The sequence below is a fragment of the Helicobacter pylori genome, from assembly GCF_014496965.1.
GTDB classification, from domain to species: Bacteria; Campylobacterota; Campylobacteria; order Campylobacterales; family Helicobacteraceae; genus Helicobacter; species Helicobacter pylori_CZ.
Map to the genome: position 1 here is coordinate 1 of NZ_JACTCR010000016.1, position 45,930 is coordinate 45,930.

Here is a 45,930-nt window from a genome sequence, read left to right on the forward strand (position 1 = left end):
TAAAGTCCAATTCATCAAAGCCTATGGCGTAATCAAAGAGGTTGAAATTAGGGACTTCATTTTCACCGGTGTAAAACACTCGTTTAGTGTTTTGATAGGATAGGATTTTTCTGGCTGATCCAAGGGGGTTACCAAAAACGATGTCCGCAGGTTTATCAGGATTTCGGTGTAAAGTGATTGTGTAATGCTGACTTAAAATGAAATGTAAAATAAATTTTTTTCTAAACCCTTTGCTTTCTCTTTTATCCAAAGGCCACCAATTCGCTAGGGCTATATTTAATGGGGGCTTATAATCGGTTTCATCTAAACGGGTGCTGTCTATATAAGCGTCTAATAGGGGCTGGAACATGATTATCCTTTTAAAGGAATTTTACAAAAAAATTTTTTTAAATCAAAGGCTTGATTAGGGCTAGATTAGGCTCATCAATGCAATGCGTGGCGTGCTGTTTTAGGATTTCTTTAGCGTTGAAAGCGATTTTAATATGGGCATGTTTGAACATGCTCAAGTCATTCGCCCCATCGCCCACGACTAAAGTGCGATCTTTACTGATATTTAATAAGCGTTGTAAGGCGAGAAGCATTTCGCCTTTAGAGTGTGAAAACATCATATGCCCGGTAATCAAGCCGTTTAAGGCGTTATTTTCCACGATCAGCGTGTTACTGAAAGCCGCATCTAAATGCAATAAATCCCTGTAATGATTGGTCGCTAGATCAAAGCCCCCGCTAAAGCAAACCACTTTGTAATTTTTCTCTTTTAAGGCACTAATGAGTTCAAATGCCCCCTCAAATAAAGGCAGACTTTCACAAACTTCTTTGGCTAGTTTTAAGGGCATGTTTTTGAGTTCAGAAACCCTTAAAATAAGACTTTTATGAAAATCTGTCTCGCCATTCATAGCTTTCAAAGTGATCTCTCTCACTTCATCAAACACCCCCCACGCCCTCGCTAAAGACTCAATCGTCTCAGCATTCACTAGCGTGGAGTCAAAATCAAAAACGGCTAGTTTTTGCACCCAATACCCTAAAATTAAGATTTCCTGCTTTTAGCGATCCCTTTGACATACTGATCAGCCAAATACAAGCCATGGTTTTCATTACCAATCAACTCAATTTTATCCAAAATATCCTTGAAAAGCACTTCTTCTTCATGCTGTTCAGCCACATACCATTGCAAGAAATTGAAAGTCGCATGATCTTTGCTTTTTATAGCGTGATCAACGATATTATTAATAGACTCGCTGATGTGTTGCTCATGTTCATAGGCTTTTTGGAAAATTTGAGTCAAACTTTCAAACTTATGCTCAGGGGCGCTGATGCTAGTCAATTGCACAGGCACATTGTTTTCATTCAAGAAGATGATAAGCTTTTTAGCATGCTCGTATTCTTCAGCCGCATGGTCAAATAAGAAAAGCCCCGCGCCATCTAAGCTATGGGTATAGCACCAAGAACTCATGCTCATATACAAGTTGGAAGAGTTCATTTCCTTATTCACTTGTTCGTTTAGCAACTTAATGATGTCTTTTGATAACATAGTATCTCCTTTGTGTTGGTTTAAGTTGTCCCATAATTATAGCATAAATGATAATGAAAAAGTAAATAGGAGTATGAAAATTTTTAAAAACTTACAAAAATGAGAGAGAACGCCAGCGAATGGCTTGATAGAGCTTAGATTTTATCATAAAAATCCTTTTAATGAGAATTATGTGAAAAAAAGGGTTGGCACGAATTAGGGGGTTAAAAGAGGGTTATTATATAATGTATAAAAAGCATTCTTAAATCTAAAAATGCTACAATGTTTGTTTTTAAAACGAAAGGGCAATTTAACCATGGACTTTTTAGAAAAAGTATTAGACAATCAAGTTACTGAAAGTAAGGAATTAGTCAGGCTTTATGATTATGATTTATACACGCTAGGGGAAGTAGCGGATCGCATGCGCCAAAACATGCACCAAAAAATCGTGTATTTTAATGTCAATAGGCATTTAAACCCTAGCAATATTTGCACGGACGCTTGCAAATTTTGCGCCTTTTCAGCCCACAGAAAAAACCCTAACCCCTATGAAATGAGTTTAGAAGAAATCCTAGAAAAGGTTAAAAACTCCTACAACAAGGGGATTAAAGAAGTCCATATCGTGAGCGCTCATAACCCTAATTACTCTTATGAATGGTATTTAAAGGTGTTTGAAACCATCAAGCAAGAAATGCCTAATTTGCATTTAAAGGCCATGACCGCTGCAGAAGTGCATTTTTTAAGCACCAAATTCAACAAACCTTTTGAATTGGTTCTAGAAGACATGCTCAAAGCCGGGGTGGATTCCATGCCAGGTGGGGGAGCGGAGATTTTTGATGAAGAGATCAGGCGTAGAATCTGTAATGGTAAGGTGGGATCTTCTCGGTGGTTAGAAATCCATGCTTATTGGCACAAATTAGGCAAAATGAGTAACGCTACCATGCTTTTTGGGCATATTGAAGATAAAATCCATCGCATCGATCACATGCTGAGAATCAAAAAAATCCAAAGCCCTAAAAATAAAGTGGAAAATAAAGAAGGGGGCTTTAACGCTTTTATCCCCTTATTGTATCAAAAAGAAAACAATTATTTGAAAGTGGAAAAATCCCCTAGCGCGATAGAAATCTTAAAAACCATCGCCATATCTCGCATTCTTTTAAATAATGTCCCCCACATTAAAGCCTATTGGGCGACTTTGGGCTTGAATTTAGCTTTAGTGGCCCAAGAATTTGGCGCTAACGATTTAGACGGCACGATAGAGATAGAGAGCATTCAAAGCGCAGCAGGCGCGAAGAGCCGGCATGGTTTGGAAAAAGAAGATTTGATATTTAAAATCAAGGACGCTGGTTTTGTTGCGGTAGAAAGGGATAGTTTGTATAATTTTATACAGAAATTTTAATAATTTTTAGCGTTTTTAAGAATGATTAGTTATAATAACGCTACTAACAACACTCAAGCTAAAATCTATTAAGGAAATCAGTATTAAAAAATTAATTCTATCTTCTCTTGTTTTCGCATGTATCAATACCAGCGTTGAAGCTTTGGAAAATGACGGCTCTAAACCAAACGATTTGGCTTCTCCAAAAGAAGCCTCTCAAGAATCTCAAAGAAATGAAGCTCAAAACGAAACCCCCCAATCCAATCAAACGCCTAAAGAAATGAAAGTCAATTCCATTTCTTATGTCGGGCTTTCTTACATGTCTGACATGCTCGCTAATGAAATTGTAAAGATTCGTGTGGGCGATATGGTGGATTCTAAAAAAATAGACACCGCTGTTTTAGCTTTGTTCAATCAAGGGTATTTTAAAGACGTTTATGCCACTTTTGAAAACGGCATTTTAGAGTTTCATTTTGATGAAAAAGCCAGGATTGCCGGGGTAGAAATCAAGGGTTATGGGACTGAAAAGGAAAAAGACGGCTTAAAATCCCAAATGGGGATCAAAAAGGGCGACACCTTTGATGAGCAAAAATTAGAGCATGCTAAAACGGCTTTAAAAACGGCTTTAGAGGGGCAGGGTTATTATGGGAGCGTGGTGGAGGTGCGCACCCAAAAGGTCAGTGAGGGAGCGTTATTGATCGTGTTTGATGTGAATAGGGGGGATAGTATTTATATCAAACAATCTATTTATGAGGGAAGCGATAAATTAAAACGCCGTGTGATTGAATCTTTGAGCGCGAACAAGCAGCGCGATTTCATGGGCTGGATGTGGGGCTTGAATGACGGGAAATTGCGCTTAGATCAATTAGAATACGATTCTTTGCGTATCCAAGATGTGTATATGCGTAGGGGTTATTTGGACGCTCATATTTCTTCGCCTTTTTTGAAAACGGATTTTTCCACCCATGACGCTAAGCTCCATTATAAGGTCAAAGAGGGGATCCAATACAGGATTTCAGATATTTTAATAGAAATTGACAATCCGGTAGTCCCCTTAAAAACCTTAGAAAAAGCGCTTAAAGTTAAAAGGAAAGATGTCTTTAATATTGAGCATTTAAGAGCGGATGCGCAAATTTTAAAAACCGAAATCGCCGATAAGGGCTATGCGTTTGCGGTGGTGAAGCCAGACTTGGATAAAGATGAAAAAAACGGGCTTGTGAAAGTCATTTATCGTATTGAAGTGGGCGATATGGTGCATATCAATGATGTCATCATTTCAGGGAACCAGCGTACGAGCGATAGGATCATTAGGAGGGAATTGTTACTAGGGCCTAAGGATAAATACAACTTGACCAAACTGAGAAATTCCGAAAATTCTTTGAGGCGTTTAGGGTTCTTCTCTAAAGTCAAAATTGAAGAAAAAAGGGTTAATAGCTCGCTTATGGATTTGTTAGTGAGCGTAGAAGAAGGGCGCACCGGGCAGTTGCAATTTGGTTTGGGCTATGGCTCTTATGGAGGGCTCATGCTTAATGGGAGCGTGAGCGAAAGGAATCTTTTTGGCACCGGGCAAAGCATGAGCTTGTATGCTAACATCGCTACAGGGGGGGGTAGATCTTATCCAGGCATGCCAAAAGGGGCGGGTCGTATGTTTGCTGGGAATTTGAGCCTGACTAATCCAAGGATTTTTGACAGCTGGTATAGCTCTACGATCAATCTTTATGCGGATTATAGGATAAGCTACCAATACATCCAACAAGGCGGGGGCTTTGGGGTGAATGTCGGGCGCATGCTAGGTAACAGAACCCATGTGAGCTTAGGGTATAACTTGAATGTTACCAAACTCCTTGGTTTCAGCAGCCCTTTATACAACCGCTACTATTCCTCTGTTAATGAAGTGGTTTCTCCAAGACAATGTTCTACCCCCGCATCAGTGATTATCAATCGCTTATCAGGCGGTAGAACTCCATTGGTCCCTGAAAGCTGTTCTAATCCTGGAGCGATCACCACTTCACCAGAAATAAAAGGTATTTGGGATAGGGATTACCACACGCCTATCACCAGCTCTTTCACCCTTGATGTGAGCTATGATAACACCGATGATTATTATTTCCCTAGAAATGGGGTTATCTTTAGCTCTTATGCGACGATGTCTGGTTTGCCAAGCTCTGGCACGCTCAATTCGTGGAACGGGTTAGGCGGAAATGTCCGTAACACCAAAGTCTATGGTAAATTCGCCGCTTACCACCATTTGCAAAAATATTTATTGATAGATTTGATCGCTCGCTTTAAAACGCAAGGGGGCTATATCTTTAGGTATAACACCGATGATTACTTGCCCTTAAACTCCACCTTCTACATGGGGGGCGTAACCACGGTGAGGGGCTTTAGGAACGGATCGGTTACGCCTAAAGATGAGTTTGGCTTGTGGCTTGGAGGCGATGGGATTTTTACCGCTTCTACTGAATTGAGCTATGGGGTGTTAAAAGCGGCTAAAATGCGTTTAGCGTGGTTTTTTGACTTTGGTTTCTTAACCTTTAAAACCCCAACTAGGGGGAGTTTCTTCTATAACGCTCCCCTCACGACAGCGAATTTTAAAGATTATGGCGTGATAGGGGCTGGGTTTGAAAGAGCGACTTGGAGGGCTTCTACAGGCTTACAGATTGAATGGATTTCGCCCATGGGGCCTTTGGTGTTGATTTTCCCTATAGCGTTTTTCAACCAATGGGGCGATGGCAATGGCAAAAAATGTAAAGGGCTGTGCTTCAACCCTAACATGGACGATTACACGCAACATTTTGAATTTTCTATGGGAACAAGGTTTTAAAATGCGCACCAACAGAGAAGAAATTTTAGATTTAATGAAAAACGCGCCCTTGAAAGAATTAGGGCAAAGGGCTTTGAGGGTAAAGCAACGCTTGCACCCTGAAAACTTGACGACTTTTATTGTGGATAGGAATATCAATTACACCAATATTTGTTTTGTGGATTGCAAGTTTTGCGCGTTCAAACGCACCCTAAAAGAAAAAGACGCCTATGTGTTGAGCTATGAAGAAATTGATCAAAAGATTGAAGAATTGCTCGCCATTGGCGGCACGCAGATCCTTTTTCAAGGGGGGGTGCACCCGCAGCTCAAAATAGATTATTATGAAAATTTAGTCAGCCATATCGCCCAAAAATTCCCCACCATTACCATTCATGGTTTTAGCGCGGTTGAGATTGATTACATTTCTAAAATCTCTAAATTGTCTTTAAAAGAAGTTTTAGAAAGGTTGAAAAGTGCCGGGTTAAGCTCCATTCCAGGAGCGGGAGCAGAAATATTAAGCGATAGGGTGCGCGATGTCATCGCTCCTAAAAAATTGAGCAGCGATCGGTGGATTGAAGTGCATAGAATGGCGCATCTTTGCGGGATTAAAAGCACGGCTACCATGATGTTTGGGAGCGTGGATAATGAAGAAGACGTGGTGGAGCATTTACAAAGGGTGCGCGATCTGCAAGATGAAACCGGCGGCTTTAGGGCTTTTATTTTATGGAGCTTTCAGCCCAACAACACCCCTTTAAAAGAAGAAATCCCAAGCATTAAAAAGGCGAGTTCCAATCGGTATTTACGCTATTTGGCATGCAGTAGGATTTTTTTAGATAACGTTCAAAACATCCAAAGCTCATGGGTTACTCAAGGCTCTATGATAGGGCAGTTAGCCTTATTGTTTGGAGCGAATGATTTAGGGAGTGTGATGATGGAAGAAAATGTAGTGAAAGCGGCCGGGACAAGTTTTTGCATGAATGAAGCGGAAATGATAGATCTTATTGAAGACATTGGGAGCGTGGCGGCTAAACGAAACACCGCTTATGAAATCTTAAAGCGTTATCCGGCTGAAGCAAAGGTATAAAGAGCATGAAAAAAATTTTAATCACTTTATTATTAGGAGTTTTTATGGGGTTACAAGCGAGCGCTTTGACACACCAAGAAATCAATCAAGCTAAAGTCCCTGTGATTTATGAAGAAAACCATTTATTGCCTATGGGGTTTATCCATTTAGCTTTTAGAGGGGGCGGGAGCTTAAGCGATAAAAACCAGTTGGGTTTAGCAAAATTATTCGCGCAAGTTTTAAACGAAGGCACTAAAGAGCTTGGCGCGGTGGGGTTTGCACAACTTTTAGAGCAAAAAGCGATCAGTTTGAATGTGGATACCAGCGCAGAAGATTTGCAAATCACTTTAGAATTTTTAAAAGAATACGAAGATGAAGCTATCATGCGTTTAAAAGAGCTTTTGAAATCCCCTAATTTCACGCAAAACGCTTTAGAAAAAGTCAAAACGAGAATGTTGGCCGCGCTTTTACAAAAAGAAAGCGATTTTGACTATTTGGCTAAATTGACTTTAAAGCAAGAACTTTTTGCTAACACCCCTTTAGCTAATGCAGCTTTAGGCACTAAAGAGAGTCTCCAAAAAATCAAGCTAGAGGATTTGAAACAGCAATTTGCTAAGGTCTTTGAACTCAATAAGCTCGTGGTGGTGCTTGGGGGCGATTTGAAAGTCAATCAAACGCTCAATCGTTTAAATAACGCCCTCAATTTCTTGCCGCAAGGTAAAGCGTATGAAGAGCCTTATTTTGAAGCGAGCGATAAAAAAAGCGAAAAAGTCCTCTATAAAGACACTGAGCAGGCTTTCGTGTATTTTGGCGCGCCCTTTAAAATCAAGGATTTAAAACAGGATTTAGCGAAATCTAAAGTCATGATGTTTGTGCTTGGGGGGGGGTTTGGCTCTCGTTTAATGGAAAAAATCAGGGTTCAAGAGGGCTTGGCTTATAGCGTGTATATCCGCTCTAATTTTTCTAAAGTGGCGCATTTTGCGAGCGGGTATTTGCAAACCAAGCTCAGCACTCAAGCTAAAAGCGTTGCATTAGTTAAAAAAATAGTCAAAGAATTTATAGAAAAAGGCATGACGCAACAAGAATTAGACGACGCTAAAAAGTTTTTACTAGGCTCTGAGCCTTTAAGGAATGAAACGATCTCTAGCCGCTTGAACACCACTTACAATTATTTTTATTTAGGTTTGCCTTTAAATTTCAACCAAACGCTACTCAATCAAATCCAAAAAATGAGTTTGAAAGAAATCAATGATTTCATTAAAGCGCACACCGAAATCAACGACTTAACTTTTGCCATTGTGAGCAATAAAAAGAGTAAGGACAAATAATGCCATTTGAAGCTGTAATCGGGCTAGAAGTCCATGTCCAACTCAACACCAAAACCAAAATCTTTTGCTCTTGTTCTACAAGCTTTGGAGAAACCCCCAATTCTAACACCTGCCCTGTGTGTTTGGGCTTACCGGGAGCTTTGCCGGTATTGAATAAAGAAGTGGTTAAAAAAGCCATCCAATTAGGCACAGCCATTGAAGCCAATATCAACCAATATTCCATTTTTGCGAGGAAAAATTATTTTTACCCCGATTTGCCTAAGGCTTATCAAATTTCGCAGTTTGAAGTCCCCATTGTGAGTGATGGGAAATTAGAGATTGACACTAAAAAAGGCGCAAAAATCGTGCGTATTGAAAGGGCCCACATGGAAGAAGACGCCGGTAAAAATATCCATGAGGGCAGCTGTTCTTTAGTGGATTTGAACCGCGCTTGCACCCCTTTATTAGAAATTGTCAGTAAGCCGGACATGCGAAATAGTGAAGAAGCCATAGCGTATTTGAAAAAGCTCCATGCTATCGTGCGTTTTATAGGGATTTCTGATGCGAACATGCAAGAGGGGAATTTCAGGTGCGATGCGAACGTGTCCATTAGACCCAAAGGCGACGAAAAGCTTTACACGAGAGTAGAGATTAAAAATCTAAATAGCTTTAGATTCATCGCTAAAGCGATTGAATACGAGATAGAGCGCCAAAGCACAGCGTGGGAAAGCGGGCGTTATCATGAAGAAATCATTCAAGAAACACGCCTTTTTGACACCCATAAAGGGATCACCCTTTCTATGCGCAATAAAGAAGAATCGGCGGATTACCGCTATTTTAAAGATCCGGATTTGTATCCTGTTTTTATTGATGAAAAACTTTTAAAAGAATCTCAAAAGATCAATGAATTGCCTAGCGCGAAAAAAATCCGCTACATGAAAGATTTTAACCTTAAAGAAGACGATGCGAATTTATTGGTGAGCGATCCTTTATTGGCGGAGTATTTTGAAAGCATGCTCAATCTTGGGGTTAAGGCTAAAACGAGCGTGACATGGCTTTGCGTGGAATTATTAGGGCGCTTGAAAGCTGAAGTTACTTTAGAAAATTGTGGGATTAGCGCTCACATGTTAGGCGCTTTAGCCAAACGCATTGATGAGGGCAAGATTTCAGGTAAGAGTGCTAAAGATGTATTAGACAAGCTTTTAGAAGAGCAAGGGGGCGATGTGGATACCCTTATTGAACAAATGGGCTTGTCTCAAGTCAATGACACGGAAGCGATTGTTAAAGTCATAGAAGAAGTGTTAAAAAGCAACGCTGATAAGGTGCTTGAATACAAAAGCGGTAAGGATAAGCTTTTTGGGTTTTTTGTAGGGCAAGCGATGAAAAATCTAAAAGGCGCTAATCCTAGCGTGGTGAATACTATTTTGAAAGAGAAATTGGGTTGATGAGGAAAATTTTTTCTTATGTTTTGAAGGCTTTGTTGTTTATTGGGATCGTTTATGCAGAGCCGGAATCTAAAGTGGAAGCCTTAGAAGGGAGGAAGCAAGAGTCTTCTTTGGATAAAAAAATCCGCCAAGAATTAAAGAATAAGGATTTGAAAAATAAAGAATTGAAAAATAAAAAAGAAGAAAAGAAAAACACTGAAGAAAAGAAAGAAATAAAAGCCCAAAGAAAACCCAGAGCAGAAGTCCATCATGGGGATACCAAAAATCCCACTCCAAAGATCGCAACTCCTAAAATCAAAGGGAGTAGTAAGGGCGTTCAAAATCAAGGCACGCAAAATCAAGGCGTTCAAAATAACGCGCCAAAACCTGAAAAAAAAGATACAACCCCTCAAGCTACTGAAAAAAATAAGGAAACAAGCCCTAGCTCTCAATTCAATTCCATTTTTGGTAATCCTAATAACGCTGCCAACAACACCCTTGAAGATAAAGTCGTAGGGGGTATTTCATTGCTTGTTAATGGTTCGCCTATCACGCTGTATCAAATCCAAGAAGAGCAAGAAAAATCCAAAGTGAGCAAAGCTCAAGCCAGGGATCGTTTGATCGCTGAACGCATTAAAAACCAAGAAATTGAGCGCTTGAAAATCCATGTAGATGATGACAAGCTAGACCAAGAAATGGCGATGATGGCGCAACAACAAGGCATGGATTTAGATCATTTCAAACAGATGCTTATGGCTGAGGGGCATTATAAACTCTATAGAGATCAGCTTAAGGAGCATTTAGAAATGCAAGAATTGTTGCGTAATATCTTACTCACCAATGTGGATACCAGCTCTGAAACCAAAATGCGCGAATATTACAACAAACACAAGGAGCAATTCAGTATCCCCACAGAAATAGAAACCGTGCGCTACACTTCCACCAATCAAGAAGATTTAGAAAGGGCTATGGCAGACCCTAATTTGGAAATTCCAGGGGTGAGTAAGGCTAATGAAAAAATAGAGATGAAAACCTTAAACCCTCAAATCGCTCAAGTCTTTATTTCGCATGAGCAAGGCTCTTTTACGCCCGTTATGAATGGGGGTGGGGGGCAGTTTATCACCTTTTATATCAAGGAAAAAAAGGGTAAAAACGAAGTGAGTTTCAGTCAAGCCAAGCAATTTATCGCCCAAAAATTAGTGGAAGAGTCTAAAGATAAGATTTTAGAAGAGCATTTTGAAAAATTGCGCGTTAAGTCTAGGATTGTGATGATTAGAGAGTGAATTTTAGATTGTGCAACACTTTAATTTCCTCTATAAAGATTCTTTATTTTCTATCGCTTTATTCACTTTCATTATCGCTCTTGTGATTTTATTAGAACAGGCTAGGGCGTATTTCACCCAAAAGAAAAACAAAAAATTTTTACAAAAATTCGCCCAAAATCAAAACGCTTATGCGGGCAGTGAGAATTTAAGCGAGCTTTTAAAGCATGCTAAAATTTCTAGTTTGATGTTTTTAGCCAGAGCGTATTCTAAAGCGGATGTACAAATGAGTATTGAAATCTTAAAAGGGCTTTTGAATCGCTCCCTAAAAGATGAAGAAAAAATCGCTGTTTTAGATTTATTGGCTGAAAATTATTTTAGTGTGGGGTATTTGCAAAAAACAAAAGACACCGTGAAAGAAATTTTGCGCTTTTCCCCAAGGAATGTGGAAGCGTTGTTGAAACTTTTGCATGCGTATGAATTAGAAAAAGATTATTCAAAGGCTTTAGAAACTTTGGAATGTTTGGAAGAATTAGAGGTGCCTGAAATTGAAACGATTAAAAATTACCTCTATTTAATGCATTTAATAGAGAATAAGGAAGAGGCGGCTAAAATCTTGCATGTTTCAAAAGCGTCATTAGATTTGAAAAAAATCGCTTTAAATTATTTAAAATCTTATGATGAAAAGCTTTTTTGGCAAGAGATTGATGCAACCGAACGGCTAGAAAATGTGATCGATCTTTTATGGGATATGAATATCCCTGCTTTTATTTTAGAAAAACATGCCCTTTTGCAAGATATTGCGCGATCCCAAGGGTTGCTTTTGGATAACAAACCTTGCCAAATTTTTGAATTAGAGGTTTTACGCGCTCTATTAAATAGCCCTATAAAAGCGAGTCTGACTTTTGAATACCGCTGCAAGCATTGCAAACAAATCTTTCCTTTTGAAAGCCATAGATGCCCTGTGTGTTACCAGTTAGCGTTTATGGATATGGTGCTTAAAATCTCTAAAAAAACGCATGCTATGGGAGTGGATTAAGATGCAAGAAATTGAAATTTTTTGCGATGGCTCTTCTTTAGGCAATCCCGGGCCAGGCGGGTATGCGGCGATTTTACGCTATAAAGATAAAGAAAAAATCATCAGTGGAGGCGAACCATTCACCACGAATAACCGCATGGAATTAAGAGCGCTCAATGAAGCGTTAAAAATTTTGAAACGCCCATGCCATATCACGCTTTATAGCGATTCGCAATACGTGTGCCAAGCGATCAATGTGTGGCTGACTAACTGGCAAAAAAAGAATTTTTCTAAAGTCAAAAATGTGGATTTGTGGAAAGAATTTGTAAAAGTCTCTAAAGGGCATTTGATTGTGGCGGTTTGGATCAAGGGGCATAACGGGCATGCCGAGAATGAACGATGCGATAGCCTCGCTAAATTAGAGGCGCAAAAACGCACTAAAACGACCACTTAAAGGGAAAAATGATGAAAAACAAACGCTCTCAAAATAGCCCTTATGCAACGCCTAATAACCCTTATCTAACGCTAGAAAAAGCTTTAGGGTATTCTTTTAAAGACAAGCGTTTATTGGAGCAAGCCCTAACGCATAAATCATGCAAGCTCGCTTTAAACAATGAACGCTTGGAATTTTTGGGCGATGCGGTGTTGGGTTTGGTGATAGGGGAGTTGCTATACCATAAATTCTACCAATACGATGAGGGCAAACTCTCTAAATTAAGGGCTTCTATTGTGAGCGCGCATGGTTTTACGAAATTAGCGAAAGCGATCGCTTTGCAAGATTATTTGCGCGTTTCTTCTTCTGAAGAAATTTCTAAGGGGAGAGAAAAACCCTCTATTTTATCAAGCGCTTTTGAGGCTTTAATGGCTGGGGTGTATTTAGAAGCAGGATTAGCTAAGGTGCGTAAGATCATACAAAATTTACTCAATCGCGCTTACAAGCGTTTGGATCTGGAGCATTTGTTTATGGATTATAAAACCGCCTTACAGGAATTGACCCAAGCGCAATTTTGCGTGATCCCCACTTACCAATTGCTCCAAGAAAAAGGGCCCGATCACCATAAAGAATTTGAAATGGCTCTATACATTCAAGATAAAATGTATGCGACCGCTAAAGGCAAGAGTAAAAAAGAAGCCGAACAGCAATGCGCTTATTATGCGCTTCAAAAACTGAAGGAAGCCAAATGAACACTTTGGGGCGTTTTTTAAGGCTCACGACTTTTGGGGAATCGCATGGGGATATGATAGGGGGGGTATTAGACGGCATGCCTAGCGGGATTAAAATAGACTATGACTTATTAGAAAATGAAATGAAGCGCCGCCAAGGGGGGAGGAATGTTTTCATTACGCCACGAAAAGAAGACGATAAAGTGGAAATAACAAGCGGGGTTTTTGAAGATTTTAGCACAGGGACGCCCATAGGGTTTTTAATCCACAACCAAAGGGCTAGGAGCAAGGATTACGATAACATTAAAAACCTTTTTAGGCCTAGCCATGCGGATTTCACTTATTTTCATAAATACGGCATCAGGGATTTTAGGGGTGGAGGGAGGAGCTCGGCCAGAGAGAGCGCTATAAGAGTGGCTGCTGGGGCGTTTGCTAAAATGCTTTTGAGAGAAATTGGTATTGTTTGTGAAAGCGGGATTATTAAAATTGGGGGCATTGAAGCCAAAAATTACGATTTTAATCACGCCTTAAAAAGCGAGATTTTTGCCCTAGACAAAGATCAAGAAGAAGCGCAAAAAACAGCCATTCAAAACGCTATCAAAAACCACGATAGTATTGGGGGCGTGGCTTTGATTAGAGCAAGGAGTGTGAAGAGAAATCGAAAGCTCCCCATTGGCTTAGGTCAAGGGCTATACGCTAAATTAGACGCTAAAATCGCTGAAGCGATGATGGGGCTTAACGGGGTGAAAGCGGTTGAAATAGGCAAGGGGGTAGAAAGCTCTTTACTAAAAGGCTCAGAGTATAACGATTTAATGAGTCAAAAAGGGTTTTTGAGCAATCATAGCGGGGGGGTTTTAGGGGGCATGAGCAATGGGGAAGAAATCATTGTTAGAGTGCATTTCAAACCCACGCCAAGCATTTTCCAACCTCAACAAACCATAGACATTAACAATAACGAATGCGAATGCTTGTTAAAGGGTAGGCATGATCCTTGCATTGCGATTAGAGGGAGCGTGGTGTGCGAGAGTTTGCTTTCATTGGTGTTAGCCGATATGGTATTACTCAATTTGACTTCAAAAATAGAGTATTTAAAAACGATTTATAATGAGAATTAAAACGAAATTGGATACAATCAGCTTAAAAAGGATATAAATGGAAAAATTACCTAAAAAACGAGTTTCTAAAACCAAATCACAAAAACTTATCCATAGCCTAACCACCCAAAAGAACAGAGCCTTTCTCAAAAAAATCAGCGCTAATGAAATGCTTTTAGAATTAGAAAAAGGGGCGTTTAAAAAAAATGAAGCCTATTTTATTTCTGATGAAGAAGATAAAAATTATGTTTTAGTGCCGGACAATGTGATCTCTCTTTTGGCAGAAAACGCCAGAAAGGCTTTTGAAGCCAGGCTTAGGGCGGAATTAGAAAGGGATATTATCACCCAAGCGCCGATTGATTTTGAAGACGTACGCGAAGTTTCTTTGCAATTGTTAGAAAATTTACGCCAAAAAGACGGGAATTTGCCCAATATCAACACCCTAAATTTTGTCAAACAAATCAAAAAAGAACACCCTAATTTATTCTTTAATTTTGACAACATGTTCAAACAACCCCCTTTCAATGAGAATAATTTTGAAAATTTTGACAATAGCGATGAGGAAAATTTTTAATGCAAACCATTGATTTTGAAAAATTTTCACAATACTCCAAGCCCGGCCCACGATACACCAGCTACCCCACAGCGGTAGAGTTTAATGAAAATTTTAATGAAGAGAGCTTGAAAACGGCGTTTTTTAACCATGACCATCTCAAAAACCCCATGCCCTTATCGCTTTATACGCATTTGCCCTTTTGCAGGAGCGCGTGTTATTTTTGCGCTTGTTCTGTCATTTACACCAGTTTAGAAGAGAAAAAAACCCGCTATATCAGCTACCTTAAAAAAGAACTCGCTCTTTTAAAAAACGCGATGGATACCGACAGAGAAGTGGCGCAATTCCACTATGGAGGCGGCACGCCGACCTTTTTTTCGCCCATTCAATTAGATGAGATCACGCAAAGCATTCAAGAAGTTTTCCCCAATTTCAGCCAAGATATTGAAATGAGTTGTGAGATTGACCCCAGGCATTTCACTAAAGAACACATGCAAACCTTGTTTGATAGGGGGTTTAACCGCTTGAGTTTTGGGGTGCAGGATTTTGATTTTGAAGTCCAAAAAGCCATTCACAGAATCCAGCCTTTTGAAATGGTTCAAGAATCGGTGAAACTCGCCAGAGATTACGGCATCAAATCCATTAATTTTGATTTGATTTATGGCTTACCCAACCAGACTAAAGAAAGTTTTTTAAAAACTTTGGAATGGGTTTTGAAATTAGATCCGGATCGATTAGCGGTGTTCAATTACGCGCATGTACCTTGGGTGAAAAAAACGATGCGTAAAATTGATGAAACCTTATTGCCAAGCCCTAGAGACAAACTAGAGATTTTAGAAGCTCTGATTAGTTTTTTAGAAAAAGCCAATTACCAAATGATAGGCATGGATCATTTCGCTAAAAGCGATAATGAGTTGTATCTAGCCCTTCAAAAGGCGGAGTTACGCCGTAATTTTCAAGGCTATACCACTAAGAAATTCACCCAAACCATTGGCATTGGCGTTACGAGTATTGGCGAAGGAATCGATTATTACACGCAAAATTATAAAGACTTGCACCACTATGAAAAAGCCCTTGATTTGGGGCATTTGCCGGTAGAAAGGGGTGTAGCGCTCAGCCAAGAAGATGCGTTAAGAAAAGAAGTGATCATGCAAATGATGAGTAATTTAAAATTGGATTACTATAAGATTGAAGAAAAATTTTCTATTGATTTTAAAGCGCATTTTAAAAAAGAATTAGAAAAATTAAAGCCTTATGAAGAAGCGGGCTTGCTTGTTTTTAACCCTAAAGGCTTTGAGATGACAAGAACAGGGGGCATGCTCGTAAGAAACATGGCTATGGAGTTTGACGCGTATTTGCGTGGAGGCGAAAAACATTTCAGTAAAACGCTATGAATGAAAATGTTAATGAAAATATCTTTGAAGAAGTAGGGGACGCTTGCGTTAAATGCGCTAAATGCGTGCCAGGTTGCACCATATACCGCATCCATAAAGATGAAACGACTTCGCCTAGGGGCTTTTTAGATTTGATGCGCCTAAACGCTCAAAACAAGCTCCAATTAGACGCAAATTTAAAACACCTTTTAGAAACTTGTTTTTTATGCACCGCTTGTGTAGAAACCTGCCCCTTTCATTTGCCCATAGACACTTTAATAGAAAAAGCCAGAGAAAAAATCGCTCAAAAGCATGGCATCGCTTGGTATAAAAAATCCTATTTTTCCCTTTTAAAAAACCGCAAAAAAATGGATAGGGTGTTTTCGGTGGCGCATTTTTTAGCCCCTTGTATCTTCAAGCAAGTGGGGGATAATTTAGAGCCTAGGGCGGTGTTTAAAGGCCTATTCAAACGCTTTAAAAAAAGCGCTCTGCCTCCCTTAAATCAAAAAAGTTTTTTACAAAAGCATGCAGAGGTTAAGCCTTTAGAAAACCCCATTCAAAAAGTAGCCATTTTTATAGGGTGCTTGAGCAATTACCATTACCAGCAAGTGGGGGAAAGCTTGTTGTATATTTTAGAAAAACTCAACATTCAAGCGATCATCCCTAAGCAAGAATGCTGCTCAGCCCCTGCGTATTTTACCGGCGATAAAGACACCACGCTTTTTTTAGTGAAAAAAAACATAGAATGGTTTGAAAGCTATTTAGATGAAGTGGATGCAATCATTGTGCCTGAAGCCACATGCGCTAGCATGCTCATCAACGATTATTACAAGGTGTTTTTAGGCGAGAAAGATAGGGATTTGTATGTGAAGCGCTTGGAAAAAATCACGCCTAAAATCTATCTGGCGAGCGTGTTTTTAGAGAAACACACCCCTTTAAAACATCTTTTAGAAAAAATCCCTAAGGGAAAAAAAGAGACTATCACCTATCATAACCCTTGCCATGCCAAAAAAACCCTAAACGCTCACAAAGAAGTGCATAGCTTGCTCAATTTGCATTATGAAATTAAAGAAATGCCGGACAATTGCTGCGGTTTTGGGGGGATTACGATGCAAACACAAAAGGCGGAGTTTTCTTTAAAAGTGGGGCTTCTTAGGGCTAAAGAAATCATAGACACTCAAGCTAGAATTTTGAGCGCAGAATGTGGGGCATGCCACATGCAATTAAACAACGCCCTAAAGTCTTTAGATGATCCTAACACCCCCTCTTTTTCACACCCTTTAGAACTCATCGCTAAAGCCTTAAAAAGCGCTGAATAGAGGTTAAAAAGCGCTTAAAGGCATTTTTAACAATTAAAATATCAAAGAGCTTGCGAAAAGCAAGCGATAGCTTATTGAAAAAAGCGGTCTTCTTGGGTTAGGGGGTTGTTAAAGGGGGTTGTAGGGGGGAAATTATTTCAAAATACCCCCCCTATCCCCTTAAGAGTTTGACAATAAAATGAAATCTAAAACGATAAAGCAAGTTAATTAAAATCCTATTTTTTATATAATACAGAACTTTAACGCCACTATAAGGAATGAAAAATGCAAGAAATCAGCGCCTACGAACTCATCAAAGAAAAACTGCACGCCATACCTAACCTTCGCCATAAAGGGAGCTTGTTTGAAAAAATTTCTAAGCAATTTTTACAAGAGCATGACAGCGCTAACGAATACGAATCTATTGATCTTTGGTATGATTGGGAATTAAGGGGGAAGGAGCGCGATAAGGGGATTGATATAGTCATTACGACCTCAAACAAAGAATACATCGCCGTGCAATGCAAATTCCATCAAAACAGCATCTCATATAACGACATTTCACCTTTTTTAACCCAATTGCTAAGCGGGCATAAATTGCAAAATGGGGTAGGGGAGGTCAAGTTTAAAAAAGGGATCATCATCTCCACTTCTAATTTAACCTCTGAAGCCCTTAAAGCAATTGAGCAAATCAGAAGCACAGGAATGGGGATTGACATTGATGAAATCACTGAAGAGGATTTCATTTATTCTCGCATTGATTGGGAAAAGTTTGATCCCACAAAAACCGAAGACGAAATCCCCTTATGCGATAAGAAAAGGCCGCGCCCTCACCAAAAAGAAGCGATTGAAAAGACTAAAGAGTATTTTTCTGACCCTAAAAACGCTAGAGGCAAGCTCATTATGGCATGCGGGACCGGCAAAACCTACACTTCTTTAAAAATCATGGAAGCTTTAGATCCCAAGATCACGCTTTTTCTAGCGCCAAGCATCGCTTTGCTTTCTCAAACTTTTAGAGAATACGCGCAAGAAAAAAGCGAGCCTTTTTACGCTTCTATCGTGTGCAGCGATGATAAAACCGGGCAAAGTAAGAAAAATAAGAGCAAGAACGAAGACAATGACGATATTAAATTTTCTGAGCTCCCTTTAAAGCCCTCCACTCGCCTTGAAGACATTTTAAGCACTTATCAAAAAGCACAAAAAGAAAACAAGCGCTTCATTATCTTTTCAACTTACCAAAAAGCGCGTTGCGTATTAAAGAGGCGCAAGAAGCGGGTTTGAATGGAATCGATCTCATCATTTGCGATGAAGCCCACAGAACGGTAGGGGCTATGTATTCTAGTAATGAAAGGGACGATAAAAACGCTTTCACGCTTTGCCATAGCGATGAACATATCAAAGCGAAAAAACGCCTGTATATGACCGCCACGCCTAAAGTGTATAGCGAAAGTTCTAAAGCTAAAGCCAAAGAGAGCGATAACGTTATCTACTCCATGGACGATGCGGAGGTTTTTGGCGAAGAAATCTATACGCTCAATTTTGAAAGAGCGATCGCTTTAGATCTCTTAACCGATTACAAAGTCATCATTTTAGCGGTGCGTTCAGAAAATTTAAGCGGCGTTACTAACAGCGTGAATAAAAAGATCAGTCAGCTCAAAGCCGAAGGCACTAAATTAGATAAAAAGCTCATCAATAACGAATTTGTTTGTAAGATTGTCGGCACGCATAAAGGGTTAGCCAAACAGGATCTAATCGCTTTAGACGATGAAAACAAAGAAGACAACGACTTGAAAAACAAGCAAGACACCTTTGTTTCTCAAAGAGCCATAAGCTTTTGTAAAAGCATACAAACGAGTAAAAATATCAAAGACTCCTTTGAAACGATTATGGAATGCTACAATGAAGAGCTTAAGAAAAAGAGTTTTAAAAACCTAACAATCAGCATCGATCACATTGATGGCACCATGAATTGTAAGGTTAGGCTTGAAAAATTAGAAGAACTCAATGAATTCAAGCCTAACACTTGCAAGGTTTTAAGTAACGCTAGGTGTTTGAGCGAAGGGGTGGATGTCCCGGCGTTAGATAGCATTGTCTTTTTTGATGGCAAAAGCGCTATGGTGGATATTATCCAAGCGGTGGGTAGGGTGATGCGAAAAGCCAAACACAAGAAAAGAGGCTATATCATTTTGCCTATCGCTTTAGAAGAGAGTGAAATCCAAAACCTAGATGAAGCCGTCAATAACACCAATTTCAAAAACATTTGGAAAGTGATAAAAGCCTTAAGAAGCCATGACCCAAGCCTGGTTGATGAAGCCACTTTTAAAGAAAAAATCAAAATCTTTGGAAGCGATGATGAAACAAATCAAGACGATAAAGAGCCAAAAAAAGATAAAACAAAGCAAGATCCCAAACAAGCCCAAAAAACCCTTTTTGACGCTATCTTATTGCAAGATCTAGCAAACGCTGTGTATAATGTCATGCCCACTAAATTAGGGGACAGGAACTATTGGGAAAATTTCGCCAAAAAAACGGGCAATATCGCAAGAACCTTGAACAATCGCTTGAAAGATATTTTTGAAAAAAACCCTGAAATTTTCCACGGCTTTTTGGATTCCTTAAGAGGCAATATCCACCAAAGCATCAAAGAAGATGAAGCCTTAGATATGATCACCTCTCATATCATCACTAAGCCCATTTTTGATGCGATTTTTGGGGACAATATCAAAAACCCTATCTCTAAAGCGCTAGATAAAATGGTTCAAAAACTCTCCACTCTGGGATTACAAGGAGAAACTAAAGATCTTAAAAACCTTTATGAAAGCGTAAAAACAGAAGCCATGCGTGCCAAAAGCCAAAAAAGCCAACAAGAACTCATTAAAAACCTCTACAACACTTTCTTTAAAGAAGCCTTTAGAAAACAAAGCGAAAAACTAGGGATCGTTTATACGCCTATAGAGGTGGTGGATTTCATTTTAAGAGCCACTAACGGCATTTTGAAAAAGCATTTCAATACGGATTTTAACGATAAAAACATCACGATTTTTGATCCTTTCACCGGAACCGGGAGTTTTATCGCTCGTTTGCTTTCTAAAGAAAACGATCTCATTAGCGACGAAGCCTTAAAAGAGAAGTTTTTAAACCATTTATTCGCTTTTGACATCGTGCTTTTAGCCTATTATATCGCTTTAATCAATATCACTCAAGCGGCGCAAAGTAGGGATGGCTCGTTAAAAAATTTCAAAAATATCGCGCTCACGGACAGCCTGGATATTTATGAGGAAAAAAACGATAAGGGGGTATTCCCATTTTTTGAAGATTTGAAAGAAAACAAAGACATCAAAGACACTCTAGCCGACCAAAACATCAGAGTCATCATCGGCAACCCGCCTTATTCAGCCGGCACAAAAAGTGAAAACGACAATAACCAAAACCTTTCACACCCTAAGCTTGAAAAATTAGTTTATGAAACTTATAGCAAAAATTCCGCCGCCAAAGTGGGGAAAACCACACGAGACACGCTCATCCAGTCAATACGCATGGCGAGCGATCTTTTAAAAGATAAAGGGGTGGTAGGCTTTGTGGTGAATGGGAGTTTTATTGACTCTAAAAGCGCGGATGGGTTCAGGAAATGCGTGGCGCAAGAATTTGCACATCTTTATGCGCTGAATTTGAGGGGGAATGCTAGGACTTCAGGGGAGGAGCGAAAAAAAGAAGGCGATGGAATATTTGATAGCGGATCAAGGGCGACGATAGCGATTATCTTTTTTGTCAAAGACGCAAGCGTGAAAAACAGCGCGATCCATTACTACGATATTGGGGATTATTTGAAAAGAGAAGAAAAACTCAATCGGCTCGCTAACTTTTTAAACCTAGACGCAATCGCTTTTGAAACAATCATTCCGAATAATAAAGGCGATTGGATCAACCAAAGAGAAGACGCTTTTGAAAAACTCATCCCTTTAAAAAGAGATAAAAAACGCCAAAACCCTAGCGTTTTTGACACCAATTCTAATGGCGTGGTAAGCGGGCGTGATCCTTGGGTGTATAACTTTTCGCCAAACGCTTTAATGCAATCGGTGCAAACATGCATTGACACTTATAACGCTGATTTGAAGCGCTTCAATGAGGTTTTTAGGGAAGCCTTCAAACAACGAACTAAAGGCGCCAAATCAGGCGATCGCTATAAGCACCTTAATTCTCAAGAAATCACCACCGATAAAACGAAAATCGCATGGACTCGTAGTTTGAAAAAAGGATTTATTAAAAATGAAAACCTGCCAGAAAGTAGCAAAGAGCGCGTAAGGTTAGCCTTGTATCGCCCTTTTAACAAACAATGGCTTTATTTTGATAAAAATTTAAACGAAGAACAAAGTCAATTGCCCAAAATTTTCCCGGATAAAAGCGCGCGCAACGTGGTGATCAATACCACAATAAGGAATTTTAGCGCCTTGATTGGGGACGCTATCCCTGATACGCATTTTATAGGCGATACCAACGCTTACCCCTTGTATTATTACGACGATCTGGGGAATCGCTATAACGCTATCAGCGGCTATGCGCTCAACCTCTTCAGGAGGCATTATAAAGATAATGCTATCGTTGAAGAAGAGATTTTTTACTACATTTATGCGATTTTCCACCATAAAGGCTATTTGGAAAAATACAAAAATTCCCTCGCCAAAGAAGCGCCACGAATCGCTTTGAGCGAAGACTTTAAGGAACTCTCTATTCTTGGCAAAGAATTGGCCGAGCTGCACCTGAACTATGAGAGCGGAGAAATGCACACAAGCGTTAAACATAACCTACTAGAGAACGCCGAAGTGGAGGGCTATTATGATGTGGTTCAAATGAAAAAGGATAAAAAAGGGGATCGCATCATTTATAACCACCATATCACCATCACTCAAATCCCTAAAAGAGCCTTTGACTATGTGGTGAATGGCAAAAGCGCGATTGACTGGGTGATCGAACGCTATTCAATCACTACCGATAAAGACAGCTTGATTGAAAACAACCCGAATGATTACGCCGGCGGCCAATATATTTTTGAACTCCTTTGTAGGGTCATCAAACTCTCTGAAAAAAGCGTGGATTTGATTGAAAAGATCAGCGAGAAGAGGTTTGAGTGAGCGAAAATAGTATCATAGAAATTAAAGAGCGAGAAATCCTAAAGGAAAAGATTATTGAGCTTCTAAAAAAAAGCGAGGATCAAAATAAGCCTATCGCTATTGCCATTAATGGGGATTGGGGGATAGGAAAAACCTATTTATGGAAAAATGAATTAGCTCCACTTATTAAAGACAAGTTTAAAAAAAATCCCATTTACACTTCTGTTTTTGGGAAAAAAGATGAGCAAGCGATCATTGAAGATCTAGTCGCTCAATTTTTAAGCACTGAAAAACAAAAAACTAATTCAATAAGAAACATCATTAATGGGATACTTTCATTTCTTAGCATGCATTTTGGAGTAAAAATAAATGTTAATGTTGATTTTTTATTTAAAACGCTTAAAAAAGAGCATATGGAAAATACCATTGTGTGCATTGATGAGTTTGAAAGACTATCTGATAAGATTCAAGCGCAAGATATTTTGGGGTTGATTTCTGAACTCAAGGAACATAAGGGGTGTTGTGTTATTGCGATTTACAATGACCTTAAGCTATTTACTAATGAGATACAGAATGAACAAAAAAAAATATTTGATGCTTATTGTGAAAAAGTTTTTGACAGAATTTTTAAATTTTCTCCTTGTGCAAAAGAACAAATTGAAGTAATGGGCGGTCATCCAATTAAAACGGATTTTGAAGCTTATCCCTATATGAAAGATACTTTCAATATTGATGATAACACAACCAATCTTAGAACATTTCAAAAATTAAATAATATATATGATGAATTGCAACTAAAAGAATATCCAAATGATGACTTTAAAAAAATATACCAATATTTACTATATTCAATAGTTTATGCATGTTATTTTTATTTATATGATAAATATTATACTTCATTTAATTCATTTCCCATAAAACTTCCTATAGAATTAAAAGGAAATACAATAGATCTTCTCTCTCCAAACTCTACAATCTTTAAAGAAGTGATGGAGCAACAAGCACCAACAATAAAAAATGGTATAGAGAGTATAAAAACAAACGCTTCTTATAATCCAAAAGAACTCCAAGATTGCCTTAAAAACATGACAAATAAAATCATTCAAGATACAAAATACCACAATGATTTTTTAAAAAAATGTCAAACAAGCAAAGACTTTGAAGAGGCATCAATTGAGTTTTTTCTTGAAAATAAAGACAATCTCAAAGCTTTCCCTTATATTTTTGGTTTTAGAATTCTTAATTATAACTCTAATTTTTCATTAAGGGCAGTTATGGAAAATCATAGAGATGAATGTTTGGAATTAATGGAAAAATGGTATAAAAGTGCATCCCAATACCGCAATGAAAATCAGCAAGATTCGGGGGAATATTTTTGGATCAACGATCACACTTTTAGTTTACCACTCAACCACACATTTAAACAACTAAAAATTGATCTCCCAAAAGATTTTCTCTTGTATTCATACAACCACCCACTTTAATTGATTTTCTCAAATTAAAAAACGCATTTTCCAACTATCCTAAACGATTTATCCCAAAATCCTCCCAAAAACAGAAAAAATCGTAGAGCCAAACCACTAAAACCCCTTAGAAAATTTAAAATTTTAAGTTTTAGGGGTGTTTTTCTTAAGAATTTAGGTTTTTTATAGATTATTATGTTATTATTATACGAAATGTAGACTTTTAGAAGGAAAAATGTTGTATGAAAAAGTTTGTAGTGTTTAAAACGCTCTGTTTATCGGTAGTGTTAGGTAATAGTCTTGTGGCAGCAGAAGGTAGCACAGAAGTGCAAAAGCAATTGGAAAAGCCAAAAGAGTATAAAGCAGTGAAAGGCGAGAAAAACGCTTGGTATTTGGGGATCAGCTATCAAGTCGGTCAGGCTTCGCAAAGCGTTAAAAACCCCCCAAAGAGCAGTGAATTTAACTACCCTAAGTTCCCTGTGGGTAAAACCGACTATCTAGCCGTTATGCAAGGATTAGGGCTTACTGTGGGTTATAAGCAGTTTTTTGGGGAGAAGAGATGGTTTGGTGCACGCTATTACGGCTTTATGGATTATGGGCATGCCGTGTTTGGAGCGAACGCTTTGACATCAGATAATGGTGGGGCATGCAAACTCAATGAGCCATGCGCGACCAAAGTAGGGACAATGGGCAATCTGTCTGACATGTTCACTTATGGTGTGGGTATTGACACTTTATACAATGTCATCAATAAAGAGGATGCGAGTTTTGGGTTCTTTTTTGGGGCTCAAATCGCGGGTAACTCTTGGGGTAATACGACAGGGGCCTTTTTGGAAACTAAAAGCCCTTATAAGCACACCTCCTATAGCCTTGATCCGGCGATTTTCCAATTCCTTTTTAATTTGGGGATTCGCACCCATATTGGTCGGCATCAAGAATTTGACTTTGGCGTGAAGATTCCTACTATCAATGTTTATTATTTTAACCATGGGAACTTGAGCTTCACTTACCGCCGTCAATACAGCCTTTATGTAGGGTATCGTTACAATTTCTGATTTAAAACGCTTGTTTTTCTCTAATTGGATTTTCAATTAGAGTTTTCTTACACAATCTATCGCTTTCTTTTGAAACATTTTTAAAAGTTTTTTGAAAATTAGAATTAAAATCTTTTTGATCATGTTATGATAATCCAAAAATTTAATAAGGATTAAGCATGTTATATTCCTCTAAAATCCAATCCCTTTCAGAATCTGCAACGATCGCTATCAGCACGCTCGCTAAAGAATTGAAATCGCAAGGAAAAGATATTTTGAGTTTTTCAGCGGGCGAGCCTGATTTTGACACCCCACAAGCGATCAAAAATGCGGCTATAAAAGCCCTAAATGATGGCTTTACGAAATACACTCCAGTGGCTGGGATCCCTGAATTACTCAAAGCGATCGCTTTTAAATTGAAAAAAGAAAACAACTTAGATTATGAACCGAGTGAAATTCTAGTGAGTAATGGCGCTAAGCAAAGCCTGTTCAATGCGATTCAAGCTTTAATAGAAGAGGGCGATGAGGTGGTTATCCCTGTGCCTTTTTGGGTAACTTACCCTGAGCTTGTGAAATACAGCGGGGGAGTGAGTCAATTCATTCAAACCGATGAAAAAAGCCGCTTTAAAATCACCCCTAAGCAGCTTAAAGACGCCTTAAGCCCCAAAACAAAAATGCTCATTCTCACCACCCCATCAAACCCTACCGGCATGCTTTATAGCAAGGCGGAATTAGAGGCTTTGGGCGAAGTTTTAAAAGAGACCAAAGTTTGGGTGCTTAGCGATGAAATTTATGAAAAGCTTGTCTATAAAGGGGAGTTTGTTTCTTGCGCGGCGGTGAGTGAAGAGATGGAAAAACGCACCATTACCATTAACGGCTTGAGCAAGTCAGTAGCGATGACAGGTTGGCGTATGGGCTATGCGGCGAGCAAGGATAAAAAATTAGTCAAATTGATGAATAACTTGCAAAGCCAATGCACTTCCAATATCAATTCTATCACGCAAATGGCTTCTATTGTGGCGCTTGAAGGGTTGGTGGATAAGGAAATTGAAACGATGCGTCAGGCTTTTGAAAAACGCTGTGATTTAGCCCACGCAAAAATCAATGCGATTGGAGGGTTGAATGCTTTAAAACCTGATGGGGCGTTTTATCTGTTTATCAACATTGGCAGTCTTTGTGGGGGGGATTCGATGCGATTTTGCCATGAGTTGTTAGAAAAAGAAGGCGTGGCGTTAGTGCCTGGAAAGGCTTTTGGATTGGAAGGCTATGTCCGTTTGTCTTTTGCATGCTCAGAAGAACAGATTGAAAAGGGGATTGAACGCATCGCTCGCTTTGTCAAATCAAAGGGGTAAAAAATTGGCATTTAAAAAAAGGGGGGGGTTAATCTTGTTTAGGATTTTATTTTGGGATTTTGTATTGTAGTTTAGTGGCGTAGCATGGTATAATGGTTTGATTTAAAAGTTTGAAAAGTGCAGTTTTCATAACTAAAATAGATTTTAAGGAATAATAAATGACAATGATATTTGATCATAACAATAATTCTGAAGAATGTCAAATGTTTTTTGACAAGATCAATAATGGCTCGCCTTTTAGGGTTATCACTTTCATTGGACCAATTCTATCGCATTTTAAAAACGTGATGAGGAGTGGCTACCTTTCTTCTGAACCAACAAAGCAAGATCGGATAAAATCTTTCTTAATAAATAAGCGTGAATTTATAGGGTTTGTTGAAATTGTTATTGGACCTAGCGAAATCTTGTTTTTTATATATGAAAACGAGCCGAGTGCAACATTTAATTTAAAAAACTACTTGTTGGTGTTAGCCAAAATGCATTGTAATCCAACAGCGATTTGTTATTGCGGAAACAAGCAAGACGCACAAAACACCAACACAAAAGAGATAAAATTCCTAAGTGCAAAAAGTCATGATTTTGGGAAAGAAATGGACTCTATAAGTGTTGAACTTTCAAACTCTAATACTTTTATTCAATCTCTTTTAAAATTAGGGTCTTTTTTGCATGGAAAAACTATTGAGTCTCTTAATAATCCAACAAACTATCCGCCAATTAATTTGGTAGTTACTCCAGCTTTGGCACTTTGGAAAACAACGGTGGAGATAGAGGAGCATAGAAAAAATATAACATTTGACCACTATAGGCAAAGCTCTGCACAAAACATTAAAATCAATGAAATTGCTAATGATTTAAAAAGTGGTAAGATAGTTGGCACTAAAATTATTAGTGATGCTTTATTGAGTGCTAACTATTGTTTCATGGATGATGAGAATTTAAAGGATTTAAAAAAGTTACTATCACAAGATCAAATAAGACTATCAAATATTATTGTAAGCACTATCAATCAAGCAGAGAATGCAAACAGGATAAATCTTACTTCCGCCATAATTGACAAGATTGAATATCATTTCCGTGATAATATATTCCATTTTATCTTTAATGTTAGCAATAACTTCTTAAGCGGAAAATCAAGATTAACTATTGAAGTGCCTAGAACGACATTAGAAAATATTAAGTTACCTGACATGAAAGAAATATATTGAGTGTTTCATGCCTGTTGTTAGCAGTGAAAACAATAACGAATCGTTTTTTTCTAAATTAAAATTAGTAGGTAGTATTGAACTTTTAATGATATATTTAAAGAATGAAGGCTATATTGTCTCATCTGATCCTAAAAAAATAATAATACTGATTTATTTGCACCTAAAATTTTTTACTATGAAAGTATCGCACCAAAAACAAAAAAATTTTTATTGTCAAAAACTCTCTTTTAGATAGTGGTTTGTTATCTATATTTTTTAACAAAGACAGCTCTTATAATATCAATCCTAACCTAAAGAATTATCTCAAAGACAGTAGGTATCCCAAAAATTTTTCTTATGCTTTTCATCTTTTTTTTACTAGTAATGATAATAATTTGTCTGTTCATATAGGTTGCGAGTGTGTTAATATAGATTTTAAATTAACAGAATTTGATCGTGATGATAAAAAATATTACAATCGTATTGTTTTTGAATTTAAATATGATTTAAATGAAGAAGACAAACAATATTTGATTGAATTTGTTCCCATAAAATACAACAATAATCTATCTTATTCCCCAAAAGAAGAAAATCAATTTAAAAAAAAAGGTTTAACACCACTAATTCTTAAAGCCTTTGAGCATAACCATATAAAAGTGAAACATAGGGAAAAAGAATTAGAATAAACAAGAGCTTTATAACTCTATTAATAAACCCTAAATGAAGCACCCCCTAGAAAAGTTAAAAGACCCTGTAGAAAATCTTTTGCTATGGATTGGGCGCTTTTTGAGGACGACTAAAATCATTTTTTCATCATTTGGGAATGGTTTTAGTTTTTGTGCTAAAATTAGCCTCTAAGGGTTTTGTTTTTACAAATAAATTAAAAGAGGTGTTGGATGTTATTGAATTATGATTTTTTAGAATTTGAAAATGATAAAAAAGTTAGAGTGATAGACGATAAGTTGTGTGTAAATATTTCAGATTTTTTTGGCATTGGCGATGAGGACGATAAGATTTTTCTTGGCGATGAAATCTCTAATATTAAGGACAACCCTACTGAAGCTTATGCCGCTGAAGTTTATGCAATTGAGGGCGCTAAACTTAATAGAGTGTATGAGAAAATTAGGAGCGGACTACCTTTTGGGATTATCTCAGCGTTTAGACCTTTTAAAGGAGTTTTTACAAAGGATTTTACTGATGAAGAGCAGAAAAGCGCTTATAAAAGTAGCTAAAAGCGTTTCTTTAACTAGGGATTTTCTTAGAGAAAATGATGGCATTTATAGAAAACTCTGTAATTGTAAAATGTTCAATAAAGCTTTTGTGGATAAATTCACAACAGATAAGAGCAAAGCGACAATGAAAGATTTCATGTCTACTCAAGGGTTTATCACCAAACACAAATACTCTTATAACGACTATGCGCAAGAAACACAACGCCTAAAATCTTTTTTAGATGGAAAGCGTGATTTTCTTGGTTATATTCAAGCGATTGGTTATTGGAAAGAAGAGATAGAAAACGATATTTTGCCTAACAAAGGAATAAGTTTTTTTGTATTTCAAAACGAGTCAAGCAAGACATTCAATTTAAGAAATTATTTGTTGTTATTGGCAAGATTGTTTGATCAAGAGGCGATCTGTTATTGTAAAAACGCTATTCATGATAAAGAAAACACTTATGAGGTAGAATTGGTGAGTGCTTTATCTGGTGGTTTTAATGAGGTGTGGGCTGAGTTCGCAGATGTTACATTCTCAGTGCCTAGTCAATTACCGCAATCTCTCACACGCTTAAAAAATAAGGCAGCTGCATTCTTTTCAAAACAGTCTGGTGGCAATTGTGGTATGAGTTTTAAGGAAATTGATAAGGTTCAAATAAAAGCGACATGCATGCCTAATATTGTTACTGGGGCATTTGAAGATGACATAAAATTATCTATTAAGCATAGTCAGTGGTGCGGTTATCCTAAAGTTTTTGACATTGAAAAGATAGAGAGCATAGAAAGAGAAGTTATTGAAAAGAGAGAACAACATAAAATAGGTTCGGCACAGAATCTTAAAATCAATCAAATTGCTGATGATTTAAAACAAAGTAAGGTAGTTAGCAATAAACTTATTGCGAACGCGCTTATAACGCAAAAAGCGCCCAATGATACGCCGCATGATGACGATTTAGATTAGTTTAAAAACCCTAAATGAAGCATCCCCTAGAAGAATTAAAAGATCCTGTAGAAAATCTTTTGCTATGGATAGGGCGCTTTTTGCGTTACAAATGCACAAGCCTGTCTAATTCTCAAGTGAAAGACCAAAACAAGGTTTTTGAATGCTTGAACGAATTCAATCATGCGTTCATCAATTCAAACCAATTGGAAAAAGTTTGCAAAAAAGCCCGTAATGCCGGATTACTGGGGATCAATACCTACGCATTACCCCTACTCAAATTTTACGAATACGCTCAAAAGCTTTCTTTAAGATCGCTCAAAAGCATAGACGAAGTCATGTTGGCTGAATTTTTGAGTATTTATACCGGAGGTTTGAGTTTAGCCACTAAGAAAAATTACAGAATCGCCTTACTCGGGCTTTTTAGCTACATAGACAAGCAGAATCAAGATGAAAATGAAAAATCTTATATCTATAATATCACGCTTAAAAACATCAGTGGAGTGAATCAAAGTGCAGGCAACAAGCTCCCTACTCATTTAAACAATGAAGAATTAGAAAAATTTTTAGAAAGCATTGATAAAATAGAAATGTCCGCTAAAGTGCGTGCGAGAAATCGCCTGCTCATTAAAATCATCGTTTTTACAGGCATGCGTTCTAATGAAGCCTTGCAGCTTAAAATAAAGGATTTCACTTTAGAAAATGGCTGTTATACGATTTTGATTAAAGGTAAGGGCGATAAATACAGGGCGGTGATGCTCAAAGCTTTCCACATTGAGAGCCTTTTGAAAGAATGGCTCATAGAAAGGGAATTGTATCCTGTTAAAAACGATTTATTGTTTTGCAACCAAAAAGGCAGTGCTTTAACGCAAGCTTATTTGTATAAGCAAGTGGAACGCATCATCAATTTTGCAGGACTCAGGCGGGAGAAAAATGGGGCGCACATGTTAAGGCATTCTTTTGCGACCTTGCTTTATCAAAAACGCCATGATTTGATTTTAGTTCAAGAAGCGCTAGGGCATGCGAGCTTGAACACGAGCAGGATTTACACGCATTTTGACAAAGAGCGTTTAAAAGAAGCGGCGAGCATTTGGGAAGAAAATTAAAAAACACCCCCTACTCCCTTAAGAAAATCATTTTTACCATAAAATCACTAAAACCCCCATTTTTTAAGAAATTAAAGGGTTTTTAGCTTGCTGGTTTAAAATTTTGCTTTCAAATTCTAACAGCCACTTTTTGACTTCTATGCCCCCATTATACCCCCCTAAAGCGCCATTTTTACGCACCACTCTATGACAAGGCACGATCAAAGAAATAGGGTTATTATAATTAGCGTTGCCAATAGCTCTGCAAGATTTAGGGTTATTAATGAGCTTTGCGATTTCATCATAACTTTTTGTCTTGCCATAAGGGATAGTCATTAACGCAGACCAAACTTGTTTTTGAAAAAAAGTCCCTATCAAATCTAAAGGCGCATCAAATTCAAAAAGTTGTCCCAAGAAATAACGCTCCAAGGCTTGAACGCTGAGTTTTAGCGGGGTATTCATAGGGGCGTTATGAGAAAAATTGGTCGCATCAAAATCCAATCTCAATAAATGGCTCTCATTAGCGCACAAATGCAAATACTCTAAAGGGAAACTCTTAGGGGTCTTAAAATAGTAGTGGTATAAAACCATCAAAAAAAGATCTTGTATAAAACAATCAATAGCGACAAACCATACACCCCTAAAATCAAAGCTTTATGCATCTTTTCATTCAAAAGCCCCATGATCCATTTAATCCCAATGCTCACGCCCATAACTGAGCCTAAGCCCACAATCGCCCCTGCTAAAAGCACTTCTTGATTGATGATGTGGTGATACATTAAAGAAAAAGCTCCTGAAATAGAAGAAAATAAGATAAAAAATAACCCTAACGCCACACATTTTTTAGAATCATACCCTAAAAAATAATGCATCAAAGGCACCATGAGCATCCCCCCACCAATCCCTAAAGTGATAGCAAAAAACCCTGTGAGCGCGCCAATTAAAAATAATTTTAAACCTTGCAAATGGTAGCGTTTAGTATCCGCTATCAAATCTTTTTTTTTGGGTTTTAGAACAAATTGGATCATAGAATACACGACTAAAAGCGCGAAAATAACCATTAAAATTTTACTGGAAACGATTTTTAAAACAAATCCGCTAAAACTCGCCCCTATCAGCCCCCCTGCCCCTATCAACAAGCCTAAAGAAAAATCAAGCGATTTTTTTTTGAAATTCAAAACAGAGCCCACGAACGATGAAAGAACCATTTGCAAAATGGAAATACCGATGGATTCTTCAAAAGAATGCCCGGTTGCGAGCATGATAGGGACAATGATCAGCCCCCCACCAATGCCAAAAATCCCTGATAGAATGCCCGTAAAAAGCCCTATCGCTATGTATAACGCATAAATATCCATAAAAACCCTTAAAAAAGTAAAACCCCCCTATAAACCTCTCTAAAAGAAAATTAAAAACAACCCTATTCTAATCAAACGCTAATAACCAAACCCCCTAAACAACGCTTTTAAAAGTCATGCTTTTATTGGTCTGTTTTGTTTTTACAACACAAAGCATGCGAATCATCATTGGGTTCGCTAATAGAGAGGTTTCTTAATTCATAAGCCAATTTAATAGACGCCGCAGCGTCATCCAAACCAAACCCCCCTTGAGCTAAAATCTGTTTGTAGCTTTCTATATACAGGTTATCAAAGCTCTGTGTGAGATTGACTTCTTCGCCCTCTAGGATCATTTTATGATAAACTTTTTCTTTAGCCACTCCCATGTGTTCTGGATTGATGGAAAAAAACCATCGTATTTTGGCATGCTCTAAAAAGAGTATCCCGCACACGCAATCAGGCTCTTCTCTGTTGATAACCTTGTCTTTAACGCCTCCAAACAAATACAATAAAGTGTCAAAAATATTCACTCCCATTTGAGTGGCTAACCCCCCACTCCTATTCACATCCGCTCGCCATGAAGAAAAATACCATTTCCCTTGAACGCTGATATAAGTGAGCGTGATGTCAAACACCTTTTCAGGGTTTTTGTCTAATTCACTCTTAATTTTTTCTTTCAAAGCCAGCGTGTCGCAATGCAAGCGTAAGGGCAAAAGACTGAACACCCTTTTTTGGTGTTTCACCTCTAAATCTTTCAATTCTTGTATTTCGCCAGGGTCTAAAACTAAGGGTTTTTCACAAATCACATGCATGCCGTTTCTTAACCCAAAACGGATGTGATCAAAATGCGTGTGCGTGGGCGTGCAAACACTCAAATAGTTGATTTCTTTACCCATAGCCTTAGACTGCTCTAAATGCTTTTCAAAATCTTCAATATTGGTAAAAAACTCTGATTGCGGGAAATACTCATCTAAAACCCCCACGCTATCATGAATATCAAAAGAGCAATCCAAAAAATGCCCCGTATCTCTAATCGCTTGCAAGTGCTTGGGAGCGATAAACCCCCCTGAACCAATCATCGCAAAAAGCATTCAACTTCCTTCAAGAATTTTAATCTTATGTTAGCAAAGATTAGCTTATTTAAGCTTATATTATTGGCAATTAAAACACTCCACCGAGCGATCCAACACGCTTTTTTCATCTATGCTAGGGCTTTCGCTGCGCAAATAATAAGTGGATTTGAGTCCCAATTTCCAAGCGAGCGTGTAGATTTCATGCAAGGTTTTACCGCTGGCGTTTTCTATGCGTAAAAACACATTGATGCTTTGGCCTTGATCGATCCATTTTTGGCGCACGGCTGCTGCTTTAATTAAATCTTTAGCGTCAATATCATAGGCTGATGTGTAAAAATTCCAGGTTTCTAAATTCAAATTAGGCACTACCACTGGAATTAGCCCGCTCAAATTTTCTTCAAACCATTTTTTCTTATAAATGGGTTCAATCGTTTGGGTTGTGCCTACTAAAATAGAAATGGAGCTTGTAGGAGCGATCGCCATTAAATAGCCATTACGCATGCCATTAGCCTTGACTTTTTCCCTCAAACCTTGCCAATCGCAAGCGTGATTAAAAAGCCCTTTTTCGGTGAGCTTTAAGGCTTCATTGTTGGCTTTATCAATAGGGAAAATCCCCTTACTCCATTCTGAATTTTCAAAATCCTTATACACCCCTTTTTCTTCCGCTAAATTCGCGCTCGTGTCAATCGCATGGTAGCTGATTTGCTCCATTAAAGCGTCAATTTTTTCTAAATGCTCTTTAGATCCCCAAGCAATTTGGTGTTCTGCGAGCATTTGCGCTTCACCCATAACCCCTAACCCTATGGCCCTATTTTGTAAATTAGTGGCTTTGACTTTGCGGTTAGGGTAGAAATTCAAATCAATCACATTGTCTAAAAGCCTGACCATGATCGGCACGACCCTTTTAATGTCTTCTTCAGTGTTGATTTTGCTTAAATTAATGCTCGCTAGATTGCACACCGCCGTTTGCCCGTCTTTAGCGACTTTAGTAGCGATATAGATTGGTTTGCCCTTAAGAATATCCGTGCTAGTGAGCTTGTTAGCGCATTTAGTGATATTACTATCTGTGGTTACCAACTCTTTTTCTTCAAAAAACTCTATCGCGCCATCGGTGTATTCTATTTGCATGTAATAGTGGTTGGGCGCGGTGTTTTGAAAAATCTCCGTGCATAAATTAGACGATCGAATGATTCCTGCATGAGCGTTTGGGTTGCACCGATTGGCGTTATCTTTAAAGGCTAAGAAGGGCAAACCGGCTTCAAAATAATTCATTAAGATTTTTTTCCATAAGTCTTTAGCGTTAATGTATTCTTTAATGATTTTAGGATCTTTTTCATACTCTAAATAGCGTTTTTCAAAATCCTGCCCATAAAGCTCAGTCAAATCCTTACACTCATAAGGGTCAAACAAAGTCCACATCGCGTCTTCTAAAACCCTTTTCATGAACAGATCGCACACCCAAAGAGCCGGGAACAAATCATGCGCTCTTCGCCTTTCATCGCCGCTATTTTTCCTTAAATCAATGAACTCCATCACATCAATGTGCCAGATTTCCAAATACACCGCAATCGCGCCCTTTCGTGTGCCTAATTGATCAACCGCAATCGCCACATCATTAGCGATTTTTAAAAACGGGATCGTGCCTGCGCTCGCATTTTTATGCCCATCAATATAGCTCCCGATAGAACGCACCAAAGAAAAATCCCAGCCAATCCCTCCGCCGTATTTGGACAATAGCGCCATTTCCTTATAGCTGTCAAAAATCCCCTCAATATTATCCGGCGTGCTGCCAATATAGCATGAGCTTAATTGGTGCTTGGTGGTGCGCGCGTTCGCTAGAGTGGGGGTCGCGCACATCGCTTCAAACTTGCTTAAAACTTCATAAAATTCCAAAGCGATTTTGTTGGGTTCTTGTTCGTTTTGCGCCAAAAACATTGCAATGCTCATAAACATGTGTTGGGGTAATTCAATAGGGTTGTTGTTAGCGTCTTTTAACAAATAGCGATCATACAAGGTTTTAATCCCTAAATAATTGAATTGGAAATCCCTTTCAGGCTTGATCTGGCTATTTAAAAACTCTAGATCAAATTTTTCCTTAAAGCCCTTAAGGATGCGGCCCTTTTCTTCAGCGTTTTCAAAATACTCTTTCAAATGCCTATACCCTGTAAAACCACTCACTTTATGGTATAAATCATACAAAAAAAGCCTTGAGGCGACAAAGCTCCAATTAGGCGTGTCAATATCTATCTTATCCACAGCGGTTTTAATCAAAGTTTGTTGGATTTCTTCAGTAGTGATCTTGTCCCTAAATTGCAACCTCGCATCCACTTCTAGCTCACTTTGGCTCACGCCCTCTAAATTGTCCGTAGCGTCCTTAGTGTATTTTTGGATTTTGGTAATATCCAAAGGCTCAATGCGCCCGTTTCGTTTAACCACTGTAATCAAAATTTTTCCTTTAAATCAAATCGTTTTCTTTTAAATTTGGCATTGTATCAATAAAAAACTTAAGACTTAAGAAAGAGAGAAGTTCAAGTTGGATTTGTTCTATTAATGAGAATGAGTTTTAAAGTTTCTTTAATTTTTTTATACCCCCCTCCCATTTAATGTTATTTGAGTTAAATCACCACCCCCATTTAGCGCAAAGCTTAAGAAAACCTTGAAACCCTACAATGACCAAACCCTCTACAAGAAAGTTGCTAGGATGCCCACAATACGCCGAAATTTCATGCATAGCGATACCAAAAGGTATCGTTAAAAGCACCATATAGAAATCCCTTAGTCTTGCTCCTAACACAGCGTCATAAAACGCACCAAAAAACCTAGCCTTAAAAATGGCTTTAAAAAACTTGGGGAATCCTTGCCAAGTTTCAATAATGAAATAACCTACCGACCTGCCTTTTGGGTTGAACAAGAGGTTAGACAACAAAGCTGCTATTAGAGTCGTTAGCCACACATAGTAACTATCTTTAGGGTCAAAAATCGGATCACCAACATCTGAGCGATAAAGAGCTGTTCTAAACATTATGGAGTAACAAATTATAACAACTAAAACCACTGCCACACTGTATTCAGTATAATTCAAACGCTCTTTTGAGCCATTCAAGTTCTCTTTTGTAGTATCCATGTTATTCCCTTTCCCCCCATCACCTTGGCTCATTTAAGATCACCAAGCATGCCCAAAACTATACCCGTAATCATAAAGATCACGGATAGGCTCTCTTGGGGTTTGCGGTTCTTTAGTTTGCGGTTCTCCATCAACGCCACGGATATAATCTTCTACCCTATCGCCTACTTCAGACCCAATATATCCTCCTATTGCACTACCAACAAATCCACCCATTTTATCACCAACAAAACCCCCAACACCACCCCCTATAAATTTGCCTAATTCACCCCTTGCCTCTATTTTAGGACTAGCTATAGCCACATTAGCCATTGCACCGCATAAAACCACTACACAACTAAATGTTCTTAATCCATTCATAACAAATCCTTTCATAAAATGGAGATTCAAAGCATGTTTGGCACACTTTGATAAGAATATTTATACCACAACCCTATTAAAAGCGTTGTTACAAATCAGCCAAATATCACAAAAATCTCAATAAGTGTTTTGTTTATTCACAAATTACAAGATTAAAGTAAATGATTATAATATTTTAGGATTTTTTCAAAGGATTTTTAAGCAAATTCAAAAGGATAAAAAAGAACTTTTACCACCTTTTAAGTGATAAAGTTTTAAAACAGCAATTCTTTTCAAGCTCCTTAAGGCTTCTTAAAAAACTTAAAATACCCGTTTTCAATGTTAATTTGAGGGGCGCGTGAAAGGCTCAACGAACCGCTAGGAATGTCTTTAGTGATGGTGGTTCCGCTGCCGATTAAGACATTAGAGCCGATAGTTATGGGGGCGACTAGTTGGCTATCGCTCCCTATAAAGACATTTTCACCGATGATCGTTTGGTGTTTCTTTTTACCATCGTAATTGCAAGTGATCACGCCAGCCCCTACATTTGTGTTTTTCCCTATCTCACAATCCCCTAAATAGCTCAAATGTCCTGCTTTAGTGCCTTGAAGTTTGGCGTTTTTAGTCTCTACAAAATTCCCCACATGGCTATTACAAATCACGCTTTTAGGGCGCGCATGGGCAAACGGCCCCACACTGCTATTAACAATTTGGCTCTCTTCTATCACGCTATAAGCTTTAATATGCGCGTTTTCTATCAAACAATTCCCACTCAAACGCACCCCTTGCTCTAAAACGCACTCCCCCTTAAAACTCACGCCTTTTTCTAAATAAATGCTCTTTGGTAATTGCATCATTACCCCCAAGTCCATGGCGTTTTTTCGCAGTCTTTCTAGCATGATTTCTTCAGCCTTCGCTCTTTCTGTTTGGCTATTCACCCCTAAAAAACACTCTTCTTCTAAAAAAATAGCGTCAATTGTTTCGTTTTCATTGATTCCTAGAGCGATTAAATCCGTGAGATAGTATTCTTTTTGGGCGTTTTTGTCATGGAGCTTGGGCAAGTATTTTTCTAAAAACTTTCTTTCAAAAAAATACACGCCAGCGTTCACGCTTTTAATGGTTTTTTCTTCATCATTAGCGTCCTTTTCTTCTACAATCTTTTTAACCTGATGGTTTTCTAAAACAACGCGCCCATAACCTTTAGGATCAGCTAAATGGAGTAAACCTATAGCGTTATTCTGGCTTTCTAATAAGGGGATGAGGGCGCCTTTAGTGATTAAAGGCATGTCCGCATTCAAAATCAAAACCCGCTCATGTTTTGTAGGAACAGGCGTTTTATCTTCTTGCATGATAGCCCCACCTGTCCCTGAATATTTTTCCACGATCTGAGCGTGAAAAATCACGCCCTTAAAACGCTTTGACACCGCTTCCTTAATGCGTTCTTGTTGGTGGTGTAAGACAAGATGCACATCATCGCTGATTGAAAAAGCCACTTCTAAAATGTAAAACAGCATAGGCTCCCCGCAAATCGTGTGTAAAGTCTTAGGCAAGCTAGAACGCATGCGAGTGCCTTTGCCAGCGGCTAGTATGATTACAGAAAGCATTAAAATCCTTCAATTTATGGGGTTATTTTAGGGAATTTTAACATGCCTTATCTTATAATTTGACCTTGTTTTTATTAAAGATTTAAGGCTAGAATTGTGCGTTTTTTCATTTTTTTAATTCTCATTTGCCCTTTAATATGCCCCTTAATGAGCGCTGATAGCGCTTTGCCTAGCGTCAACCTCTCTTTAAACGCTCCTAGTGATCCTAAACAACTCGTAACCACCCTTAATGTCATCGCCTTACTCACGCTTTTAGTTTTAGCCCCATCGTTGATTTTAGTGATGACGAGTTTCACCCGTTTGATCGTGGTGTTTTCTTTTTTAAGGACCGCTTTAGGCACGCAACAAACCCCCCCCACTCAAATTTTAGTCTCGCTCTCTTTGATATTGACTTTTTTTATCATGGAACCTAGTTTGAAAAAGGCTTATGATACAGGAATCAAGCCTTATATGGATAAAAAGATTTCTTACACCGAAGCGTTTGAAAAAAGCGCTCTGCCTTTCAAGGAATTCATGCTTAAAAACACACGAGAAAAGGATCTAGCACTTTTTTTTAGGATTAGGAATTTGCCTAACCCTAAAACCCCTGATGATGTGAGCTTGAGCGTTTTAATCCCGGCGTTTATGATAAGCGAGTTGAAAACAGCGTTTCAAATCGGCTTTTTACTCTACTTGCCTTTTTTGGTGATTGATATGGTGATCAGCTCTATTTTAATGGCGATGGGTATGATGATGCTCCCGCCTGTAATGATTTCTCTGCCTTTTAAAATTTTGGTGTTTATTCTGGTGGATGGGTTTAATTTATTGACCGAAAATTTAGTAGCGAGTTTTAAAATGGTTTAACATTAAAAACATTCAAGCTATAAAAGCTTGAAATCAGTTTAAAACTCATAATTCAAATACGCTGTAATGGATCTCCCTGGTGCGGGCTCTCTTCCTGTAGGGCTTGTGCCAATCCCCCTAAAATAATACTTCATGTTAAAAAGGTTATTGATTTGCAAACTCCCGGTGATTTTATGCCTACCGCTTTGCCATAAAACGGAGCTTACTTGAACGTTCAACACAAAATACAAGGGCAATAACCCCACTGAATTACAACCATACTCTAACCCCCCTGTGTATTCTGGGTTTAAGGGCAGGCACACGGTTTGGCTTTTGGCCTGATTGAGCATAGAGCTATAAGCACGGCTATAAAAATAGCTACTGATTCCAAAAGTCGTGTGCTTGTAAGTATACATCATGTCAAATATGAATTGGTTAGGACTCACATAAGGCAAACGCTTCCCTTTAATGTCAAAGGGTTTATTGACAATGCCTGTAAAATAATAAGCAATATCATCAGCGTTAGAAGTGATGCGCGCATCAATGTAAGTGTAAGCCACATGGAATTGCAAACCTCTAATCGGCGCATAATACAATTCCAATTCCACCCCTTGGCTCCTAGCATTCACAGGCTGTGGGCTATAGCCTCCCGCATAGTAACGATTGGCAAAAATCACAAAATAATTGGTATTAAAGCTCAATAGATTTTTATAACTATAGCGTTGCCCCACTTCAATTTCATTAAAAATTTGGTTGTAATTAGTCCTAGTAATGCCTACCATTGTGTGTTGTGGGGGGATAAAACTGCGGCGGTAGTTCGCATACCATATCCAATTTTCCATAGGTTTATAGCCGATGTTAAGGGCAGGACTCCATTCGTTTTGACGCTGTTTTTTACTGGTCCATACGGAAAAATCGTGCTTTTCTGGCTCTTTGTTGTTGTAGTTCAAAAAAGTGTATCTAAGCCCTGGAGTTATCACCAATTTAGAATCAAAAAGTTCTATTTTATCGCTCAACCATACCGCTGTATAGTTGTTAAACATTTCTTGATTGTTACTAGGCTTTTTAGAAAGAACATATGGGGGCATATGACACACCCCATCAATAATATCTGATTTTTCGCATGTGCTTTGATCGGATCTAATGAACATGTCCATCGTCATAAAACGCATGCCCACATTAAAAGTTTGCTTAACTTTATTGGTATTGACAACTAAGTTCAAATTAGGCTCAAATGCGTTCATCACATAACGCCTTAAATGATCAAAAATAAAAAATCCTGGATAATTTTGATTGGTATAAACAGGGCCTAATTTAGGATTGGTATTGACATTTAAATAGTTAGAATCAAATTTAAAATCCCTTGACATGTCATGCCCATAGTAACTGAAAGTGAAATCCCCCCCTACCCTGTCCGTGTCCCCAAAAAAGTTTTGATACACAGCTCCCCATCGCTTCGCTCTCCCGCTTTTATCGTTATTAGGGCGGTTATTTTGAAAACGATTTTCATTATAGGCAGCTATACCTAAAGACCCAGGGTCTGTTAAAAAATAGCTGTAATATTGAAAAAAAGCAGTGATTTTATTGCTATCATTGATTTGATACAACGAATCTAGCATGTAGTTTTGAATGTTGGTAGGGCTGTTGTATCTAAACCCTTGCCCTTTGAGCCAATTGACTTGAGCTTGGATTCCAAAATGCTTATTCATCATACCCCCCGTTCTTAAATAGGTGTTAAAAAGCATGTTATTAACTAAGCTTTTATCAATGTTTTTAGAATTTTGATTGAAAAACCCCCCATTTTCAGACTTACCCCAAAAAGTGGTCCTCTCGCTCACCTGACTTTCCCAATTGGTAGGAATGCCTTTGGTGATAATGTTGATCACACCGCCAAAAGCGTTAGGGCCATAACGCACGCTCTCCCCGCCTTTGGTTACGCTGATTCTATCCACAGATTGAAAGGTTACAGGAAAAATAACCGTGCCAATTTCAACATAGGGCGCGACATAAATAGGAATCCCATTTACTAGAATCATTCCCGTATTAGAATGCCCTGGGCCTCCCGCACCAAACCCCCTAATGGAAATGCTAGGCACAGCTCCAATACCGGTAGAGTTTCTAATATGCACGCCCGGCACATTTTGCAAAGCTTCTTCAATGCTTTGATTGGCGCTTTTAGTGAGTTGTTTGTTAGAAATCACCGTGCGAGAACCCATATAATTTCTCACTTCCTTGCTCCTCCAGCTTAAAGGCGCTTCTTTATCGTTAGCCACCCCTGAAGCTTCTACCCTTTCCAAATTATGAGTTTTGACAGCATGCGCGCTATGACTCAAAACAACCAAAGAGACTAAAATTCTTTTCACTTACCACCTTTTATGAAAAATGTTCATTTTTACAATAAGGTGAAATTTATAATAACTATTATTAGTTTTAGCTTAAATTTTGAGATAATTATTATTTAAATTAAATTAATAGCTTTTTTTGTCAAAAACGCCGATTAATGCGAATGTTTATAGAAAAGATTGGGAGAAAAATAAAAATTTTTTAATATTTCTAATAGGGTGAATTTTAAACAAATAAAGGGTTTTTAAACCATGGCTAGCCTTTAAACCAAAATTTGAGTTGCATAAAAAGCTATCAAGGAAAACGCATACGCTACAACGGTTGTGAAGATGAATAAATACGCTACAAACTTGATCCCCCCAGCTTCCCTACCAAAAGTAATGGTCGCTGCAAAACAAGGGATATAAAACATCACAAACACGATAAAAGCGATCCCGCTAGGCACGCTGACTTCTTTTCTTAAAATCTCTCTAAAAGCGTCAGATTTTTCATTTTGATCCCCTAAAGAAAACAACACCCCCAAAGTAGAAACCACCACCTCTTTAGCCATAAATCCGGTTACAAGCGAGACGCTCAAACGCCAATCAAAATCCATAGGGCTAAAGACTTTTTCTAAATACGCCCCGCCTCTTCCTACAATGCTATTTTTTAAATTCTTTTGATCCAATTTGGTTTTTAATTCTTTTAATTTTTCTTCTTTAGCTTCGCTTGAAAGGGTGGTGTCTTTATCCACTAACAAGCTTTCTTGTTTATAAGTTTTCATAGCCGCATCGCTTTTAGGGTATTGAGACATAAACCAGATTAAAATCGCTCCCACTAAAATATAAGTCCCGGCCTTTTTAAGGTAAGAAAGCGATTTGGTGTAGATACTGAAATAGACCATTCTCCAACTGGGAAAGCGGTATTTAGGCATTTCCATGATAAAAGATTCGGTTTGTCCTTTAAACACGCTTAATTTGAGTAATTTGGCCATCACTAACGCCACAACCGCCCCCAAAATATAAATGCAAAACAGCACAAACCCCGCACTTGAAGAAGGGAAAAACGAGCCTACAAACAGCACATAAATAGGCAGCCTTGCCGAGCAGCTCATAAACCCGATCACAAAAAGCGTGATCAATCGTTCGTTATAGTTTTGTAAGGTTCTTGTCGCCATGTAAGCAGGCACTGAGCAACCAAAACCGGTGATTAAAGGGATAAAACTCTTCCCATGCAAGCCAAATTTATGCAAGATCCCATCCAATAAAAACGCTACCCTACTCATATAGCCTGTCGTCTCTAGTAAAGAAATCCCAAAATACAACACCACAATTAAAGGCAAGAATGAAACCGTCGCTCCCACTCCCCCAATAATGCCATCGCCCACCAAAGACGCTAAATCTTCATTAGCCACATTTTCTTTAATACTATCACTCAAAAACTTAAACCCTGTTTCAAGCGCTTTTTGCACTCCCCCCCCTATTAAAAAGCTCAAGGAAAAAATGATAAACATAAACCCTAAAAAAATGAAAATCCCATAACGCGGGTGCATTAAAATCTTATCAATCTTATAAGTGTGTTCAAAGCTCGCATTTTGTTGGTTTTCACTGATCACTAATTGAGCGATTCTTTGAGCGCTCTGGCTGTATTTTAAAGACTCTTTAAAGCTTTGAGACGGGACTTTGATGCTTTCATTGTTTGTAGTGTTTTGAGAATAAAGCCTGACAATTTCGTCTAATAAAAGCTCGGTATTCAAGCGATCTTCTTTGGATCTTGCACTTGTTGGCACGCACACAACCCCTAATTCTTGAGAAAGCTTTTCTGTATTGATTTTAATGCCTTCTTTTTGCGCCTCATCCCACATGTTGAGCGCAAGAAGCATTTTTTTATTCGTGTCTAATAGCTGCATGCTTAAGGCTAAATTACGCTCTAAATTGGTGGAATCCACCACATTGAGAATGAGATCGTATTGCCCTTTTTCTAAAAAATCTTTAGTCACCTTTTCTTCAGTGGTGAAGTCATTGAGCGCGTAAGTGCCAGGTAAATCAATGATAGTGATTTGATGCTCTTTATGGATCAAACCCACTTCCATCTTATCCACGGTAACCCCGGCAAAATTCCCCACTTTCAAATGGGCGTTGCTCAAAGCGTTGATGAGGGATGATTTCCCCACATTAGGCTGGCCCACAAGGGCGATAGTGATTTCTTTCATTGGGTTTGAATGCTCCGCATTAAAGTTTTTTTAATTTTTGGTTATATCGTTTTTAAATTAAAAGTTAGCACTATAGCGCTATAAGACTAATTGTTATATAATAAAAGCAAGATAAGAATATTAAAATGCGAAAGGGGCGTGTGATGTTGTGCGTGTTTGATATAGAAACCATTCCTAGCGTGAGCTTGTGTAAAGAGCATTTTCAATTAAAAGAAGACGATGCGCTAAAAATCTGTGAATGGAGTTTTGAAAAGCAAAAAGAAAAAAGCGGGAGCGAGTTTTTGCCCCTTTATTTGCATGAAATTGTCTCTATTGCAGCAGTCATTGGCGATGATTACGGGCAGTTTGTCAAAGTGGGGAATTTTGGTCAAAAACACGAGAATAAAGAGGGTTTTACAAGCGAAAAAGAGCTTTTAGAAGACTTTTTCAAATACTTTAACGAAAAGCAACCGCGCCTAATAAGCTTCAATGGCAGAGGTTTTGATATGCCCCTACTCACGCTCAAAGCCCTTAAATACAATTTAACCTTGGACGCTTTTTACAGCCAAGAAAACAAATGGGAGAATTACCGCGCGCGTTATAGCGAGCAGTTTCATTTGGATTTAATGGATAGCTTGAGCCATTATGGATCCGTTAGGGGGTTGAATTTGAATGGCATTTGCTCTATGACGAATATTCCTGGTAAATTTGATGTGAGCGGGGATTTAGTGCATGCGATTTATTACAACCCTAATTTAAGCCAAAAGGAGAAAAAAGAGATTATTGATAGCTATTGCCAGAGCGATGTGCTTAACACTTACTGGCTTTTTTTAAAATACGAAGTGCTGAAAGGGGCTTTAAATAAGGAGCAATACCTTGGGCTATTGAATGATTTTTTAGCAAAATTCCCTAAGGAAAAATCCTATTCAAGCGTTTTTACTAACGCTTTAGAGAAAGAAATTAGGGAGTTTTCTTAAAATTCTATGATTATTGAAACAATATATCTAATATTTTAACAAAGAGTCTTTTATGCCCATAATATCAAAAAATAAACCATATAGTTTTATTAAAAACCTTGAGTTTTACACGATTAAACGCATTAAGGATATGGGTTCTCACCCTAGCTAAAACCATTTAAATGAATTGCTAGAATTGTTTAAACAAGATTTAAGTATTGATCTAAAAAGAGAGATAGCAAGCTCTATTGGTAGGCAACTTGATGATGATATTATTTATAATTTTTTAAAGCAAGAATCTTTTAAAGAACATTACATGGAAGTTGTTTATCAATTTTTACGCACTGCTTTATATAAATCTAAGGATATGCGATTCGCAAAATTATGCGATGACTTGTTGCAATACTATCAAAATGAAAACATGCAAAAAATGAAACAATACTATGACTACCGCCACACCAAAAAACCACCTTTAAAAATTATAGAAAATATTATTAAAAAACCTTCTTTATTAGTTGGGGATAATGCGCAAACGCTCAATAAAATCACTCCTAGTTCTGTCAATCTTATTTTCACTTCACCACCTTACTATAATGCTAGAATTTATAGCGATTATAAAAATTACAAAGATTATATAAGCGCCATGTCTCAAAGTTTAAAGGCTTGTTTTAGAGTGTTAGAAGAGGGGCGTTTTATTATTATTAATGTTTCACCTGTGATCACTAAAAGAGCTGGGCGTGAGTTTGAAAGCGTGCGTTATCCTATTCATTTTGATTTCCATCAAATTTTAATTGACAATGGATTTTACTTTGTAGATGAAATCTTATGGATTAAACCTGATTTTAGTGTGCCTAATCGTATCGGAGGGTATTTTCAAAATAAAAAACCTTTAGGATACAAATCTAATTGTGTGAGTGAAAGTTTGTTAGTCTATCGTAAAAAAGCCCCTTTTCTACTAGATAAAAATATTAAAATAGCTGAAAAACGACTAAAACCAATTAAACAAAATCATACTTTATTTGGAAAAAAAGAATTGCCTATAGAAATCACTAATTGTTGGTATATTACTCCAAAGTCTAGTAAAGATCATCCAGCGGTATTCCCTGAAAGTCTTTGTGAAAGAGCGCTAAATTACTACTCTTTTGAAAATGAAGTTGTATGCGACCCTTTTGCCGGTAGTGGCACTTTTGGAATGGTTGCAAAATCTATGGGGCGTATTCCTTTATTATGCGAACAACATCCAAAATACGCTCAAAATCTAATCAAACTTGGTTTTAAGGAAATCTAAAAATGAATTTTAATGAATTAGCTTTAAATCATACGATTGATTTACTCTTAAAAGGAAAAGATTATAGAGAAGTAGTTTTAAATACTATCAACACAGAGTTTTTAGATTTTGCTATATCTTTTTGTGAATTACCCAACCGCTAAAGCGATTGGGCTTTTTCTTGCTTCATAGCTCCATAACTAGCTAGATCTAATATGTTGCCATATTGAGAACTAACCCCGTTAGAGGAAGCTCCACAAGCTTTGATACG

General features: G+C 38.0%; 31 protein-coding genes and 6 pseudogenes. 25 read left to right on the top strand and 12 right to left on the bottom strand.

The window, feature by feature from the left end:
• The 3 genes and pseudogenes from H7O61_RS06115 to H7O61_RS06125 form a co-directional block, all read right to left on the bottom strand.
• A pseudogene (locus H7O61_RS06115) lies at positions 1-349 on the bottom strand (glycosyltransferase family 10 domain-containing protein); the annotation flags it as partial.
• Between the two features lie 37 nt (positions 350-386).
• The gene (gene serB, locus H7O61_RS06120) at positions 387-1,010 is read right to left on the bottom strand and encodes a phosphoserine phosphatase SerB (RefSeq protein ID WP_187875453.1); all 624 of its coding nucleotides are present in this window, start codon (positions 1,008-1,010) and stop codon (positions 387-389) included.
• Between the two features lie 14 nt (positions 1,011-1,024).
• Positions 1,025-1,528: a ferritin gene (locus H7O61_RS06125; RefSeq protein ID WP_001935600.1), complete on the bottom strand. Its 504-nt coding sequence runs from the start codon at positions 1,526-1,528 to the stop codon at positions 1,025-1,027.
• Between the two features lie 295 nt (positions 1,529-1,823).
• Between H7O61_RS06125 and mqnE the strand changes: the two genes are divergently transcribed.
• From mqnE to xerH, 21 genes and pseudogenes are all read left to right on the top strand, one after another.
• Positions 1,824-2,906, top strand: a complete 1,083-nt coding sequence (mqnE, locus tag H7O61_RS06130; protein ID WP_187875454.1) for an aminofutalosine synthase MqnE — start codon at positions 1,824-1,826, stop codon at positions 2,904-2,906.
• Between the two features lie 82 nt (positions 2,907-2,988).
• Positions 2,989-5,709 (top strand): outer membrane protein assembly factor BamA, encoded by a 2,721-nt coding sequence (gene bamA, locus H7O61_RS06135; protein WP_187875474.1) that lies wholly within the window; start codon positions 2,989-2,991, stop codon positions 5,707-5,709.
• A 1-nt stretch (position 5,710) separates the two neighbouring features.
• Positions 5,711-6,772, top strand: a complete 1,062-nt coding sequence (locus tag H7O61_RS06140; protein ID WP_187875455.1) for a dehypoxanthine futalosine cyclase — start codon at positions 5,711-5,713, stop codon at positions 6,770-6,772.
• Between the two features lie 5 nt (positions 6,773-6,777).
• Positions 6,778-8,079 (top strand): M16 family metallopeptidase, encoded by a 1,302-nt coding sequence (locus H7O61_RS06145; protein ID WP_187875456.1) that lies wholly within the window; start codon positions 6,778-6,780, stop codon positions 8,077-8,079.
• Positions 8,079-9,503, top strand: a complete 1,425-nt coding sequence (gene gatB / locus H7O61_RS06150; RefSeq protein ID WP_187875457.1) for an Asp-tRNA(Asn)/Glu-tRNA(Gln) amidotransferase subunit GatB — start codon at positions 8,079-8,081, stop codon at positions 9,501-9,503. The genes H7O61_RS06145 and gatB overlap by 1 nt, the downstream gene beginning before the upstream one ends.
• Complete coding sequence (locus H7O61_RS06155) at positions 9,503-10,765, top strand: SurA N-terminal domain-containing protein (protein WP_187875458.1); 1,263 nt, start codon at positions 9,503-9,505, stop codon at positions 10,763-10,765. The genes gatB and H7O61_RS06155 overlap by 1 nt, the downstream gene beginning before the upstream one ends.
• A gap of 10 nt (positions 10,766-10,775) precedes the next feature.
• Entirely contained in the window at positions 10,776-11,783 is a 1,008-nt protein-coding gene (locus H7O61_RS06160) for a hypothetical protein (protein WP_187875459.1), read from the top strand.
• Between the two features lies 1 nt (position 11,784).
• Positions 11,785-12,253, top strand: a pseudogene (rnhA, locus tag H7O61_RS06165) (ribonuclease HI).
• A complete protein-coding gene (rnc, locus tag H7O61_RS06170; protein WP_187875475.1) occupies positions 12,228-12,947 on the top strand; it encodes a ribonuclease III in 720 nt (239 codons plus the stop codon). Before rnhA ends, rnc begins: the two are co-directional and overlap by 26 nt.
• Positions 12,944-14,041 carry a chorismate synthase gene (gene aroC, locus H7O61_RS06175; RefSeq protein ID WP_187875461.1) on the top strand — a complete coding sequence of 366 codons (1,098 nt, stop codon included), beginning with the start codon at positions 12,944-12,946 and terminating at the stop codon, positions 14,039-14,041. Before rnc ends, aroC begins: the two co-directional genes overlap by 4 nt.
• Positions 14,042-14,078: 37 nt before the next feature.
• Entirely contained in the window at positions 14,079-14,594 is a 516-nt protein-coding gene (locus H7O61_RS06180; protein WP_000413462.1) for a DUF2603 domain-containing protein, read from the top strand.
• Positions 14,594-15,967: an oxygen-independent coproporphyrinogen III oxidase gene (hemN, locus tag H7O61_RS06185; protein WP_187875462.1), complete on the top strand. Its 1,374-nt coding sequence runs from the start codon at positions 14,594-14,596 to the stop codon at positions 15,965-15,967. Before H7O61_RS06180 ends, hemN begins: the two co-directional genes overlap by 1 nt.
• Complete coding sequence (locus H7O61_RS06190) at positions 15,964-17,265, top strand: (Fe-S)-binding protein (RefSeq protein ID WP_187875463.1); 1,302 nt, start codon at positions 15,964-15,966, stop codon at positions 17,263-17,265. The genes hemN and H7O61_RS06190 overlap by 4 nt, the downstream gene beginning before the upstream one ends.
• A gap of 264 nt (positions 17,266-17,529) precedes the next feature.
• A pseudogene (locus tag H7O61_RS06195) lies at positions 17,530-22,373 on the top strand (type ISP restriction/modification enzyme).
• Complete coding sequence (locus H7O61_RS06200) at positions 22,370-23,836, top strand: P-loop NTPase fold protein (RefSeq protein ID WP_079343418.1); 1,467 nt, start codon at positions 22,370-22,372, stop codon at positions 23,834-23,836. The pseudogene H7O61_RS06195 and the gene H7O61_RS06200 overlap by 4 nt, the downstream one beginning before the upstream one ends.
• Before the next feature lie 221 nt (positions 23,837-24,057).
• Positions 24,058-24,870, top strand: a complete 813-nt coding sequence (locus tag H7O61_RS06205; RefSeq protein WP_000715040.1) for an outer membrane protein — start codon at positions 24,058-24,060, stop codon at positions 24,868-24,870.
• 158 nt (positions 24,871-25,028) lie between these two features.
• Positions 25,029-26,201 carry a pyridoxal phosphate-dependent aminotransferase gene (locus H7O61_RS06210; RefSeq protein ID WP_187875464.1) on the top strand — a complete coding sequence of 391 codons (1,173 nt, stop codon included), beginning with the start codon at positions 25,029-25,031 and terminating at the stop codon, positions 26,199-26,201.
• A gap of 158 nt (positions 26,202-26,359) precedes the next feature.
• Positions 26,360-27,406, top strand: a complete 1,047-nt coding sequence (locus tag H7O61_RS06215) for a hypothetical protein (RefSeq protein WP_187875465.1) — start codon at positions 26,360-26,362, stop codon at positions 27,404-27,406.
• A gap of 7 nt (positions 27,407-27,413) precedes the next feature.
• Positions 27,414-28,105 (top strand): annotated as a pseudogene (locus H7O61_RS08150) (hypothetical protein).
• A 176-nt stretch (positions 28,106-28,281) separates the two neighbouring features.
• Positions 28,282-29,560, top strand: a pseudogene (locus H7O61_RS06225) (hypothetical protein).
• A gap of 14 nt (positions 29,561-29,574) precedes the next feature.
• Positions 29,575-30,645: a tyrosine recombinase XerH gene (gene xerH / locus H7O61_RS06230; RefSeq protein ID WP_187875466.1), complete on the top strand. Its 1,071-nt coding sequence runs from the start codon at positions 29,575-29,577 to the stop codon at positions 30,643-30,645.
• Positions 30,646-30,708: 63 nt separating this feature from the next.
• Here the strand turns inward: xerH and H7O61_RS06235 are convergent, their stop codons facing one another.
• From H7O61_RS06235 to glmU, 7 genes are all read right to left on the bottom strand, one after another.
• Positions 30,709-31,215, bottom strand: a complete 507-nt coding sequence (locus tag H7O61_RS06235; RefSeq protein WP_187875467.1) for a methylated-DNA--[protein]-cysteine S-methyltransferase — start codon at positions 31,213-31,215, stop codon at positions 30,709-30,711.
• Entirely contained in the window at positions 31,215-31,982 is a 768-nt protein-coding gene (locus H7O61_RS06240) for a sulfite exporter TauE/SafE family protein (protein WP_187875468.1), read from the bottom strand. Before H7O61_RS06240 ends, H7O61_RS06235 begins: the two co-directional genes overlap by 1 nt.
• Positions 31,983-32,104: 122 nt before the next feature.
• The gene (locus tag H7O61_RS06245) at positions 32,105-33,052 is read right to left on the bottom strand and encodes a Gfo/Idh/MocA family protein (RefSeq protein ID WP_097696784.1); all 948 of its coding nucleotides are present in this window, start codon (positions 33,050-33,052) and stop codon (positions 32,105-32,107) included.
• Positions 33,053-33,112: 60 nt separating this feature from the next.
• Positions 33,113-35,479, bottom strand: coding sequence for a ribonucleoside-diphosphate reductase subunit alpha (locus H7O61_RS06250; protein WP_187875469.1), 2,367 nt, complete (start codon positions 35,477-35,479; stop codon positions 33,113-33,115).
• Positions 35,480-35,654: 175 nt separating this feature from the next.
• Positions 35,655-36,158, bottom strand: coding sequence for a hypothetical protein (locus tag H7O61_RS06255; RefSeq protein WP_079295014.1), 504 nt, complete (start codon positions 36,156-36,158; stop codon positions 35,655-35,657).
• Positions 36,159-36,197: 39 nt separating this feature from the next.
• On the bottom strand, positions 36,198-36,518 hold the full coding sequence (locus tag H7O61_RS06260) for a pantothenate kinase (RefSeq protein ID WP_143424873.1): 321 nt from the start codon (positions 36,516-36,518) through the stop codon (positions 36,198-36,200).
• Between the two features lie 281 nt (positions 36,519-36,799).
• Positions 36,800-38,101, bottom strand: a complete 1,302-nt coding sequence (gene glmU, locus H7O61_RS06265; protein WP_187875470.1) for a bifunctional UDP-N-acetylglucosamine diphosphorylase/glucosamine-1-phosphate N-acetyltransferase GlmU — start codon at positions 38,099-38,101, stop codon at positions 36,800-36,802.
• Positions 38,102-38,197: 96 nt separating this feature from the next.
• On the opposite strand from glmU, the gene fliP reads away from it, so the two are divergent.
• Positions 38,198-38,944 carry a flagellar type III secretion system pore protein FliP gene (fliP, locus tag H7O61_RS06270; protein ID WP_001210295.1) on the top strand — a complete coding sequence of 249 codons (747 nt, stop codon included), beginning with the start codon at positions 38,198-38,200 and terminating at the stop codon, positions 38,942-38,944.
• Positions 38,945-38,982: 38 nt separating this feature from the next.
• Here the strand turns inward: fliP and H7O61_RS06275 are convergent, their stop codons facing one another.
• Complete coding sequence (locus tag H7O61_RS06275) at positions 38,983-41,286, bottom strand: TonB-dependent receptor family protein (protein ID WP_187875471.1); 2,304 nt, start codon at positions 41,284-41,286, stop codon at positions 38,983-38,985.
• A 242-nt stretch (positions 41,287-41,528) separates the two neighbouring features.
• Complete coding sequence (gene feoB, locus H7O61_RS06280; protein ID WP_187875472.1) at positions 41,529-43,457, bottom strand: ferrous iron transport protein B; 1,929 nt, start codon at positions 43,455-43,457, stop codon at positions 41,529-41,531.
• A gap of 143 nt (positions 43,458-43,600) precedes the next feature.
• Between feoB and H7O61_RS06285 the strand changes: the two genes are divergently transcribed.
• The 3 genes and pseudogenes from H7O61_RS06285 to H7O61_RS06295 all read left to right on the top strand — a co-directional run.
• A complete protein-coding gene (locus tag H7O61_RS06285; protein WP_079339152.1) occupies positions 43,601-44,413 on the top strand; it encodes a 3'-5' exonuclease in 813 nt (270 codons plus the stop codon).
• Positions 44,414-44,579: 166 nt separating this feature from the next.
• On the top strand, positions 44,580-45,680 hold the full coding sequence (locus H7O61_RS06290; RefSeq protein WP_187875473.1) for a DNA-methyltransferase: 1,101 nt from the start codon (positions 44,580-44,582) through the stop codon (positions 45,678-45,680).
• 2 nt (positions 45,681-45,682) lie between these two features.
• Positions 45,683-45,802 (top strand): annotated as a pseudogene (locus H7O61_RS06295) (type II restriction endonuclease); the annotation flags it as partial.
• Positions 45,803-45,930 lie beyond the last annotated feature (128 nt).

Coding starts and splice junctions, on each gene's coding strand:
- rnc (WP_187875475.1), top strand. CDS start 12,228: ATGAAAAACAAACGCTCTCAAAATAGCCCTTATGCAACGCCTAATAAC.
- H7O61_RS06140 (WP_187875455.1), top strand. CDS start 5,711: ATGCGCACCAACAGAGAAGAAATTTTAGATTTAATGAAAAACGCGCCC.
- H7O61_RS06215 (WP_187875465.1), top strand. CDS start 26,360: ATGACAATGATATTTGATCATAACAATAATTCTGAAGAATGTCAAATG.
- gatB (WP_187875457.1), top strand. CDS start 8,079: ATGCCATTTGAAGCTGTAATCGGGCTAGAAGTCCATGTCCAACTCAAC.
- H7O61_RS06260 (WP_143424873.1), bottom strand. CDS start 36,518: ATGAATGGATTAAGAACATTTAGTTGTGTAGTGGTTTTATGCGGTGCA.
- H7O61_RS06285 (WP_079339152.1), top strand. CDS start 43,601: ATGTTGTGCGTGTTTGATATAGAAACCATTCCTAGCGTGAGCTTGTGT.
- H7O61_RS06155 (WP_187875458.1), top strand. CDS start 9,503: ATGAGGAAAATTTTTTCTTATGTTTTGAAGGCTTTGTTGTTTATTGGG.
- H7O61_RS06125 (WP_001935600.1), bottom strand. CDS start 1,528: ATGTTATCAAAAGACATCATTAAGTTGCTAAACGAACAAGTGAATAAG.
- H7O61_RS06190 (WP_187875463.1), top strand. CDS start 15,964: ATGAATGAAAATGTTAATGAAAATATCTTTGAAGAAGTAGGGGACGCT.
- H7O61_RS06255 (WP_079295014.1), bottom strand. CDS start 36,158: ATGGATACTACAAAAGAGAACTTGAATGGCTCAAAAGAGCGTTTGAAT.
- H7O61_RS06180 (WP_000413462.1), top strand. CDS start 14,079: ATGGAAAAATTACCTAAAAAACGAGTTTCTAAAACCAAATCACAAAAA.
- H7O61_RS06245 (WP_097696784.1), bottom strand. CDS start 33,052: ATGCTTTTTGCGATGATTGGTTCAGGGGGGTTTATCGCTCCCAAGCAC.
- glmU (WP_187875470.1), bottom strand. CDS start 38,101: ATGCTTTCTGTAATCATACTAGCCGCTGGCAAAGGCACTCGCATGCGT.
- H7O61_RS06240 (WP_187875468.1), bottom strand. CDS start 31,982: ATGGATATTTATGCGTTATACATAGCGATAGGGCTTTTTACGGGCATT.
- H7O61_RS06210 (WP_187875464.1), top strand. CDS start 25,029: ATGTTATATTCCTCTAAAATCCAATCCCTTTCAGAATCTGCAACGATC.
- H7O61_RS06205 (WP_000715040.1), top strand. CDS start 24,058: ATGAAAAAGTTTGTAGTGTTTAAAACGCTCTGTTTATCGGTAGTGTTA.
- H7O61_RS06235 (WP_187875467.1), bottom strand. CDS start 31,215: ATGGTTTTATACCACTACTATTTTAAGACCCCTAAGAGTTTCCCTTTA.
- xerH (WP_187875466.1), top strand. CDS start 29,575: ATGAAGCATCCCCTAGAAGAATTAAAAGATCCTGTAGAAAATCTTTTG.
- H7O61_RS06145 (WP_187875456.1), top strand. CDS start 6,778: ATGAAAAAAATTTTAATCACTTTATTATTAGGAGTTTTTATGGGGTTA.
- mqnE (WP_187875454.1), top strand. CDS start 1,824: ATGGACTTTTTAGAAAAAGTATTAGACAATCAAGTTACTGAAAGTAAG.
- aroC (WP_187875461.1), top strand. CDS start 12,944: ATGAACACTTTGGGGCGTTTTTTAAGGCTCACGACTTTTGGGGAATCG.
- feoB (WP_187875472.1), bottom strand. CDS start 43,457: ATGAAAGAAATCACTATCGCCCTTGTGGGCCAGCCTAATGTGGGGAAA.
- hemN (WP_187875462.1), top strand. CDS start 14,594: ATGCAAACCATTGATTTTGAAAAATTTTCACAATACTCCAAGCCCGGC.